At 29.5% G+C, this 41,207-nt stretch carries 40 protein-coding genes, 1 tRNA gene and 2 pseudogenes; 27 read left to right on the forward strand and 16 right to left on the reverse strand.

Features of this window, described 5'->3' with window-relative positions:
* From QZ306_RS09510 to purN, 4 genes and pseudogenes are all read left to right on the forward strand, one after another.
* A pseudogene (locus QZ306_RS09510) lies at positions 1-368 on the forward strand (hypothetical protein); the annotation flags it as partial.
* 116 nt (positions 369-484) lie between these two features.
* Positions 485-898: pseudogene (locus tag QZ306_RS09515) on the forward strand (leucine-rich repeat protein); the annotation flags it as partial.
* Positions 899-1,052: 154 nt separating this feature from the next.
* A complete protein-coding gene (purM, locus tag QZ306_RS09520; protein WP_295163368.1) occupies positions 1,053-2,066 on the forward strand; it encodes a phosphoribosylformylglycinamidine cyclo-ligase in 1,014 nt (337 codons plus the stop codon).
* Positions 2,054-2,623 (forward strand): phosphoribosylglycinamide formyltransferase, encoded by a 570-nt coding sequence (purN, locus tag QZ306_RS09525; protein WP_295163369.1) that lies wholly within the window; start codon positions 2,054-2,056, stop codon positions 2,621-2,623. The genes purM and purN overlap by 13 nt, the downstream gene beginning before the upstream one ends.
* 44 nt (positions 2,624-2,667) lie before the next feature.
* Here the strand turns inward: purN and QZ306_RS09530 are convergent, their stop codons facing one another.
* Positions 2,668-3,150 (reverse strand): ATP-binding protein, encoded by a 483-nt coding sequence (locus QZ306_RS09530; protein ID WP_295163371.1) that lies wholly within the window; start codon positions 3,148-3,150, stop codon positions 2,668-2,670.
* A 220-nt stretch (positions 3,151-3,370) separates the two neighbouring features.
* Between QZ306_RS09530 and rpmH the strand changes: the two genes are divergently transcribed.
* The 5 genes from rpmH to jag all read left to right on the forward strand — a co-directional run bounded on the left by rpmH (position 3,371) and on the right by jag (position 6,850).
* Entirely contained in the window at positions 3,371-3,514 is a 144-nt protein-coding gene (gene rpmH / locus QZ306_RS09535) for a 50S ribosomal protein L34 (RefSeq protein ID WP_014933193.1), read from the forward strand.
* Between the two features lie 56 nt (positions 3,515-3,570).
* Complete coding sequence (rnpA, locus tag QZ306_RS09540) at positions 3,571-3,915, forward strand: ribonuclease P protein component (RefSeq protein WP_295163376.1); 345 nt, start codon at positions 3,571-3,573, stop codon at positions 3,913-3,915.
* An 8-nt stretch (positions 3,916-3,923) separates the two neighbouring features.
* Positions 3,924-4,133, forward strand: coding sequence for a membrane protein insertion efficiency factor YidD (gene yidD, locus QZ306_RS09545; RefSeq protein ID WP_295163378.1), 210 nt, complete (start codon positions 3,924-3,926; stop codon positions 4,131-4,133).
* 87 nt (positions 4,134-4,220) lie between these two features.
* Positions 4,221-6,092, forward strand: coding sequence for a membrane protein insertase YidC (gene yidC, locus QZ306_RS09550; protein ID WP_295163380.1), 1,872 nt, complete (start codon positions 4,221-4,223; stop codon positions 6,090-6,092).
* A 53-nt stretch (positions 6,093-6,145) separates the two neighbouring features.
* Positions 6,146-6,850 carry an RNA-binding cell elongation regulator Jag/EloR gene (jag, locus tag QZ306_RS09555; protein ID WP_295163382.1) on the forward strand — a complete coding sequence of 235 codons (705 nt, stop codon included), beginning with the start codon at positions 6,146-6,148 and terminating at the stop codon, positions 6,848-6,850.
* A 90-nt stretch (positions 6,851-6,940) separates the two neighbouring features.
* On the opposite strand, the gene galE is transcribed toward jag, so the two are convergent.
* Positions 6,941-7,933: a UDP-glucose 4-epimerase GalE gene (gene galE / locus QZ306_RS09560; RefSeq protein WP_295163384.1), complete on the reverse strand. Its 993-nt coding sequence runs from the start codon at positions 7,931-7,933 to the stop codon at positions 6,941-6,943.
* Positions 7,934-8,136: 203 nt separating this feature from the next.
* Positions 8,137-8,649, reverse strand: coding sequence for a PaaI family thioesterase (locus QZ306_RS09565; protein ID WP_295163386.1), 513 nt, complete (start codon positions 8,647-8,649; stop codon positions 8,137-8,139).
* Between the two features lie 190 nt (positions 8,650-8,839).
* On the opposite strand from QZ306_RS09565, the gene QZ306_RS09570 reads away from it, so the two are divergent.
* The 4 genes from QZ306_RS09570 to QZ306_RS09585 are packed head-to-tail and all read left to right on the forward strand — an operon-like array spanning position 8,840 to position 11,535.
* A complete protein-coding gene (locus QZ306_RS09570) occupies positions 8,840-9,103 on the forward strand; it encodes a YtxH domain-containing protein (protein ID WP_295163388.1) in 264 nt (87 codons plus the stop codon).
* A gap of 5 nt (positions 9,104-9,108) precedes the next feature.
* Positions 9,109-9,525, forward strand: coding sequence for a DUF948 domain-containing protein (locus QZ306_RS09575; protein ID WP_295163390.1), 417 nt, complete (start codon positions 9,109-9,111; stop codon positions 9,523-9,525).
* A gap of 23 nt (positions 9,526-9,548) precedes the next feature.
* Entirely contained in the window at positions 9,549-10,622 is a 1,074-nt protein-coding gene (locus QZ306_RS09580; protein ID WP_295163392.1) for a peptidylprolyl isomerase, read from the forward strand.
* Between the two features lie 16 nt (positions 10,623-10,638).
* Positions 10,639-11,535, forward strand: a complete 897-nt coding sequence (locus QZ306_RS09585) for a hypothetical protein (RefSeq protein WP_295163394.1) — start codon at positions 10,639-10,641, stop codon at positions 11,533-11,535.
* An 18-nt stretch (positions 11,536-11,553) separates the two neighbouring features.
* Here QZ306_RS09585 and QZ306_RS09590 read toward each other — a convergent pair whose 3' ends face one another.
* The 4 genes from QZ306_RS09590 to QZ306_RS09605 all read right to left on the reverse strand — a co-directional run bounded on the left by QZ306_RS09590 (position 11,554) and on the right by QZ306_RS09605 (position 14,570).
* Entirely contained in the window at positions 11,554-12,291 is a 738-nt protein-coding gene (locus QZ306_RS09590; RefSeq protein ID WP_295163396.1) for a site-2 protease family protein, read from the reverse strand.
* A gap of 76 nt (positions 12,292-12,367) precedes the next feature.
* Positions 12,368-13,096, reverse strand: coding sequence for an amino acid ABC transporter ATP-binding protein (locus tag QZ306_RS09595; protein ID WP_295163398.1), 729 nt, complete (start codon positions 13,094-13,096; stop codon positions 12,368-12,370).
* Entirely contained in the window at positions 13,089-13,802 is a 714-nt protein-coding gene (locus QZ306_RS09600; protein WP_295163400.1) for an amino acid ABC transporter permease, read from the reverse strand. The genes QZ306_RS09595 and QZ306_RS09600 overlap by 8 nt, the downstream gene beginning before the upstream one ends.
* A gap of 27 nt (positions 13,803-13,829) precedes the next feature.
* Entirely contained in the window at positions 13,830-14,570 is a 741-nt protein-coding gene (locus QZ306_RS09605) for a basic amino acid ABC transporter substrate-binding protein (protein WP_295163402.1), read from the reverse strand.
* Between the two features lie 204 nt (positions 14,571-14,774).
* On the opposite strand from QZ306_RS09605, the gene QZ306_RS09610 reads away from it, so the two are divergent.
* The 4 genes from QZ306_RS09610 (at position 14,775) to QZ306_RS09625 (ending at position 18,858) form a co-directional block, all read left to right on the forward strand.
* Entirely contained in the window at positions 14,775-15,383 is a 609-nt protein-coding gene (locus QZ306_RS09610; RefSeq protein WP_295163404.1) for a LemA family protein, read from the forward strand.
* Between the two features lie 434 nt (positions 15,384-15,817).
* Positions 15,818-15,892: transfer RNA gene (locus QZ306_RS09615), tRNA-Gly, on the forward strand.
* Positions 15,893-15,956: 64 nt separating this feature from the next.
* Complete coding sequence (locus QZ306_RS09620) at positions 15,957-17,750, forward strand: methyl-accepting chemotaxis protein (protein WP_295163406.1); 1,794 nt, start codon at positions 15,957-15,959, stop codon at positions 17,748-17,750.
* Positions 17,751-18,042: 292 nt separating this feature from the next.
* Positions 18,043-18,858 carry a MetQ/NlpA family ABC transporter substrate-binding protein gene (locus QZ306_RS09625; protein ID WP_295163408.1) on the forward strand — a complete coding sequence of 272 codons (816 nt, stop codon included), beginning with the start codon at positions 18,043-18,045 and terminating at the stop codon, positions 18,856-18,858.
* Between the two features lie 101 nt (positions 18,859-18,959).
* Here QZ306_RS09625 and QZ306_RS09630 read toward each other — a convergent pair whose 3' ends face one another.
* The 3 genes from QZ306_RS09630 to QZ306_RS09640 form a co-directional block, all read right to left on the reverse strand.
* Positions 18,960-21,734, reverse strand: a complete 2,775-nt coding sequence (locus QZ306_RS09630) for a TreP protein (RefSeq protein ID WP_295163410.1) — start codon at positions 21,732-21,734, stop codon at positions 18,960-18,962.
* 138 nt (positions 21,735-21,872) lie between these two features.
* The gene (locus QZ306_RS09635; protein WP_295163412.1) at positions 21,873-22,571 is read right to left on the reverse strand and encodes a zinc metallopeptidase; all 699 of its coding nucleotides are present in this window, start codon (positions 22,569-22,571) and stop codon (positions 21,873-21,875) included.
* Between the two features lie 181 nt (positions 22,572-22,752).
* A complete protein-coding gene (locus tag QZ306_RS09640) occupies positions 22,753-23,739 on the reverse strand; it encodes a M28 family peptidase (protein ID WP_295163413.1) in 987 nt (328 codons plus the stop codon).
* 310 nt (positions 23,740-24,049) lie between these two features.
* On the opposite strand from QZ306_RS09640, the gene QZ306_RS09645 reads away from it, so the two are divergent.
* The 3 genes from QZ306_RS09645 (at position 24,050) to QZ306_RS09655 (ending at position 26,414) form a co-directional block, all read left to right on the forward strand.
* A complete protein-coding gene (locus tag QZ306_RS09645; RefSeq protein ID WP_295163415.1) occupies positions 24,050-24,886 on the forward strand; it encodes a flagellin in 837 nt (278 codons plus the stop codon).
* Positions 24,887-25,022: 136 nt separating this feature from the next.
* Complete coding sequence (locus QZ306_RS09650; RefSeq protein ID WP_295163417.1) at positions 25,023-25,865, forward strand: fumarate hydratase; 843 nt, start codon at positions 25,023-25,025, stop codon at positions 25,863-25,865.
* Positions 25,866-25,883: 18 nt separating this feature from the next.
* Complete coding sequence (locus QZ306_RS09655) at positions 25,884-26,414, forward strand: Fe-S-containing hydro-lyase (protein WP_295163419.1); 531 nt, start codon at positions 25,884-25,886, stop codon at positions 26,412-26,414.
* A gap of 25 nt (positions 26,415-26,439) precedes the next feature.
* Here the strand turns inward: QZ306_RS09655 and QZ306_RS09660 are convergent, their stop codons facing one another.
* Complete coding sequence (locus tag QZ306_RS09660) at positions 26,440-26,931, reverse strand: tRNA (cytidine(34)-2'-O)-methyltransferase (protein WP_295163421.1); 492 nt, start codon at positions 26,929-26,931, stop codon at positions 26,440-26,442.
* Positions 26,932-27,088: 157 nt separating this feature from the next.
* Here QZ306_RS09660 and QZ306_RS09665 point away from each other — a divergent pair, with 157 nt between their 5' ends.
* The 7 genes from QZ306_RS09665 to QZ306_RS09695 all read left to right on the forward strand — a co-directional run bounded on the left by QZ306_RS09665 (position 27,089) and on the right by QZ306_RS09695 (position 34,333).
* Positions 27,089-28,582, forward strand: coding sequence for a hypothetical protein (locus QZ306_RS09665; RefSeq protein ID WP_295163423.1), 1,494 nt, complete (start codon positions 27,089-27,091; stop codon positions 28,580-28,582).
* Between the two features lie 118 nt (positions 28,583-28,700).
* Complete coding sequence (locus QZ306_RS09670) at positions 28,701-29,429, forward strand: hypothetical protein (RefSeq protein WP_295163425.1); 729 nt, start codon at positions 28,701-28,703, stop codon at positions 29,427-29,429.
* 28 nt (positions 29,430-29,457) lie between these two features.
* Positions 29,458-31,737, forward strand: coding sequence for a translation initiation factor IF-2 (infB, locus tag QZ306_RS09675; protein ID WP_295163427.1), 2,280 nt, complete (start codon positions 29,458-29,460; stop codon positions 31,735-31,737).
* 272 nt (positions 31,738-32,009) lie between these two features.
* Positions 32,010-32,441, forward strand: a complete 432-nt coding sequence (gene rplS, locus QZ306_RS09680) for a 50S ribosomal protein L19 (protein WP_295163429.1) — start codon at positions 32,010-32,012, stop codon at positions 32,439-32,441.
* Positions 32,442-32,477: 36 nt separating this feature from the next.
* The gene (locus QZ306_RS09685) at positions 32,478-33,305 is read left to right on the forward strand and encodes a sulfide/dihydroorotate dehydrogenase-like FAD/NAD-binding protein (RefSeq protein WP_295163431.1); all 828 of its coding nucleotides are present in this window, start codon (positions 32,478-32,480) and stop codon (positions 33,303-33,305) included.
* Between the two features lie 71 nt (positions 33,306-33,376).
* Positions 33,377-33,790 carry a hypothetical protein gene (locus tag QZ306_RS09690; RefSeq protein ID WP_295163433.1) on the forward strand — a complete coding sequence of 138 codons (414 nt, stop codon included), beginning with the start codon at positions 33,377-33,379 and terminating at the stop codon, positions 33,788-33,790.
* Between the two features lie 48 nt (positions 33,791-33,838).
* A complete protein-coding gene (locus tag QZ306_RS09695; protein WP_295163435.1) occupies positions 33,839-34,333 on the forward strand; it encodes a hypothetical protein in 495 nt (164 codons plus the stop codon).
* Positions 34,334-34,350: 17 nt separating this feature from the next.
* Here QZ306_RS09695 and QZ306_RS09700 read toward each other — a convergent pair whose 3' ends face one another.
* From QZ306_RS09700 to QZ306_RS09720, 5 genes are all read right to left on the reverse strand, one after another.
* Positions 34,351-35,358 (reverse strand): guanido phosphotransferase, encoded by a 1,008-nt coding sequence (locus QZ306_RS09700; protein WP_295163437.1) that lies wholly within the window; start codon positions 35,356-35,358, stop codon positions 34,351-34,353.
* Positions 35,348-35,890, reverse strand: coding sequence for an excinuclease ABC subunit B (locus QZ306_RS09705; RefSeq protein ID WP_295163439.1), 543 nt, complete (start codon positions 35,888-35,890; stop codon positions 35,348-35,350). Before QZ306_RS09705 ends, QZ306_RS09700 begins: the two co-directional genes overlap by 11 nt.
* Before the next feature lie 77 nt (positions 35,891-35,967).
* Positions 35,968-36,666, reverse strand: a complete 699-nt coding sequence (gene ispD, locus QZ306_RS09710; RefSeq protein ID WP_295163441.1) for a 2-C-methyl-D-erythritol 4-phosphate cytidylyltransferase — start codon at positions 36,664-36,666, stop codon at positions 35,968-35,970.
* Between the two features lie 5 nt (positions 36,667-36,671).
* Entirely contained in the window at positions 36,672-38,498 is a 1,827-nt protein-coding gene (locus tag QZ306_RS09715) for an MATE family efflux transporter (protein WP_295163443.1), read from the reverse strand.
* A 96-nt stretch (positions 38,499-38,594) separates the two neighbouring features.
* Positions 38,595-40,937, reverse strand: a complete 2,343-nt coding sequence (locus QZ306_RS09720) for a transglycosylase domain-containing protein (protein ID WP_295163445.1) — start codon at positions 40,935-40,937, stop codon at positions 38,595-38,597.
* Between the last annotated feature and the right edge of the window lie 270 nt (positions 40,938-41,207).

Genomic DNA, 41,207 nt, shown 5'->3' on the forward strand with positions numbered 1-41,207 from the left:
CATTGCATAAAAATTTTATTAAAATAATCAGAGCAAAACAAACTATTTTTATTATTTTAATTTCTATTTCTTTTATTTCCTGCAATAAAAATATTTTAAGCCCGGATATGAATTATAAGGATTCTTATTATCTGTATGGAGATTATATAGATTTATCTATAATAAACCAAAATGATTTAACTAATAAAATGAATGAATATTTAGATAGAAATCCTTATAATATGCTTTGCTTTAAAGGAAATATAGATTTAAATAAATTAAATATTATAAAAAGCTATATAAGTAATTCAGACAGATTAATATATTTGGATTTAAAAAACTGCACAAATTGGACAAAGACAAATAATTTGGATATTCATAATCAATAGAATTTTACAGGATTAACTAATTTATCGGCAATAAGACTGCCTTATGATTTTAAGCTGTCTGCGAATTATATGTTTAAAAACTGCATAAATTTAACTAATTAGGTACATTTGAAAACAGTAAAATAAAATATTTAAAAATTCCAGATTCTGTTGAAACATGTTATCCAGGTTGTTTTTCTAATAGTTCTTTTGAAATATTAATTTTAGGAAATGCCTTAAAAATATTGGATAATAATTGTTTAATGCTATCTACAAATTTAAAAACTTTAGTTGTAAACAAAGCATTTGAAAGATTTAGTACTAATTCATTAGCTTATTGTTCAAATCTTACTAAAATTGTATATTACGGAGATACAAATAAAAATATTATATTTTTGGGAAATGCATTTTATCAAGCTCCTACAAATGAACTGATTTTATACCTGCCGAATATTGAAAGACATGAGCTTGATAATTTCAGCTGGCCTAAGGAATATTATAAAAAGGCATACTGCAAAGGCGAGTTTGATATTAATGAAATTCTCAGATAGAGTTTAGGTAATAAAATACATATATATTTTTTATTTTTATATAATTATTTAGTAATATTAAATAAAAATTTTTCTTGTAAATATAAAAAATATTGATATACTTAAGCATTATTTTCATAAATTAAAAATTCATAAAAATATAAGGTAAATCATCATGAGTGTTTCTTATAAAGACAGCGGAGTAAACAGAGAAGAAGGATATAAAGCCGTTTCTCTTATGAAGGAAGCTGCATATAAAACTATGAATAGTAATGTTCTTAATAATATAGGAAGCTTTGCTGCTATGTATGAGCTTGGAAAATATAATAATCCTGTATTGGTATCTGGAACGGACGGAGTAGGTACAAAATTAGAAATAGCTTTTTCTATGAAAAAATATGATACGGTTGGAATAGATGCTGTTGCTATGTGCGTTAATGATGTGCTTTGTCATGGTGCTAAGCCTATTTTCTTTTTAGATTATCTAGCATGCGGAAAATTAAATAGTGAAACGGCTGCCTTAATAGTAAAAGGTATTGCCGACGGATGTAAGGAGGCTGGAGCTGCTTTGATAGGAGGAGAAACTGCCGAGATGCCTGGTTTTTATAAAGAAGGAGATTATGATATTGCAGGTTTTTGCGTTGGCGTTGCAGAAAAAGATAAAATTATTGACGGATCTAATGTATCAGAGGGCGATGCTGTTATAGGCATTGCTTCTTCAGGATTTCACAGCAACGGATTTTCTCTTATAAGAAAGCTTGTATGCGATTATAATGCCTTATTTGAGGAAAAAAGAATAGGGGAAATTCTTTTAACTCCTACTAAAATATATGTTAAAAAAGTATTGCCTTTGCTTGAAAAATATAATATTAAGGGAATGGCTCATATTACGGGAGGCGGTTTAATAGAAAATCTTCCGCGCTCTATTGCAAAAGGATATAAAGCCGTAATAAATAAGAGCAGTTTTAATACTCCTAATATATTTGATTATATTAAATATATTGGAAATATTAAAGAAGAAGAGATGTATAATACTTTTAATATGGGCATAGGATTCGTTATAATAGCTTCCAAAGAGGATAAGAAGCATATCATAAATGATTTAAAATCTGAAAATGAAGATTCCTATGATATAGGATATATAACTAAAAATGATAATGAGGATAAAAGCGGTATATGCTTAGAGTAGCAGTTTTAATTTCAGGCGGGGGGAGTAATTTAAAATCATTAATAGAATCTCAGGATAATAATTATTACAAAATAGATATTGTTATTGCAGACAGAAACTGCGGAGGTTTAAGTATTGCTGAGAATGCTGGAATAAGAGCCATCATTATAGATAAAAAAATATATAAAAATGAATTATTTAAAAGAATAGATGAGGAGCTTTCAAATATAGATTTAATAGTATTGGCAGGTTTTTTATCCATAGCTGACAGTAATTTTATAAAAAAATGGGAGAGAAAAATTATTAATATACATCCTTCTCTTCTTCCTAAATACGGTGGAAAAGGAATGTACGGAATCCATGTTCATGAGGCTGTTATTGCAAATAAAGAAAATGAATCTGGATGCAGCGTGCATTATGTTACCGATACTATAGACGGAGGCGATATTATAATGCAGGCTAAGGTTTTAGTAAAAGAAAATGATACTCCTCAGGTTTTGCAGAAAAGAGTTTTAGAACAGGAACATAAAATACTGCCTCTTACAGTAAAAAAATTGTCTGAGGATTTTGAAGTCTAATTATATTTATCAGCTTATTTGCATATTATAATATATTTGAAAAACTATTCTTCTTTTTTTATAATCTTTACTAAGGTTATAATATTTCCTTTTCTATTGAATTTAACTTCATCAAAATAAGATTTAATCATCATAATTCCCCTGCCGCTTTCACGGGCAAATCCATCTTCATTAATTATTTTTGTCTGCTGTTTCGGTTTAAATCCTATGCCTTGATCTTTAACTATAATAGTAATATTTCCGTCTTCTATATTAAGATATAATTCAACATGCGTATTTTTTGCCTTTTCTGTTTTTAAAAGCTCATTTAATTTTAAATGGTAAATATTTTTTTTAAGCCATTCCTTTTTGGTTTCATATAAAATATTGAGATTTCCATGTTCTATGGCATTCATAATAACTTCGTATAATGCCGCTGAAAATAAATCTTTCTCATCATTCGGTATATAGTTTCTTATTTCCAATAATATGTTTTCTATTAATGATGTAATATCTTCTAAATTATTCTCAAGTATGTATTTTTTCATCTTAGCTTTATTATATCATTAAATAGTATAATATCAAATTTATAACTCATACATTTTATATATACAAACAGTGTAAATTTGACAAAATATATATTGTATTTCTATAGTATTTTGTATGCTTGACAAAATAAACTTTATGTAGTAAAATAATCCAGTATATTTATATAATTTTTTTAATTAGAGATTAATTAAAGAAATATAATCTTTAAGGAGACCATATATGAAACGAACTTATCAGCCAAGTAAGTTACGCCGTGCCAGAAAATTCGGATTTTTTAAGCGTATGGCAACTAAGCATGGACGTGATGTTTTGAAACGCAGAAGAAGAAAGGGAAGATACCGCTTAACTTCAGCAGACGAGTAAAAATATTAAGTGATTTTTAATCAGTACATATAGAAAAATTTTGCGGGGAATATTATTTGAAATTATATAGTAAAGAGCGGTTAAAGCATAGAAATGATATATCAGTATTTTTTGATAAGAATAACAGCATAAGGCGGATATATAATTCAAGATATACTATACTGCTTTTGAAAAATAACCGTTTATATTCCAGATTTGCTGTAACTATAAAAAAAAATAGAACTAATTCGGTATGCAGAAATAAGGTTAAAAGAATAGTCAGGGAGATATACAGAACTCAAAAAGATAAAATTCCTATCGGATATGATTATTTTATTATAGTTAATAGATTTGATAATTATAAATTTCCTTTATTTAATGATTGCAAAAGAGATTTGTTAAAATTATTCCAGAAGGTTTAATTATATCTATGAAAAATATTCTTCTACTTTTGATTTTTTTTTATCAAAGAGCAGTGTCGCCTTATTTAAAACCTTCATGCAGATATATACCGTCATGTTCGGAATATGCTAAAGAAGCTGTTATTAAATATGGTGCTGTAAAGGGCAGTTTTCTTGCATTTACCAGAGTACTTAGATGCAATCCTCTAGCAAAAAAAATATATGATCCTGTACCATAATATTTTTATATGTTGTACTGTCCTTCGGTTTTAATTGTTTGAATAATCTTTTTGTTGTAATATTTATTTAAGGAGCTTTAATAGTGTATGAGCAGTAATAAAAGAATGTTTATAGCGATAGGACTTTCAGGTATAATTATGTTTCTATATATGTTCTATCAAGCTAAAATAGTTAAGCCTGTTTATAATAATAATATAAATACAAATTCTAATGCTGCAGTTGATAATGTAAAATCGGCGGAAACTAATATGTTAAATACTGATCAGATGCAGAAAATAACGAAAGCAGAAAATAATGACACGCAGTTTAATAATGAAAAAACTATAGAAAATGAATATGTTGTAGCTGTTTTTAAAAACGGTTCGCTTTACTCATATAAATTAAAAAATTATCATCCTCAGGATTTAGGTAAAAATAATACTAACGAAATTATAGATATGGTAGAGCAGGTTTATGAAAATATATATCCTTTTACTGTAACTTTTCAGAATCTTTCAAATTCTATAGCCATACCCGAAAACTTGTATTATAGGCTGATAGAGGAAGAAAATAATGATAATGTTATTTATAGTGCAAATGCATTTATTGACGGCTCGGAAATAAGAATAACTAAAACTTTTGCTTTCGGAGAAGATCCTTATCAATTAACAAATTCGGTTTCTATAGAGAATCTAAGCGAAAAAGATCTGCCTATGTTTTATTCATACTTTCTAGGTACTGGAATAGGACCCTATAGAACCGATAAAAATGCAGTAAGAGAGGACGCTACAAAGGCTCAGTATTTAATAAAAGGAAGCGGAAAATCTAAGATATTGTTAACAGGCGATATAGTAAAGGATAATATATTTTCAAGATTATTCGGATTGGGTTCTTCTTCAGGAGAGATTAAAACTAATCAGTTAAAATATAATATATATGAAGGAGAGGATAAATGGGCTGCCTTAAACAACAGATATTTTGCAATAATATCTTCGCCCGCACAGTCTAACAGCGCGGTTTTTGAAACTATGACATTTTCAAAACCTTCAACCAATGAATACAGAAACGATTTTCATCTTGCTAATTTAGTATCAAAACATACTATTGCGGGCAGATCTTCGGTTACAGACAGTTATTCGGTATTTATAGGACCTAAAGCCAGAAATATTTTTTCAAAATATTATTTAGAAGAATCTTATGAATCCATATTTCAGGAGTCTTTCCTAGGAATTAATCTAAGACCTTTAACATATATATTAGATGTTATACTTAATGCTTTATATAATATTACAAAAAATTATGCATGGGCTATACTTCTTTTTACTTTCCTATTTAAATTAGTAACTTTTCCGCTCAACAATGCATCGTATAAGTCTATGAAAAAGATGCAGTTAGTCAATCCTAAAATAGAAAGAATAAGAGAGCAGTATAAAGATAATCCTGATAGGCTTAATGCTGAAATAATGGCTGTATACAAAAAGGAGAAGATAAATCCTTTAGGAGGCTGTCTGCCTATGCTTCTGCCTTTTCCTTTATTAATAGCCTTTTTCTATCTCATGCAGTCTATGGTGGAGCTTAGAAATACGCCGTTTTTATGGATTGCAGACCTTTCTTCTCCTGATAAATTATTTGTATTTCCTCAGGGTATTCCGATAATAGGAGGATTTAATTTCAACTTGTTTCCTATAGTGATGGCTGTTACCAGTTATTTAAGTATGAAACTGCAGCCTTCATCTTCAGCGGGAGGAGGATCCGCAGCTGCTCAGATGAAAATGATGACTGCTATTTTTCCGCTTATGATGCTGATTATGTTTTATAATTTTGCAAGCGGACTTGCTTTATATTGGACAGCACAGAATGTATTCAGTGTTATTCAGCAGTTTATAACCGCAAAAATGGATAAGCTTAATAACAGCAAAATTGTTAATAAAAATGCTGTAAGACAGACATTGAAAAAGAAAAGAAGAAAAAAGAAGTAAAATTATTATTAGCAAATTAAAAAATTGCTTATCATATAGAAAGGAGGATATTTATGTTAGTAAAAGAGTTTAGCGCTAAATCAGAAAAAGAAGCCGTTAATAAGGCACTTGAAGAGCTTAATCTTACAGAGGATCAGGTTAGAATTGAGGTAATAGATAAAGGCAAGCGAACGCTGTTAGGTTTCGGGGAAGAGTCTCCTACTATTATAAGAGTTTATTATGAAGAAATTTCCACAAATTTAGGCGAGTTTCAGTCTATAGTATCTAATATATTAAAATATATGGGTGTTGAAGCCGAAGTTAATGCCAAAGAAGAAAGCGAAAAAAGAATTTACATCAATATCTCTACGCAGGATTCCGGCGTTTTAATAGGCAAGAAAGGCGCAACATTAGAAGCTTTGCAGTTTATCATTTCATTAATAGCTTCTAAAAAATTTAATGATGACGCTGAAAGACATATTATATTAGATGTTGACGGCTATAGAGAAAGAAGGGAAGAAACTTTGAAGCATATTGCCCGTCAGGCTGCTCAGCAGGCTAAAAAAACCAGAAGGGTTGTGTCTTTGGATCCTATGTCGCCTTATGAAAGAAGAATTATACATTTAGAATTGCAAAATGATCAGGATGTTGAAACTAAAAGCGACGGTGAGCCTCCATACAGAAGCGTTAAAGTATATTCAAAGAGAAAAGGCGGATACAGCAGCAAAAGATATAATGACAGAAGCGGCTATAATAAATCATATTACAGAAACAGATAATATTGATATTATTTAAATCTGTAATTATATTAATTATAAAAAAGATGTTCATAATATATTATGAACATCTTTCATCGTTTTAATAAAAAATTATCTGTCATTATATCCGTTCGGGTAATTTTTATGCCAATTCCAAGCGGTTTGAACTATTGTTTCCAATGAATCTATAGCAGGAGTCCATCCTAAAATTTCTTTTGCTTTTTTGCTGCTTGCTATAAGCTCTGATGAATCTCCCGCTCTTCTGGGACAAATTTCTGCAGGTATAGGGTGCCCCGTTACTTTTCTAGCCACTTCAATAACTTCTTTTACGCTGAATCCGTTTCCGTTTCCTAAATTGCACGAAACACTTTTACCGCCTTTTTTCAGATAGTTCATAGCGGCAATATGAGCCAAAGCCAAATCGCATACATGTATATAATCTCTTAGGCAGGTGCCGTCCGGAGTAGGGTAATCATCACCGAATATTTTTATAGATTCCCTTTTTCCCAAAGGAACCTGAAGTATAAGAGGTATTAAATGCGATTCAGGGCTATGGTCTTCGCCTATATGTCCGTTGGGATGTGCTCCTGATGCATTAAAATATCTTAAAGCCGTATAATTAAAATCATAAGCTTTAGAATACCAAGAAAGTATTTTTTCTAATGCCAGTTTACTGTCTCCGTAAGGATTTGACGGCTCTTTACGGCATTCTTCTTCCAAAGGTATTTTTTCAGGTTCTCCGTAAACCGCTGCTGTAGATGAAAATATAAAATTCTTTATTTTTGCCTTAAGCATGCAGTTAAGCAGATTTATTGAATTAGATACATTATTATAATAATATTTAGCCGGATTTTTAACGCTTTCTCCAACTTCTATATAGGCGCATAAATGCATTACTGAATCAATATCATGACTTTTAAAAATTTTATCAAGTAAAACGCTGTCTCCTATATTGCCATGATAAAAACTGCTGCAGTCTTTTACGGCATCTTTATGTCCGTATTCCAGCGAATCCACAACAACAGTTTCTATATTTTGTTTTAAAAGTTCGTTAACTACATGAGAGCCTATATATCCTGCTCCTCCGCATACTAAAACAGCCATATTCTAACACTCCGAATTAGAAAAATTATTATATTTACAGTATAATTAAATTATAAAAAAAGTCAAAGAATTATTTTTAATAAATTATAATTTTTAAATATTGTTAAGATTAAATTATAAAAATTGCGAGCTTCTGGCATTCGCAAGAATGACAGAAACTTTAAGCGAACAATTTTTATTAGCAATAATAAGAAATTATAATTTTAAGGGAGATTTATTATTTTAGGGTCAGTATCTTTTTTATCTGCAAACCAATCCTCTTCATTATTTGGATCCATCTCTGCTATTTTTTCTAATCCCATGCATATATATGTGCCCTTAGCCGTTACAGCCACTTTATCATCATTTAAAAGTATGTATCCCTTTCCTTCAAATATTCTTCCGTCTCCGGAAGTTATTTTTCCTATTATTCTTATTTGTTCATTAATAGGTACAGGTCTTTTGTATTTTGAATTAAGCGTCATAGTAACGCCCCATTTATCTTCTCCCGTATAAGGCATCATAGCTCTTCCTATTGTTTCATCTAAAATAGCCGCAAGTATTCCGCCATGAACTCTTGAAGGGTATCCCTGATGAACATCTTTAAAAGTTACTAATGCGCATAATGATTTATCTTCAAGCTCATAAAACTCGGCTTTCAGGCTCAAATCATTTTTTAATCCGCATACCATACACATTCTTGAATTACTCTGCTTATTCAATACTTTTAATTCCATAAAAAAAATCCTTATTTAAAAATCTGCTTTAATTTTAATAATATATATTAATATTTTAATATAAAAAAACAATATTACCATTTCTTTATTTATCAGTTTTATATATAAATAAAAATATTTTGTTTAGTTGACAAAAATGTAAATTAAACTTAATATTGAAAATAAGTTATGTAACTAGGAGGATATTGTTATGTCTAAAGAAGTATCAGGTATGTTTTCGTTTTTATTAGGTTTAACAGCTGGAGTTGCATTAGGTGTTTTATTTGCACCAAAAGCAGGAGAAGAGACTAGAGAAGATCTTAAAGAAACTGTGGATAATATCAAATATAAAGTTGATGATATGTATCATAGAGGTATGTTAAAGACTTCAGAAATGGTTGAAAAGGGAAAAGAAAAAACCAGCGATTTTATTGAGAAAAGAAAGAAAAAATCTTCTGAAGAAGCGGCAGAATAAATACAATGCAAGATATTACATTTCAGATTAATGTTATGGCTATATCCTTAGCATTTATAGCTATTTCAGTATTAATATTGGCATTAGCTATATTTTTTATTATGCTTGCTGGATATTTCAGATTTACTAATAGATTTGACAGAATACTTGAAAATGTTGAATCTATTAGTGAAAAAATAAACGGCATTACAAGTATGGTGAATGATGGAACCGTTAAAGTTAAAGGCACATTGGATAATATACATGAATCTTTTAACAGTTTATCCAACAGCATTAATAATTTCAGTATAATGACTAATGATATATCTAGCGGTTTCAGCATTATTAATATATTTAAATCCATAGTTTCTTTATTTAAAAGTAAAAACAAAAAAAGAGATAGATTTACAAACAATGATGACGATGATTATGAGGATTATTGATTTATGATTGGGATTTGTTTAGTATGATAAAAAAAATATTTGTTTCGCTTTTTTCCGTAATTTTATTTTCTTCTTTTTTATATTCTCAGGATACTAATTGGGTAATCAGAATAAGAGATGCTCAGGGAAATATCAAAAAACTTATGACGGTTGAAGATTGCATGTCCGAAATATCAAACCTTACTATTCTAAGAGGTGCGCCTAAAGAGGCTATTAATTTGCTTCTTACTAATGATTTTCAGTTATGGCAATTTGCTTCTCAGATTATAGAACAGGAGCTTGTATATATGAAGGCTGTTGATGAAGGTTATGATAAAGATGAAGAGATTGTAAGTTTAATATCTAAAGAAAGGGATAATCAATTGTCTCAGCTTTATATGCAGGAAAAAGTCTCAGATGATTTTGCAGTTGTTTCCGATGAGGAAAAAAGAAGATTTTTTAATAATAACAGAGCAAGAATTCAGGCATCTTTGGGTCCTAATGTAACTTATGAACAGGTTGCTATGGAAATAGAAACTACTATTTTGCAGGAGCGTATGCGTAATGAATACGATAAAATTATAGCTTCTGCTAAAACTAATTATAATATAAAATATTCATCAGCCTCAGATCCATGCATAACTATAGATGATACTGAAGTGCCTCTATCCGATTTTAACAATATGTTTAATGAATCTATAAAGCAGGCGGGAGCGAATATACCTGCGGCATTAAGAATACAGGCTAGAGACGGTATGTTTAAGGCATTTGTAGCCCGTGAAATTATGATGTATGAAGCTAAAAAAACTGGTTTTTATGATACATTGCAGGCTAAGGCTATAGAAAATTTTTTAACAAGAAGTGCTGTTACGGCAAATTATATAGATAAAACCATAAGATCGTCAATACCTAAGCCTACTGAAGAAGAGATAAATTCAGCTTATGAACAATACGGAAAAATGTATAATATAGATTCTCTGCCTTATGCGGACGCTCAGAAGGCACTTGAAACTATTGTAATTGAGGCTAAAACTCAGCAGGAATATCAAATATTAGTTACCGATTTAAGATACAGATATAATATAGAAAAGAATCTTGATTTATTAAAGAACAAGTAATTGTTTTGCCGATATTATGAAAAATAGATTATCAATTATATATTTTATCTTTTTTATATTATTTTGTTTTTATCAGATATCTTTTGCAAGAAAGAATGATTATAGTTTTGACTTATCACCTTTAATAGAAAAAAATAAAATGTTTTCGGCGGGAATAGGCGGAATATTTTCAGAATATAACTCTTGGTTTGAAGGCGGAAAGCTCTATACATTAGATCCTTATAATCAGAATATAAGCAGAAGAGATTTATATTTTACATTTATGCCTTATTTCAGTATAAGACCTATTAAATATTTAGAAATAGATATGTCTGCGAGTTTTACATATCAAAGACAGGACTTCAGAAATGATATTACAAGCGCAACAAATATGACGGATATTTTTAATTTTGATTCTATTAATGCTTCTGTTAAAGCCACTCTTTTAGATTGGTATTTATCAGTAGGTGTTGAGGTTGGGGTAAGCTATAGTTTTTTAAAAAGTAATCATTTCTATTCTCATAAAAATAAAGATCCTTTTAATATATATGCCACTATAATGCTTGCTGGAATTCCTAAAGTAATACCTCTTAACTTTTTATTTGCTTATACATTAGATACAAGAGATAATCTAAAAGAAGATATTTTAAGAACAGGTGAATTAATCGGAGCTTTAGAAATTGTGACCTCGCCTTTTATAACATTATATACGGGCATAACTTATGTATTTCCTTACAGAAAAGATTCAAGCTTTACATATTTAGAACCTTTTGTTAAGTTCAAAGCTACAATATCCGATTTTCTATATATGACGGTATCTTATCAGAAAATTGTTTGGGGTTCTGGTAATGTTCCTAACAGCTCTACTTTTAATTTTTCTATAGAGTATATGTTTTATTCTCCTAAATGGGATTGGTGGTATGGTAAATTTTAATTTTTTATAGAAAATTAATTAAATAGAGAATATAATATTAATTGATTTTCCAAGTAAATACTGCGATATAGTCTGTATGAATGCAAGTATAGTTCCTAATATTCCGAAAAATAATAGGGCGTAAAGTATCAGAAAACCGTAAGGATATATTTTATCATAAGCGTTTTTACCTTTGGAAGATAAAAAGAATCTTAATATCCAGCCTCCGTCTAAAGGCGGAAAAGGAAGAAGATTAAAAAACATAAGCATTATATTTATTGTATAAAACATAAAAAGCATTGTTAAAATTATAGGCAAAGCTTTATTAAGTAAATTAAAAAAGGCATTATTATTTTGTTCTAAAATCATTATAATTTTATATATTAAAAAAGTGCCGTCTGTTGTTATTGTAAGTATTTTCATTACAGTAAAAGATATAAATGCAATTATAAGATTTGCAAAAGGTCCTGCAAATGATACTAAAGCCTGATCTCTTTCAAAATTATTAAAATTGTATGGATTAACGGGAACAGCCTTCATCCAGCCTATAACGGGTATTCCTGTAACTGCGGCTATTATAGGAAGTATAACGCTTCCCAATATATCAATATGCGCAAGAGGATTTAGAGTAAGTCTTCCTATATCTTTAGCCGTATCATCTCCGAACATATATGCGGTTTTGGCATGTGAATATTCATGTACGCTTGCCGATATAATAAATACTGCATAAGATATAATTCCTATTGAAAGTTTATTGGAAAATATATCATAAACCATTCTTTATTTCTCCTTTTAATTATTAGAATTTTTATATTGTAAATTCTGATTTTATTAAAGATGGTAATTTTATAAATCAGTGATTTAATACTTTATATAAAAATTCTCTAACTCTTTCATGCTTAGGATTAGAGAAAAATTCATTAGGTTTTTCATCTTCAAGTATTTGTCCTTCATTCATAAATAGTATTCTGGTTGCAACATTTTTAGCAAATCCCATTTCATGAGTAACAATAAGCATGGTCATACCTTTTTTAGCAAGCTCTATCATAACATCAAGAACTTCTTTAATCATTTCAGGGTCCAAAGCTGATGTAGGTTCGTCAAAAAGCATAATGTCTGGCTCCATGGCCAAAGCCCTAGCTATTGCAATTCTCTGTTTCTGTCCTCCCGAAAGCTTGCTTGGATATACATCTTTTTTGTCCAAAAGCCCTACAAGTTTAAGCAGTTCTACCGCCTTTTTAAAAGCCTTATTTTTAGGAAGTTTTTTTACTTTTATAGGAGCTAAAATAATATTCTCCATAACGGTTTTATGAGGAAATAAATTAAAATGCTGAAATACCATTCCTAATTCCTGCCTCATAAAATTGATATTGGTGTCTTTATCCATAATATCTTTTCCGTTTATAACGATATCCCCGTAAGAAGGTTCTTCAAGTCTGTTTATGCATCTTAAAAAGGTAGATTTTCCGCTTCCTGAAGGACCTATTACGGCAATAATTTCTCCCTTTTCAATATTTACATTTATGCCTTTTAAAACTTCTAATTTACCGAATTTTTTATGCAGATTTTTTATTTTAATCACTTTCTCTAAGCCCCTCCTCCACTTTTTTCATAAACATAGCAAATATTGAAGTCATTATAAAATATATAATGCCTACAGCTATAAGAGGCTCAACTCCTCTGTATGTTTGGCTTGTAATTATATTTGCAGATCTTAAAAGGTCAACGCCTCCTATAAAACCTACAACCGAAGTTTCTTTAAGAAGTGCTACAAACTCGCTTACTAAGGGAGGCAGTATTTTTTTTATAGCCTGAGGTATTATAATTAATTTCATAGAAAGAGGGTAGTTCATACCTAAAGCCCTTGCCGCCTCCATTTGACCTTTATCCAAACTCTGTATTCCTGCTCTTATAATCTCTGCAACATAAGCCCCAGAATTGATGCCGAAAGCAATAACTGCTATAATAAGTATAGGAGTGTTTCTTAAAGAATCAACAAAAACCACATTTGCCCATATCATAAGCTGAACAACTACAGGCGTTCCTCTTAAAATATTAACATACCAAAATGCTATTTTTGATAAAGGATTAAAATTTGATAATTTTTTTGAATTTTTAAATGGATAAAATTCAGACAGCTGAAGCAAGGCTATAAAAATACCTAATAATATACCGAAAATTGTGGCAAGAATTGTTGTTGATATGGAAAATATTAATCCCTGTATAATATATATATATCTTCCGTTAGATAAAAATATTACTTTAAGAAGCTCTAGATATTCCAGCATAAAATAAAACCTGTTACAGAAATAATATTATTTTACAAAATATTTTTTTATCAAAGCGTCATAAGTACCGTTTTCTTTTATGGTTTTTAAAGCTTCATTTATTTTAGAAAGCAGTTCTGTATCTTCTTTTCTCATAGCTATTGAATATTGTTCTATAACAGAATCTGTTTCAACTAATTTTAACTCGGGATTCTGAGCGGCATAATTTTTAGCAGGTTCATAATCAAGCACCACTGCATCCACTTTATCGGATTTTAATGCTAATATAGTTTCTGATGATGCATTGAATTTCTGAACTTCCACATTGGCTAATTCGCTTACCAATATATCACCAGTATATCCAAGCACAACACCGACTTTCTTTCCAGTAAAGCTGTCAAAAGATATTATATTGTTATTATCAGCCTTTACTAAAATTGACTGCTTAGAATCGTAGTAGGAATCTGAGAAATTAACAAATTTTTTTCTCTCTTCAGTTTCAGTCATACCCGCTATTATTATATCGATTTTTTTAGCTTCTAAAGCGGGAAGAAGTCCGTCAAAGCTCATATCTACAATTTCAATATTTATTCCTATAAGCTTAGCAATTTCATTAATTAAGTCTATATCAAATCCTACTATTTTATTTGCTTCCCTATATTCAAAAGGTTCAAATTGGGGATTAGTACCCACATATAATTTATTTTCTTCAGACTCTTTGCATCCTATAAAAACGGTTAAAATTAAAGATAAAGCTATAACAATTAAAAAAACATTATTTTTAAACATAAAATACTCCTATTTTTTATTATTTTTATAATTTAATCTTAGTAATATTAAAAATTATAATTCTATATAATAATTTTAAAAAGTCAAGGCAGTTTTAATGATATATTTATCACATAAAAGCATATATGCTGTTTTATAAATATATTTGAATAAAAAAATTAATAGTATATAATTCTGCATATATAAAAATATTTTGGAGGCATAATGAGAGGTTCTGCTGTGGCGGTAATATTTATTATAGTTAATATAATAGCTATCAGCATATTTATGATAGTCTCTACCACATCAATAAAAGAATCTATTCTAAAAGAAGAGAGATTATCAAGAGAATCTTTAAATGCAATAATAGATATATATTATAAAAAAAATACAGCTTCCGAAAATTATTATAATGCTGTATCGGTTATACCTAAAATAGATATATATACATTGCATGCTTTAAGCAATTATATAAGAAGAATAAAAACGGTAGAAGCCGACAGCACATTGATAGAAAAACCTTTAACATTTCAGGAATATCAATATATTCAGGCTAGAATAACAGAGAATATAAATAAGATTAATTATACGGCAAGAAATTATCCTGTTCTTAGAACAAATCAGAATTATATAGCGGCTTTAAATGAAATGCGTCCCATTGTAGAAGATGAAAAGAAATCTATATCTCAATATAATGATCATGTATATGAGTATAATAAACTTACCACAACTCCGCCTTCAAGCATAATAGCAGGAATAATGGGAAAATTTCCATTTTTAAGATTTGAAACTGGAACCAACATTATAGAACAGACTATGTATATATTTCAATAGTATTATTTAATTTTTAACTATATTTGCAAAAATTGTAAGTTTTACTTTTAAATAATAAATTAAATATTCTGATAATATAAATACTATGACAGCAATATAAAAATATAGATAATATTAAGAGATGGTTAAAAATTGCTTGTTAATAGATTGAATAATATCTTTTACTGTAATGGAAGATGTATTTACGGAATGCTATAATGCAGGAAAGATGATGTTTGATATGATATATAAAAAATATTCATATTAATTGTGTAGTTTCCGATTCTGAAATAATATTTTTAGAAAAAATGTTATATTTAATTTATATGCTACATTTAAGCATTTCTTTTTTTAATATGAAGCTGCGTCTATTAAGCATAAAAAATTAAATATATCTATTGATTTATTTTTCAGTTATGTTATAATGCCTAAACAATAAAAGCGTTATATTTTCTGCGGGCGTCGTATAATGGTTATTACCTTAGACTTCCAATCTAAAGATGACGGTTCGATTCCGTTCGCCCGCTCCATTTTTACAATAATTATAAATTATTTTCGTTTAGTTAATTAATGCATATTACAGGACTTTTATTTATGAAGAAAGGATTGATGTTTAAATTCTTAAGTATTTTTTCTGTATTTTTATTTATTGCATTTTTAATTTTTTATATTTTTTATAAGCCTATATATAAATCTCAGTTTCTGAATGAGAAGTATTTTCAGGCTCTGAACTCAAAAATTGAAACTGAAAGCTATGTACAGGAAATAAAGAGTACAATTAATTTGATAGCCCATAACTTGGAAGCAAATCCGAATTTAGAAACTTTCGGACAATTCATTACAAATGTAAAAAAATCTAATGACGAATATTTAAATATGTATTTCGGGGATACTGTTCCATATTCAGAAGGCGGAATATATATAAACACATTGGAAGAATATCCGCACACATATAATCAGACTGAAAGACAATGGTATATAGATGCATTATCTTCCGATGATATAGTTATAAGTGAGCCGTATATAGATTTTGCCGTAAATAAGCTTACAGTTACATTCAGCAAAGCTGTATATACTAATGGAAAATTGAAGGGAGTATTTGCCATAGATTTTATAAATATGAATAATATTATGGAGAATATTAAAAAAACTTTTGAAGGAAGCTTTTATATCGTATCTTCCAACGGCATATACATTACGCATGAAAACTCCGATTATATTCTAAATGAAGATAATAATTTATTTAAAGATCCTATTTTTTCTAAATTTAAAGGCAGACTTAATTCTCATATAGGCGAAATAAAAATAGTCGGAAATAAATGGTATTCTATACAAAAAACGGATAATGCCTCTTGGCTCCTTATATTTAAAGGAGACGCTTCAATAGTACATAAACAATTCAGATTTTTAATGCTGGCAGTATTTATTGTTATGATTATAATACTTTTAATTGAATGGATATTAGTTCGAAAGATAGTAAAGCCTCTTAAAAATACAATTAATATTATAGATTTAATGAAAGACGGTAATTTTAACAGCTTGTTTGACAAAAATGATTTAGCCTTGAAAGATGAATCTGGCCATTTGCTTAATTCTGTTAATGATATGCAGAAAAAAATATCGTCTATAGTTTCTGGAATAAAGATGAATATGTCTTCAATAAATAATTCTACAAATAAAATGTCAAATGGTATGGATAATTTATCGGATAGAACATCTTCTCAGGCTGCCGCTATAAAGGAAATAAGTGCGGCTATAGAGAATTTATTTTCCTCGATATCAGCAACTTCAAATCATACCAATGATGTAAAAGATATGAGCAATAAAGTTGCAGATTCAACTAGAATAGGCGTTGAAGCTGTAACTCAGATTTCTAATAATATGATTGATATATCTCAGTCAAGCAAAGAGATATCGGATATAATAAAGCTTATACAAAGCATAGCGTTTCAAACTAATATACTTTCTCTTAATGCCGCAGTAGAAGCTGCAAGAGCAGGGGAGCAGGGAAAAGGATTTGCCGTTGTAGCTTCCGAGATAAGATCTTTAGCGCAGAATGTAAATGATGCTGCAGAAAAAATTACCGATATAATTAAAAACACAGTTGATAAGATAGAGACAGGAGATGAATCCGTAAAACATTCTCTTAATATACTTATTAATATAGAAAACTCGGCTAAAGAAGTTTCCGATGTTCTTGTGAATTTACGCAATGATGTGCTTAAAGAAGAGGGAAGCGTCAAAGAGATTGCAGCCGCTATTAATGAATTAAATAATATTAATCGTAAGAACTCCGATTTGGTAAGCAGCAGCGTTTTGCTTGGAAGAGAAGTTGTTGATGGTACCCGTAATGTATATGCAGAGCTTGAATATTTTAAGCTTAATTAAAATATGATAAATCATTCACAAGACCAAAGTTTTTTATTTATCATTTTATAATAGCATTCTTTAAGTTTAATATTTAGTTTTTTTATTTTTATAATATATAATTAATTATTTAATGCATCTTATAATAGTTAATTTTCTCAGCAAAATGTTGTAACTATAAGATTTATTAAAAACGGCTTTATGCAAAAAAATACAGAAAAACAAGCATTATCCGTATAATTTTTATTGAAATTATTGTTTATTAATAATATAATTTATTAACTATCATAAAGTTTATTTAAGGAGAAAAAATATGAAAAAATTTTTATTATTAATTTCAGCTGTGATATTATCATTATCAATAGCTTCATGCAGAGGTAAAACTTCATCAGATAATCAGATTGTAAAAGTAGGTTTTGCAGGAGAGTCTGATTATCAAATTTGGAATCCTATAGCCGCTAAATTAGCTCAGGAAGGAATCACTGTTGAATTGGTTTCTTTCTCTGATTATACTATACCTAATCAGGCATTGAATGACGGTGAAATTGATTTGAATGCCTTTCAGCACTATGCATATTTTGATGATGAAGTATCAAATAAAGGATATGATCTTACAGCTATTGCAGATACTTATATATCCGCTATGAATATTTATTCTACCAATATTACAGATGTTAAAGAATTAAAAAACGGTGATAAGGTTGCCATACCTAATGATCCTTCCAACGGAGGAAGAGCTTTAAAAGTTCTTCAGGCTGCAGGACTTATTAAAGTAAGACCTGAGGCGGGAGACACTCCTAGTATAATGGATATAATTGAAAATCCTCTTAATCTTGAAATCGTGGAAATGGACGCAGGAGCTATTTACGGGGTGCTTCCAGATGTTGCTTGCGCCGTTATCAATGGAAACTATGCAATAGATTTTAATTTAAATCCCGGTTCGGATTATATATTCAAAGATGATCCTTCTATTTACAGCGGAAAATCTTTTGTAAATTTAATAGCTGCTAGAACTAAAGATAAAGACAATGAACTATATAAAAAAGTAGTTGCCGCTTATCAGTCCGATATAGTTGAAAAAGTTTATAATGAAAATTTTAAAGGTTCTTATCTTCCTGCTTGGAAATAATTATAATGATAAAAGCATGAGAACTTAAAAAATCTCATGCTTTTTATATGATATATAAATTTGTTCTATTTTCCAATGCTTTATTTTAATTCTGCATTCATTTACCAAGACATTTGAAGTCCGAAACCTATATAAATATCGTTTAAAGTTGGATAATTGCGTAGAATATTTTTATCAATATTAATAGGAAGCCTCAAAGCTACTAATATATAAGGCTCTCCTGTAGCAATATTCTGATATCCAGTTATCGGTATGCTTGCATTAATTCCAGTCTTCAAAGCAATGGAATGCATATATTCTTTTGAATAATAGGCATATCTGTATGATATGGATGCAAATAAATTATCAAAATATATATGGCTTAAATTAAAATTAGAATCTAAATACCCTAAAAGCTCAAAATCTCCGCCTAAAAGAAAATTGCTTTCATATCTTTTATTTTGAATATATGCATGAAACTCTTCAGGAGCTTTCACTTCTCTTCCTCCGAATATAATGGAAGAACCGTCAAATGGAGCAATACTGTCAAATGCATAAGAACCGTAAAAACCAGCTCTTATAGGAATATATCTTGTCTGAAACTTAGTGCTGAAATCTATTGCAAATTTATTATATTTTACAGAATATACATGGTAAAGACTGATATCGACTAAATCATCTCTGTAGGGCTTATCTGTTTTTACTCTGAATATCATTGACATTTTAAGAGAAAGATTAAAAATATATGAAGAATATTTCCAAGTGAATGCGCTTGATGTATTTGTATTAGGAATAACAAATTCGGAAAATAAATATCCTGATATTGAAGGCTCTAATAAAAAATATAGTTTATCGCTTTCGGTATTAAGCATAAACTGCATAGCAAGATAAGAGCTTAATCTCCAGTAATTATAAAAAGAATATACTACATCGCTTTTAAATCCGAAGTATAAAGGATATAGCATACTAAAAGAAGAAATATCTAATTGAGTCTGCAGAAAATTTGAAGGTATGTCATAACCAATCCAAATCAAAGCTAAATTGTCTATAGAAGGAGAAGCTATAACCGATAATATGCCAAGCCCGTTTATAATAAAAGGATATGTGTCATTTATCTGAGGAAGAGGAACCCACATAGCCCAAGGTTTAATATACTTAAAAGCATTATAATTTTTAATATCTGCCTGAGGTTTAAACTCATATTTATTAATTGTTTTATCGGTATATGTAAAATTTTTTGAAGCATATACATTGTCGCTATATTTCATAAGTCTGTCATATTCAGAAAATCTTCCTTTGTAATAGATATTTTCACCAGCATATACCGCAGAAAATACGCCTCCCGAATAATCTTTTGTATAAAGCTTCATACTGTTATTATTTAAATCTATTTCTCCTAATTTATAGAATCTGTCATCGCTGTTGTATGAAAAGAGGAGCTTATTGCCTGAGTATCTTAAATATCTTACATAATTCAGAGTTTTATCCTTTGCATCAATATACTTTAATGTTTTATTTATATAATTAAATACGGCTATATGCTTAATGCCGTTTTCCGTAACTATTAATGCTATATTATCATCATCTATTACGGTAGGAGAACTATATCCGAAATTATCATTAGCGGGAAGCAGTATTTCTTTTTCATTATTTTCGTTTATATATACTAAAATAGAATTATGCAGATCTTTTGATATTCCTATAATGCCTTCTCTGAAATATCTTGCATACTGCATATCAAACCATTTTCTTTTTGTTCTTCTTTTTTTATTAAGATCATATTCTTTGACAATATATCTGTAAAGACCCGCATTATAAGTATAAGAAACTATTAATGCATTGCCCGTATTTTTAGATATGTCCAAGCTCTCAGAGCTTCTGTCTATTAAAAATTCAAGATTTAAATCTTTTTTACCGTTTTCATTATTTCTTTTTTCACTATAAGAATATAATGCTCCGATATCTCCGTCTATATAGTATAATGTATCATTATATGAATAAATATCATTAATAAAAGTTTCCTTATCATTTACTTTCAAATCTTCGCTTGGATTAATATTTGCTAATACTAAATAATTTTGAAAATCAGCCCATACTTCAATAAACTTCATTCCATATACTTTTCTGAAAGCTCCGTAAACACCCGAATTATAAACTAAAAATGAAAAATGAAGTTTTGTCTGCATTCTCTTCCAAAACTCATTATACTTTTGCATGCCAAATCTTTCCTGCAGATATTTTGAGAATAAACCGCCGTATTCATAATAAACATTTCCATAAGGTATTTTAGTCCATAAATAAGATGCCTGAATTGGCGTTCTGAAGTTTCCCTCGTATATATCCTGTCTTAATCTCTGTTTAACTAAAGGATCATTTGCCCTTCCAAATCCTGTAAAGCTTTCAGCACTTACAGGGGCTCCTTCCATCATAAAAGGTACGGCATTTATATGAACAAATGAAGCCCAATTGCCCATTACTTTTGAAGATATTCCCGTATTCTCTGAAGCAAGCGAAAGAAGATGCGTAAGTTCATGTATAAATACGCTTTCAAAGTTATTACTGTAGCTGGTGAAATTTTCATCTAAATTTGTATCATACAGTATTAAACTGGAATACGGTATAATCATTGCAGCCGAATTAAACATATTAATATCAGGAGTTATAGTTATAGGTATTTTTCCTCCTACGGTGCTATTTAAAAGCTTGGAGTATTTATTATATATATTGTCTGCGGATTTTGCCAGATTTTCAGCCGTTCTTCTGGATTCTAAAGGAAAAATGATTTCAAACTTTTCCGTTTGTATAGTATATAGTTTTCTAAACGGTTTAAATATCTGAGCATAAATATTAAATCGGAAAATAAATATTATGAATAATAATATAAAAAACTTTTTCATAAACGATTTGCATCTAGTATACTTTTCTGTTTTTGCAAATTATCATATTTGCTTTAATTATTATTGAATAAAGTTCAAGAAATTTTTACAAAACAAAATAAAGAGGCATTACTTAAAATAACGCCTCTTAAATAAATTTTAATCTCTTCTTCTTTGAGCAAGCATTAAAAGTCTTAATAATGTAAGTACAGCGGTAACTGCGGCTGCAACATAAGTTAAAGCTGCGGCAGATAATACTTTTTTAGCTCCGTAAAGCTCTTCGCTGTCTAAAAAACCGCCATTATCCAGTATCTTTATAGCTCTGTTTGAAGCGTCAAATTCCACAGGCAATGTTATAAGAGAGAAAAATACGGCAAAAGCAAAAAGTATAATGCCTGCAATCATTATATAATATGAAAAACTTCCAGCTCCTCCTATTATGATGCCTATTAATACTAAATAAGGTCCGAATTGATTTCCTATAGCGCATAAAGGATAAAATCCGTTTCTTAGGGAAAGAGGTGCATATCCTCTGTCATGCTGTATTGCATGTCCTACTTCATGAGCTGCAACTCCTAAAGCCGCAACATCGGTGCCGTTATAAACATCATCGGAAAGTCTTAAAACTCTGGACGAAGGATCATAATGATCCGTTAATGTACCGCTTATTCTTTCTACAGGAATATTAATTCCGTATCCTTCTAATATATATTTGGCAGTCTGAGCTCCTGTAATTCCTCTTTTATTTTCCATTCTGCTGTATTTTGCATAGGTTCCTTTTACTTTCATCTGAGCCCAAAACCCTAATAATATTCCGGGAATTAGTATCCATATATATCCAAAATAATATTCAAACATTAAAAACCTCCTTAAAAAATTAATAATTAGTATTTTTCAATATTTTGACCATTATAACATTTTTAAAAGCTTTATTGTAAAATAAATAATCATTGAATTATTAAGTTTTATTTTACATATACATCTGCTTTTATTATATAAAAATCTATTAAATTATATTTTGTATAATTTGTATTAATTGCTAATAAACTTTATCAGCATTTATTACTGTGTATTCAATAGTTTCTCCTACTGCCTGAAGAGTTTTTTTATCTATCTTATCTATAGTGTCTTGGCTTGTATGATGAAAAGGGTATCCCATATCTATAATATCAATAAAAGGGATTCTTTCATTTAAAAACGGCGTATGATCATCTATTATAGCTCCGTAATGATCATCTGCAAAGTATTCGGCATATCCTAAATTATCCGCATACTTCCAAACATTATTATATATCTGCGAATAATATGTATGAGCGAAGCTTTCATATTTGAATTTAGCTGTTTTGCTTCCCACCATATCAAGCAGTATTCCGAATTTAATTTTTTTTTCATCAATGATTTTTTGTTTTAATATTATATCCTCTACAAAAGCGATGCTGCCCTGTATCCAATCTGTTTCTATTAAAGAAGTTCCTTTCACATCAAATAAATTTCCGTCATCTTCCAAATCAAATAATATAAAGCATACGCTGTAAGGCAGCATATCATAGTTTTTTAAAGCTTTCATAAGTTCCAATAAAACCCCGCTGCTGCTTGCTCCGTCATTTGCTCCGCTTATAGGACTATTTCTGTTAAATTGTATGGGATCTTTTTCTGCAACAGAACGGCTGTCAAAATGGCTTGTTATTATTATATATTCGTCTGTTTTTCCTTTTAGAAATGCATATATATTTTCTCCTGTTCTTTCTTTTATATAGGGAGCTTCAAAATTATGAGAATATACCTGATATCCCATATTTGAAATTTCTTCTTTAAAAAAATTTCTTACTTTTTTATGAGCTTTCGAACCGTAGTTTCTAGGTCCTAAATCAGTTTGAGCTTTTATATAATTATATGCATCATCAGCATTAAAATAAAAGTTTATTTCTATTGCCCGCTGCCTTTTTTTATAATCATTAGCCTTTGCATTATCGCATGAGGATAACAGCATTGCGGCTATTATAAAAATCATAGTTATATATTTCATATTTTTTTATAATTACCCTGTTTTTATTGCGTATTTCCATCAATTTTAATTTAATATTATCAAAAAGTCAATAAAATATACAGATTTATGTATTTTTGTATAGTAAAACTTTTGTATCGGAATTTTTTTATAAAAATTTAGTCTTTACTTTTTTTTAAAATATATTATAATAAATACTGTATGCTAAGTTAATATTATGCTGCTGTTTTTTAGGGGATGGATAAACAGCATTTTTATACATAATATAAAAAGCTTTAGAAAAATAAAAATTACAAACAAATATTTTAAGCACTATTCATGGAGGGTAGTTATGATTATCAACAATAATATTTCTGCATTAAATGCAAACAGGCAATTGAGTTTAACAGGAAATTCAATGACTAAAACAATAAGTCAGCTTTCCAGCGGTATGAGAATTAATACTGCAGGAGATGATGCTTCAGGATTAGCAGTATCTGAAAAAATGCGTTCTCAATACCGCGGTTTACAGCAGGCTACTAGAAATGCTCAGAGCGGTATTTCTTTCATTCAGACAACAGAAGGTTATTTGAATGAAACTACTAACATTATGCAAAGAATGAGAGAATTAGCCATTCAGTCAGCTAACGGAATATATTCCGACAGCGACAGAGCTTTAATTCAAGTTGAAGTTAATCAATTAGTAGCCGAAGTTGACAGAATTGCTTCCCAGGCTGAATTCAATAAAATGAATATGTTAACAGGACGTTTTGCTGCTGATGGTCAGACTCCTATAACTTTTCATATCGGAGCCAATATGGATCAAAGAGTATCCGTTAATATAGGTTCTATGACTGCGGCTAATTTACAAGTAGGAGGAGATACTCCTCTTTCTATTTCTTCCGTAGAAACAGCCAATCAGGCTTTGGGAAGAATAGATGAAGGCATACAAATGGTAGTAGCTCAAAGAGCTGAATTAGGCGCCGTTCAAAACAGAATGGAATCTATGGTAAAAAGCTTAATGATAGCTACTGAAAATACTATAGCTTCTGAGAGCGTTATACGCGATGCTGATATGGCTCAGGCTATGGTTGCTTATACACGCGAACAGATATTACAGCAAACAGGAGCAGCTATGCTTGCTAATGCTAATATGAAAAATCAATCTATAATGAGAATTATAGGATAATTTTTTAAGCGACTTATTACAAATGTAGATATTAAAGCCCAAAGTCTTAATGCCTTTGGGCTTTTTTATAATTAACTTTATAAAAAAATATTATTTATAGAAGAATTAATTGATTTTTTATTTCGGATTATTTTATATGAGGAACATAGATGTAAATATCATAACTAATGCTGTCGCTGATTTATGCATAAAGGCTAATATTTATATTAATAAAGATATAAAAAATGCCCTTATAAAAAGCAGGGATTTGGAGGAAAATAAACTTGCGGAAAATATTTTAAATGTACTTATAAAAAACTCTGAAATATCTTCTGAAAAATTAAAGCCTATATGTCAGGATACAGGAATGGCTGTAATATATATTGATATAGGAATTGATGTGCATTTTACAGGCGGTAATTTAACCGATGCAATTAACAGAGGAGTAGCATTGGGATATACAAAAGGTTATTTAAGAAAGTCTGTGGTAAATGATCCTATAGAAAGAAAGAATACAAATGACAATACACCTGCAATAATACATTATAATATAGTTGACGGCGATAAAATAAAAATTACTGCAGCTCCGAAAGGATTCGGCAGTGAAAATATGAGCAAAATAAAAATGCTTCCTCCTTCTGCAGGTATAGAGGGGGTAAAAGAGTTTGTTTATGAAACTGTTAAATCGGCGTCTTCCAATGCCTGCCCTCCTATGATAATAGGCATAGGTTTGGGAGGAAGTATGGAGAAATGCGCAGATATTGCAAAGAGGGCTTTGCTTAGAGAAATAGGTACAAAAAATAATGATATCCGTCTGCAAATGCTGGAAGAAGAGATGCTTGAAGAGATTAATAAAATGAATATAGGTCCTTCAGGATTTGGAGGTAAAACAACAGCTTTAGCCGTTCATATAAATATGTATGCCGCACATATAGCTTCTCTTCCCGTATGCGTCTGCACAGGCTGTAATGCAACAAGACATAGTGAAATTGTATTATAATATGTTAGGATATAATTTATGGAAATAAAAAAATTAAATACTCCATTAACAAAAGAGGTTTTATCATTATTAAAGGCGGGCGATATGGTGAGTCTTACAGGCGCTATTTATACGGCAAGAGATGCGGCTCATAAAAGATTAATTGATATGATAAATAATAATATCAAACTTCCTTTTGACATAGAAAATCAGACAGTTTTTTATGCAGGACCTTCTCCTAATAAGCCGAATGAAGTTATGGGAAGCATAGGACCTACAACCAGCTATAGAATGGATATTTATTCTCCAATACTTATAAAGCTCGGGCTTTTATCTATGATAGGAAAAGGAGGCAGAAGTAAAGAGGTAATAGATGCTATGGTAAAGTATGGGGGCGTTTATTTTTCTGCTATAGGAGGAGCTGCCGCTTATATGTCTGATTGCGTTAAATCTTCAAAGTTAATAGCATTTGAAGACTTGGGGACAGAAGCTATCAGAGAGCTTTATGTTGAGGATATGTTTTTAATTACAGCTATAGACTCTAATGGCAATAATGCTTTAATTTCATAATTATAAAATATCATATACTATTTTTTTAATTATTAAGACAAATATGTCTGTATGCCTCATAAGAAATTACAGCAGCAGTATTTGACAGATTTATAGATCTTACATTATCGCTTATAGGTATATATACGGAGTTTTCAAAATCATTTTCCCATAATGATTCTCTTAATCCTGTTGATTCTCTTCCAAATAAAAGCATATCATTATTGGAATAATCGAATTCATCATATCTATGCTTTCCGAATTTTGTAATAGGCACTATTCTTTTATTATTGCTTATGCAGTATTCTAAAAATGTGTTTTCATTTTCATGTTTTATTAATTTCAGATACTGCCAATAATCAAGTCCTGCTCTTTTTACTTCTTTGGAGCTGATTATAAAAGAAGGTTTTGACACTATATGTAATGTTATATTAAGCCCCACGCATAATCTTCCTATATTTCCTGTATTTGCTGGTATTTCAGGTCTGTATAAGGCTATTTCCGTATTAAAATTATCATTTACTTTTTTCTTGTTCATAATTCAATTATTTTAAAATTATATATTATATTTTAATAATAGTTTTTGTTTTTTTCAATATATCAATAAATTATAATAGAGTATTGATTTTTTTTATTTATAAGTTAAAGTAATAACCGCTGTTTTATTTTTAGGCAAAGAATTTAAGAGGAAAAAAGTGAATAAAATAGAAGAATATAATCAATCTACTTCTAAATATGAATTATATACTCATCTTACTGAAAAAATAGTTTCAGGTCATATAAAAACATTTTCTGCAATATTTACTTATGCTAAAAATGTAAACTTTGAAAAAGTTCATGATCATAAATCAATATTAAAAGGTCTTTTTGAACTTATAAGAAAAATTAACTGGGGATTTTTTAATAATTTAGATAAGGAATTGTATCCTAAGCTTTGGAGTCAGTTTGTTGCAGAGAATCCTAAATATAATTTTGCAGGAGATTTAAAATTAAGCCTATCAATAGCAGATGTTTATATTGCTATGCTTGATATACATGGATATACAAAATTCTGCGAGGAAAATAAAAATAATCTGTCTAAACTTCATGCCTTAGATGATTTGATGCAAAATAAATTGAGCGAAGTTACTAAATTTTATAATGTTATATCTCATAGAAAGCAGGGCGATGAAATTATTATGGTATGCCCCACCGCAACGGACGCTTTAAGCGCAACTATTGCAGTTATAGGCGTGCTTAGCAAAAAAAGATTATTAGATGAGTATCCCAGAGTTGACACTGCGGGTTTGCCCGAGTTTAAAATAAGTGCAGGAATATCAGGAGGAAATACAAACAGTTCTCTTATTATAACCGAAGACGGAGACTTATCAGGATTTCTTATTAATAATGCCGCAAGAATGCAGGCAAGGGCAAATACTTTAGCTCCTAAAGAAAATAAAGTAATAGTAACTAAGAATCTTCAGTTTAACTTTCTTAAAGAAAACAGTAAAATAAAAAGCGAAATATTTGAAAAGAATATTATATATTTTTATGATAATGGTATGATATCATTTAAAGGAACTGAAATACCTATAGTGGAAGCTGTATTCAATCCCGATGAGAAGTATAAAGAAAAATTTTCAAGTGAAATGGAAGAGCTTATAAAGAGTATTAAAGGTAATTTATGGAAGCAGAGAATGTTTACTTCTATTTTAGATTTGATATCAAAGGTTTCAAAATCAATGCCGCCGTTTCAGATAGACGAACATGTAAATGAATATATATCAAGTTATACCAACAGCACTATATGCGATTTATGCGATTTAGCAAACGGTGCTTATGTAGTTAAAGAGAACTATAAAGAGGCTATAGATACATTCGCTTTGATAATAAAGCTTTTAAATACCATACCAGATTTTGATAAAACCGTTTTGGAGTATGCCGAAATTATTTGTGCGGGATATGAAAAAATTCTGCCTATATATGATGTGGTTATAAAGAAAGATATAGAGGCAAATATATTGGAAATATTTCCTGCTAATCATATACCTATATTTCAGAATGTGCAGAAAGCTAATGAAACATATAATAAATTAATGAACTTTGCTATGAGCAGCAAAACGCTTAAAAGAAAAAAGTCTATATGGTACGGCATATTAGAAAAAGAATTGCCTAATTTAGTAATAAATATGTATTCTGGAAAGAAATAATCTTATTTTTTATTAAAATTTGTATATAAATTTTATATTTTTTTTACTTGCGGAAAAAATTATATATGATACACTATACTATTATTAATTGTTTTTTTATTTTAAGGAGTATCAATTTATGAGTTTAAAAAACTTTATAAAATTATTTTTAATAATATCATCATTAGCCCTAGTATCTTGTTCTGAGAGTTCGAAAAGCGGATCTAAAACATCTTCCGATTCTTTATCTTATTTAAAAGGAGGAGAAGGAGAATGGGTTTTAAAGATTGATAATTTTACTATTAATCAGACTAATTTCAATAAAGATTTGCAGGCGTCTTTAGTTTTGCAGGGAGCCGATGCCGATCAAATAGCTTTATATGCTAATGATAATCAGTATAAGCAGGTATATGCAGATCAATTAATAAATTCTATTCTTCTTATAAATAAAGGCGAAGAAGAAAAATTTTTTGATACTCAAGATGCTCAGGATTTTATTAATCTTTCAATCAGAAATATTAAATTCCAATATTATGTAGCAAAGCTTATGTCTGATGCTTCTAAAAATATACCTGATCCTACCGAAGATCAAATTAAGGCTTTTTTTGAACAGGCAAAGCCTCAATTGCAGCAGTACGGTATAACGCAGTATAACACTGAAACAGCACCTTATATTGTTCAGTTTTATAAAAATACTTATGCTCAGCAATTAGTTGAAAGAGATATACAGGATTTAAAAGATAAAGCGGTAATAGAAAGAAATACTGCAGTATTGGGAGAAGCAAGCATACTTCCTCCTCAGATAGGGGATAATAATACCGCATTACCTCAGCAAAATAATAATTTATTGCCGAGAACAAATAATTAAAATTTAATATAAACGGGAAAGGGAGATAATGTCTCAAAAAAATGATAATAATGAAAAAACTATAAATCAGGAAAATGCAGTCTCTGATAATAAGCCTAAAGTTATAATAAAAAAAAATAATGCATCTAACAACAATGATGATAGTCAGGCTGCCGCTGCGGTTAAGAAAGTTAAAAAAGTTATAGTAAAAAAGAAGATAATAATACATAATAAAACGGAAAAGACAAAAACACAAAAACAAATCAGTAATCCTGAGAAGAAATTTGTAAAAGAAAATAAAGATAACAGAGAAAATAATAGAGATTATAAGAATAAAAGTTTTTCTCATAATAGAGAAAATAAGCAATATAAAGATACTCAAGTTCCTCCCGCTTCTGCAGAAGATGTTTCTTCTTTTAAGAAAAAAGATAATAAAAAAAGAGAATATGATAAAAAAGAATATGATAAAAAATCATTCCAGAAAGATTCTAAAGCCGAAGCAGCTCAAAGACAGGAAAATAAAATATTTAATAAACTGCAGGCTAAAAAGCGTCAGCAGGAGCAAAGACTTGCAAGTGTTGAAAAAGAAATCAGCATAATGGAAACTATCACTGTAGGTGATTTAGCTAAAAAGATGAATTTAAGAGCTTCTGATATTATATCTAAACTTATGGGAATGGGTACTATGGCAAGAGTTAATGATATAATAGATTCCGATACCGCTACGATTATAGCCGATGATTTCGGATGCAAGGTAAATGTTGTATCTTTGCAGGAAGAAGCTACTATTGAAATAAAAGAAGACAGAGAAGAGGATTTAAAAGAGCGTCCTCCTGTGGTTACTATAATGGGGCATGTTGATCATGGCAAAACTTCTCTTTTGGATGCAATAAGAAAGAGTAATATTACTTCTAAAGAAAGCGGAGGAATCACTCAAAATATAGGTGCTTATAAAGTAAAAATACCAAGCGGTGAAATAGCTTTTATTGATACTCCAGGTCATGCCGCCTTTACTATGATGAGAGCAAGGGGAGCTAAAAGTACGGATATAGTAATACTTGTTGTTGCTTCCGATGACGGAGTAATGCCCCAGACTATTGAAGCTTTGAATCATGCCAAAGAGGCTAATGTGCCTATAATAGTTGCTGTAAATAAAATGGATTTGCCTAATGCATCTATGGATAAGGTTAAAGCTGCTTTATCAGAATACGGACTTACTCCCGAAGAATGGGGAGGCGATACTCAGTATATAGGAGTTAGTGCTTTAACTAAACATGGCATTAATGAATTACTGGAAGCTATTATACTGCAAGCCGAAATATTGGAATTAAAGGCTAATCCAAGCAGAGAAGCTATAGGCATAGTGCTTGAAGCGTCTCTTGATCAGGGAAGAGGACCTGTGGGTACTGTTCTTGTTCAAAACGGAACTTTAAAAATAGGAGATTATTTTGTATGCGGTCTTTCCGTAGGAAAAGTTAGGGCAATGGTTAATGATTTAGGTCAAAGAGTTAATAAGGCTTTGCCTTCTACTCCTGTTGAAGTTTTAGGGTTTGAAAAGACGCCCGAAGCTGGAGAATCTTTTAATGTTATGCTTGATGAAAAAGAGGCTAAGATTATAGCTGATAAAAGAGTGCAGTTAAAACAGCAGGAGGCTTTAAAAGCTAATGTTAAAGTTACTTTGGAAAATCTTTATGAAAAAATAGCTTCCGAATCTATGAAAGAGTTTAAGGTTATAATAAAGGCTGATGTGCAGGGAAGTGCGGAGGCTTTGAGAGACGCTTTAAATAAAATACAAAGCGATAAAATACGTTTTGCTTCAATATACAGTGCTTCAGGAGCCGTTACTGAAAGTGATGTTAATTTAGCCCATGCATCTAATGCTATTATTATTGCTTACAGAGTGCGTCCTTCAGGAAAAGCTAAGGAACTGGCGGAAAAACTAGGTATACCTATAGAAAGATACGATATTATTTATGAGGCAATAGAATCTATTCAGAATGCTATGAAAGGCTCTCTTGAAAGACTTAAAAAAGAAGTTGATATCGGAACCGTTGAAGTTAGAGATGTATTCCATGTTCCTAAAGTGGGAACTATTGCAGGATGTTATGTTACTGGCGGAAAAATAGAAAGAAATGCAGGCGTTAGGGTGATGAGGGACAATGTACTTATATACACAAGTAAAATTTCAAGTTTAAGACGAATTAAAGACGATGTTAAAGAAGTTGCATCAGGTTATGAATGCGGAGCTTCTATAGAAAACTTTAACGATATAAAAAAAGGGGATATACTTGAAATATTTAAAATTGAAGAGATAGCACAGGATCTATAATCAATTATAAAAAGCAATGTGTTTTTATTGATGCATTGCTTTTTTATTTGCAGATATTTTATTAATCATTCATTATATTTTCTTAATTTTTGACTAAAAAAGTATGCAGGTATCTGCAGTGTTTAAATGATTTATTTTTTGAATTTTTACTTGATAAAATTAGAATATTATGATAAAATGCAAAAATTATATTCTATAATGTTATATTTGTTTATTTTGAATTTTATAGAAATTAAAACATTAATATAAATAAATTATTTAGGAGATATTAAATGGAGCAACAGATAAGATTAGTAGAAGCAAAATATAAAAAAGAATCTATTTTGCCTTTTGAAATAGGCGATACTGTTAAAGTATGGGTAAAAATTATAGAAGGCGACAGAGAAAGACTTCAGGCTTATGAAGGCACAGTTATTTCTATTCGCGGCAAAGGAATTAATAAAAGCTTTATAGTAAGAAAAATTTCTTACGGTGTAGGCGTTGAGAGAATATTTCTGCTAAACTCTCCTAGAATAGATCATGTTGATATTATAAGAAAAGCAAAAGTAAGAAGAGCTAAACTTTACTATCTTAGAAAGAAAGTAGGTAAAAAAGCCCGCTTGGTGGAAAGATTGGGAGTAAAAATACCTAAACATTCCGATTTGATTAAAAATAGCGCTGAAGATAATAAAGCGGAAGAAAATATTTCATCTTCTGCAGAATAATATTTTTAAATATAGTTATATTTAAGGAGAATTTTTATGGGCTATAAGATAGCTCTCAAAGAGCAATGGTCTGAAAAAGTATTTATGATGAAGGTGGCGGCTCCTGATATAGCTAAATACCGTAAGGCTGGGAATTTTATTATTTTCAGGTTAGATGAAAAAGGAGAGAGAATACCTTTGACAATAGCCGATGCAGATACTAAAAACGGTACTATTATGATAGTAATTCAGAGTGCGGGTTATTCTACCGCCAAACTTATGCGGCTTCAGGCGGGTGACGAAATAATGGATATTATAGGACCTTTGGGTCAGCCTACTCATATTGAGAAAAGAGACGGAATAGTTTTAGGAGTGGGAGGCGGAGTAGGTATTGCTCCCTTGCATCCTATTATAGAGGCGCATAATAAAGCAGGAAATAAAGTTATATCAATATTAGGTGCAAGAGATAAATCGCTTATTATTATGGAAGATATGATGAAAAAAATATCAGATGAAGTTCTTATCTGTACCGATAACGGAAGCTTAGGAGAAAAAGGACTTGTTACTGATATGATAACAAGAATATATGAGAGAGGAGAGAAAATTTCTGAGGTTATAGCCATAGGTCCTGCTATTATGATGAAATTTGTATCAATACTTACTAAAAAGTATAATATTCCAACTACCGTAAGTTTGAATCCTATTATGATTGACGGTACTGGTATGTGCGGATGCTGCAGAGTAAAAGTAGGAGATGAAACTAAATTTGCTTGTGTTGAAGGTCCTGAATTTGACGGACATTTAGTTGATTTTGATATTCTTATGAAAAGACAGGCTATATATAAAAAAGAAGAACATGAATGTAATTTAAGATTGGTAAATTAATGCTTGAATTTTTTATAAAGTTAAATTCTTAATATAGATTGCAGTTTTTTATATTTCAGGATAAATTAATAATGAAATTATATTTAGATATTAGTTTACAGAATATTATTCTGCAGAAATTTGAATGGGACTGCACATATTTGAAAATTACATTAAATATAAAAAATAATTATCCTATAAAAATTAAACTTAAAAATTTAAAGATTAATCTTCTAAACTCTGTAGAAAAGAAATTTATTTATATATCCTCAGATAATATTTTGGTAAAGTCGCATCATAATGCCGATATTGATTTTAATATAATTATATATAATAAGGAAGTATCAAATCTTATAAGTGATTTTGTTAATCTGAAGAAATCGGATTTCAGAATTCATATTATAAGCGGAAAATTAAAAGTATTTTCAGTAATACCTGTAAATTTAAAAGATAAAAGAAAGGATATGGATATATTGGATATTATAAAATATTTATGCCGTTCTTAAATTTATATCTGTATATGTTATAAAAAATATAATATAAAAGGGCATTATATGTTAAAAAAGAAACTATTAATTTTATTATTGATATTATTTTCAATATTTGTTTTATCATCTTGCGAAACATTGAAATCATCGGCAAAAGAAATCACAAGAAATTATATAGAAAAGCATAAACCTGATATTAAAATAAAAAAAGCTTCTATTTCAAGTATTACATTAAAAGATATGACTTTAACAACTCTTTTAGAGATAAAAAATAATTTTGATTTTGAAGTTCCTATAGATAAGATTAAAATAGAACTTATTAATACTTCTGGTAAAACATTCTCAGCGGCATACTCTTCGGAAACATTGAAGATACCTCCGAATCAATCAAGAGAAATTAATTTAAATTTTAATGCTAAATATTTAGATGTATTTGAAACTGCTTTTAATGCTTTAAAGAGCAAGAGTTTTAAATGCGATGCTAAAATTACTTTAACATTTACAGTACACTCAATGAAATTTGACTTTTCATATACTAAAAAACTGACATTTACAGAATAAATTTAACTCTATGATGTTTATTTTTTTAATATATCTCTTATAACATTAGCTCTTATTTCATCTGTATTTATATAATATATGTTATTTTTGTACATTTGCTTTAAATGATGCTTTTTACCTAAGAATGTCATATAATATATAGTATCTAAACTGATGCCGTCAATCATATCATAATAGATTCCAAGTCTCAGCCATAAACTATAATTTATAAGTTCTCTGTATTTTAAAGACCTTGCAGAAAGAAGAATGGCATGACTTCTGTATATTCTATCTTCGGCTTTTAATCTGTCTAATTTTTTAATTCTGCTTCTTATTTTTTTTTCTTTTTCAGATATTTCTTTAACTTTTTCTATGATACTGTCAAATATAAATTTTTCTGTAACTCCTATCATAATATTATTACTTATCTTAATAATGCCGTTTTTAATATTAGCTTCAAAACCTTTTTTCATACATTCGTTTATAATATAATCAATATTATCTGGAGTTTTCCAAATAAGGCAAGGTACAGCAATACAAACCTCCGCTTTCATAGAAGTACCAACTATGCTGGGAGAAGCAGTAAGAAATCCGAATTTTTTATCATAAGCAAAATCTATGTTTTTATCTAATATGTTTTCTATACTGTATGCTCTATTAAAGCATTTTTCTAGCTCCAATCCTCTATTTATTGTCTGAATTTCTAAATGTTCATTTGAATTGATTAATAAAGAAAGAGATTCATCTGCATCTGTAAATAATGATGCATTCACCATATTTTTATTTATTGGTATTGTGAGATTTTCTATAAGCATTCTGATATTAATTGCAGGCAGATTAATGAGTTTTGTATATGATAAATCAAGATTTAATTTTTCTATGCCTGATTTTAAAATAGCTTCTGTTTTATCAAAATCATCTTTATCCATGTGATGAAAGAATTTTATATTATCCAAATTTCTATAAATAGATATTTTAGAATACAGCACTATATTATCGTCTTCGCCTTTCTGATATATCCAATTTGCAGTATTGTTAACGGACATCTTTTTTTTCGCTCTTAGTTTTTTTAGATATTAAATCTTTTTTTAAATATTCTAATTTATCTCTTATCAAAGCGGCTTCTTCATATTTCTCTATTTTTATAAGAAGTTCTATTTTTTCTTTGAATTGATTTATTTTAGTTTCTACATCTCTATCGGTAATATTTTTATTAGATATTTTTCCTATATGTTTATTTTCTCTATGTATTTTTTTTATAGATCTGCTTATCTCGGTTTTAAAGTATTCATAACATTTAGGACATGACGCCGTTTCTGTTTTTAAAAAATCATCTAAAGAATATCCGCAGACTTTGCATATTTTTACCGAAGGATTAGATTTTTTCTTTTTGGAAGTCAGCGATTTATAATTTGGAAATACGGCATCTATATTATTAAACTCCAATTCTAAGCATTTTTCTATTATATTTCCATTAGCTTCGCAATCTCTGCATATATTTATCTGCCTGCGCTCATTACCTATAATTTCCTGAATATGTAATACGGCTTTTTCTTTGCCACATATACTGCATTTCAAAACGGATACCCCATAATAACTTATGGGGTAAATTTTATCATTTAATAAAAAAAAAAGCAAATAATTAATATATAATTTTATTTTAATTTTATAAAAATATCTAAATCTTCTCTTTTAGTAATTTTTATATTATTTGAAGAGCATTCTATTATTTTTACTTTTCCGAAATATTTACTGTATATTTCTGCATCATCTGTAGGTAAATGAGAATCCTCATCTGCAATATATTTATTAATGGCTTTCATATAGTTGTCAAATTTAAATACCTGAGGCGTTGCTGCCCTGTATATATATGTTCTGTCTATAGTTTCTATTATATTATTATTTTTATCAGTTTTTTTTATAGTATCTACCACTTTAGAAGCCAGTATTGCAGCATCATTATTTAATGCGGCATCATATAAAGCATTAAGCTCCTTTTTAATTACAAGAGGTCTTACTCCGTCATGAATAAACACATAATCAGTTTTTATATTTTCATTTATAAATTTCATAGCATTATATACGGAATAAACTCTTTCGCTTCCTCCCTCTATATAATACATATTTTTTTTAAAATTTTCTTTTATAGAACTTTCTTTTATTATATATTTTTTTATTATTTTTACTTCATCTTTTGAACTTACCAATATTATATTATTAAAATGAAATTTAAGAATATTAATCAAAGTATGCATAAATATTGGTTTGCCGTCAACTTTTATAAACTGTTTTTTTATTTTTCCTTCAAATCTCTTAGAACTTCCCGCTATTAATATTATAAGAGTTATGTTCATAAATATTATCTCTCTTTTTTCTTTTTTAAGTTTTCTATCTCTTCTTTTTTTCTTAATTTTTCTGTATTTCTTTCTTCTTTAAGCTTAAGTCTGGCTTCTTTTCTTGCCTGAACTGACAGTTTCATCTGAATCTTTTTTTCCTCTTTTTCTTTTTTTCTTTTTTCAATATATTCTTTTCTTTCTTTATTTATTTTTTCTCTTTTTTCTTTTATTTCCTGCAACTGCTTTTTCCATTCCTCTCTCTCAGATTTTCTTATCTCTTCCCTTTTATTAGCTTTTTCTTCTCTCTCCTTCATTTTTTCTATTTCTCTCTCATGAAAAAGAATAAGCTTTACAGGATCTTTAATTTTACTTAATTTATTTCTCATATTATTAACATAATCTTTTCTCTTGCCGATATTTTTAGGAAATAGTTTAGCCCCAAGAGAATCTGCAAATAATCTTGCTCTTAAAATAATACTGTTTTGAGTTTTTAAGTTAATAACAGATGTCCAAGGAACTTTTAATATAATAATGAGTGCTATAATACCAGATATAGTATTTGAAAATAAATTTCCCCAAAATACTGACCAATATGATAAATACTTTGTAGTTACAATAATAAATATAAATCTTAATAGCCATATTCTAAGTATGCTTATTATAAGAGGTATCCTTGTTCTTCCAAGACCGATTAAAGCTCCCTGCACCACCATAGTAATTCCGAAACCTAATACTCCTAATGCAAATATAGGCAGAGATCCGTTTGCAACATATAAATCTTCAGCTTCTCTTGTAAATAGTATGGTTATATGAGGCGTAAGCGGTATAACTATGCATATAAGTATAACAGCCGTAACAGCGCTTAACAGCATTCCTGTATAACATGACTTTTTAGCTTTATCTGCATATTTAGCCCCTATATTCATACTAACCATAGTTGTAACAGCCGAACCAAATGCTGCAGGCAGATTAAAACATACTGTAGTTATATTGTTGGCGATACCCTGACCATTTAATATAGAGGCTCCATATTTTTCAACTTCGGTATTAATTAGGAAAAATCCTAAATTACTTAAAAATGTAGTAAGCATTGAAGGAACTCCTATTACCATAAGTTCTTTTAAAATAGAGCCGTCAAATTTAAAATCTTTTAAATATAATTTGTCATCGCCTTTTTTTATAAATAAGTCATAATACATCCAAGCGGTAACTATAAGATATGTGGAAAATGATGCAAGTACGCTTCCTACTATCTGCAAATGCATAAAATAAATATATATAAAGTTAAATATTATTTTTAAAAGAAGAAGTATAACGCTTCTTATAAAAGTAGCTTCAGGCTTTCCATTGGCATTTTTTATACCGTTATATAAAGCAGCTAAAAATGTCATAGGCATAACAAAACTGTATAATGATAGATACTGATATACATTTTCTTTAATTCCTGGCTGTAAGTTCATAGAAACCAATATGCTTACAATATAAAGCGTAGGTCCCATAGCAATACCGAATAGTATTCCTGCAACAACTATCTGAGTTGATATTTTTTTAGCATTTAAAAAATCCCCAAGTCCGTTATACTGACCTACTATAGCCATAGCGGCAACTCCCAAACCCTGAGATAATGCCGTCATCATATTTATTATAGGCTCTGAAAAGTTCACGCTGCTGGCTATAATAGTGCCCGTAACATTATTAAGAAAAAGCCCGTCCATCAATGGAATTAGTGACTGAACTAAACTCATCATTAGAGTTGGAATAGAAAGCATTATTAATGTGTTGATTATAGGAGCATGAAGTATTAAATCCCGTCTGACTTCAGTAGATTGACTTTTAAAAAAACTAATCATTTATATAATTCCTTATATACATAAAAAAGATGCAGTAATGCAAATGAATATATTATAACAATATTAAAAAACTTTTAAAGATAATTTTTGAAAAAATTAACTTCTTATATTTCCAAGACTAGGGTCTTCTATATTATCATCTGGAAGTAAATATATATTATTATTTTGAAGATTATTTTGATTAGATGTACTTTTATCTAAAGGAGTATAATAAAACTCGTCATTGTCAGTATTATATTCATTCGTGTTTGAATTATTTACTCCGCTTCCGCTTCTTATATGGTCTATATTGCATTGGGTGGATAAATCGACATTGCCTCCTATAGTTAAAGGCACGGTATTTATGCATGTATGATTTCTCGGAAGCCCAGAGTCCTGACAGATTTCTACCACCATTACATTTTCAGGTATATTCCAATTAAATTCCCTTTTAGATATAGGAGTTACCGCATTCAGATACTGAAATGTAGCTAAAGCTGTGGTGGCTCCTCCTGTAACATTATTCGGAAGGATATCATTTCTGTCGCTTCCTATCCATGTGATTGTAACTATTTCATCATTGTATGCCGCAAACCAATTGTCGCGGTGTTCGCTTGTAGTTCCTGTTTTTGCAGAGTAAGAAGGATATTTAAATCCATAAGTATTGGCGCTTCTGTAGGCTGTTCCTCCGGGTGCTATGACTTTCTGCAAAGTAGTATTTAAAAAATAGTATGATGCTGGAGAAGTTGAGCTTATTTTATGAGGAGTTCTATCAACTAAAGCTGTAACGCTGAGTTCATTTCCATCAATATCAAATATTTTATCTACAATATAAGCTTCATATTTAATGCCCCCGTTAGCTAAAGCGCTGTAGGCTGAGGCTAAATCAAGAGGACTCATTTCCATAGTGCCTAATCCTATAGATAAAGCATTGGGTATATAAGCATTTTCTCCGAAAAACTCTCTTGAATGTTCTATAAAATAAGAAAGCCCTATATCATTTAATAATTTTACCGCTATTGTGTTAATTGATTTTGATAAAGCCGTTTCTAAAGTTATTTTTCCTCTGTACTTTCTGTCAAAGTTTCTTGGCGAGTATACAGGTTTTCCCGCTCCCTGAGGATAACTGTAATTGGTATCCAGCATTGTTGAAAAAGGCTGTGCACCTCCCTCAAATGCATATAAATATATAAAAGGCTTTATTACGCTTCCTATCTGTCTTTTTGATTGTACAGCTCTGTTAAACTGATTTTGCAATGTGTATCCGTCTCCTCCTATCATAACCAATATTCCGCCTGTTTTAGGATCTATAGATACCATTGCCCCCTGATAGCTTCTGTTTGAGGAACTCAGCTGCAAATTCCTTATATTTTCTTTCATTACAGAATCTGCAATTCTGTAATATCTTTCATTTACCGTAGTATATATTTTAAGTCCTGACAGGGCAAGCTCATCTTTATTGAAATAATTTAATAATTCCTGTCTTACATATTCATTAACATAAGGAGTTCTGTTTACAGTCATTTTCCATTGAGCGCCTTTTACCTGTCTGCTTATATTAGTATACTGCTTATCAAAAAGATTCAATTCTTCCGACATAGTCTGTTTATCTATTATGCTGTTTCTTACCAATCTTGATAATATCTGCTCAACTTTTCTTCTGCTGTTGTCCGGATTATTGACTATTGAATAGTATGTGGGATTAGGAAGCATTCCGATTAATATGGCATATTCCAATAATCTGCATTGTCTTAAAGGCTTATTAAAATAATGATTTGCAGCGGCTTCAAATCCGTAATTTCCATCTCCAAGATAAACAGTATTAAAATACATAGCAAGAATTTCTTTTTTTGTGTATTTCTGTTCTATTTCTCTTGCTGCAAACATTTCAAATAATTTTCTTTCTATAGTTTTTTCGCTTTTAGTAAATAATAATTTAGCTAATTGCTGAGTAATGGTGGATCCTCCGCCGACTATTTTTCTTGTTAAGATAGTCTGAACACCTAAATAGATTGTTCTGAAATAGTTAATGCCTTTATGCGAATAGAATTTTTGATCTTCCATTAAAAGAAGAGTCTGTTCCAAAAGAGGGTTTATATCGTCCACATTAACAACTTCATAAGCTGGAGGCATATATTCGCCTATTAATATATTATTTCTATCATATATTTTTGTAGGCGGTGAATCTCCGAATGGATTTAAAGGATTAAAATATCTTATTCTCTTTTCATTGCCTCTTATAACTATTATATCATAATATTCGGCAAGCATAGCCATACTTTGTTCTCTTCTTGAGACCCAATCTTTATATACGCCTCCTACAAAGTATATCCCGATTATACCTGCCGCCATTATTAGAAATAAGAATACTATAAAAATAGGCAGTATAATTTTTTTGAATTTTGATTTTTTCTTTTTTGAACTGCTGCTGTTTTCCTGATTTTTTTTCTTTTTAAACATTTATTAATAATCACCGCATTTACATAATATTTTTATAAATGATACTATAATATATATATCTTTGCAAGTAATTTATGATTGACTTATTGATTTTTATATATTATTTTAACCTATTAAAATATGCTTTTATAATATCTGTTTTTTATCACCATATATAATACTTTTCTCTTATTTTATAAAAATATTAATATATTCGTTTATTGGTTTTATTATCCTAATAATATTTATAAAAAATTTTCTGATTTATTCATCTTTATTCATCAAAATTAA

Origin of the sequence: uncultured Brachyspira sp., assembly GCF_910588665.1 — a bacterium.
Taxonomy (GTDB): Bacteria; Spirochaetota; Brachyspiria; order Brachyspirales; family Brachyspiraceae; genus Brachyspira.

Bases quoted from the DNA above. Each gene is read 5' to 3' on its own strand.
- purM (WP_295163368.1), top strand. From the start codon at position 1,053: ATGAGTGTTTCTTATAAAGACAGCGGAGTAAACAGAGAAGAAGGATAT.
- purN (WP_295163369.1), top strand. From the start codon at position 2,054: ATGCTTAGAGTAGCAGTTTTAATTTCAGGCGGGGGGAGTAATTTAAAA.
- QZ306_RS09530 (WP_295163371.1), bottom strand. From the start codon at position 3,150: ATGAAAAAATACATACTTGAGAATAATTTAGAAGATATTACATCATTA.
- rpmH (WP_014933193.1), top strand. From the start codon at position 3,371: ATGAAACGAACTTATCAGCCAAGTAAGTTACGCCGTGCCAGAAAATTC.
- yidD (WP_295163378.1), top strand. From the start codon at position 3,924: ATGAAAAATATTCTTCTACTTTTGATTTTTTTTTATCAAAGAGCAGTG.
- yidC (WP_295163380.1), top strand. From the start codon at position 4,221: ATGAGCAGTAATAAAAGAATGTTTATAGCGATAGGACTTTCAGGTATA.
- jag (WP_295163382.1), top strand. From the start codon at position 6,146: ATGTTAGTAAAAGAGTTTAGCGCTAAATCAGAAAAAGAAGCCGTTAAT.
- galE (WP_295163384.1), bottom strand. From the start codon at position 7,933: ATGGCTGTTTTAGTATGCGGAGGAGCAGGATATATAGGCTCTCATGTA.
- QZ306_RS09565 (WP_295163386.1), bottom strand. From the start codon at position 8,649: ATGGAATTAAAAGTATTGAATAAGCAGAGTAATTCAAGAATGTGTATG.
- QZ306_RS09570 (WP_295163388.1), top strand. From the start codon at position 8,840: ATGTCTAAAGAAGTATCAGGTATGTTTTCGTTTTTATTAGGTTTAACA.
- QZ306_RS09575 (WP_295163390.1), top strand. From the start codon at position 9,109: ATGCAAGATATTACATTTCAGATTAATGTTATGGCTATATCCTTAGCA.
- QZ306_RS09580 (WP_295163392.1), top strand. From the start codon at position 9,549: ATGATAAAAAAAATATTTGTTTCGCTTTTTTCCGTAATTTTATTTTCT.
- QZ306_RS09585 (WP_295163394.1), top strand. From the start codon at position 10,639: ATGAAAAATAGATTATCAATTATATATTTTATCTTTTTTATATTATTT.
- QZ306_RS09590 (WP_295163396.1), bottom strand. From the start codon at position 12,291: ATGGTTTATGATATATTTTCCAATAAACTTTCAATAGGAATTATATCT.
- QZ306_RS09600 (WP_295163400.1), bottom strand. From the start codon at position 13,802: ATGCTGGAATATCTAGAGCTTCTTAAAGTAATATTTTTATCTAACGGA.
- QZ306_RS09605 (WP_295163402.1), bottom strand. From the start codon at position 14,570: ATGTTTAAAAATAATGTTTTTTTAATTGTTATAGCTTTATCTTTAATT.
- QZ306_RS09610 (WP_295163404.1), top strand. From the start codon at position 14,775: ATGAGAGGTTCTGCTGTGGCGGTAATATTTATTATAGTTAATATAATA.
- QZ306_RS09620 (WP_295163406.1), top strand. From the start codon at position 15,957: ATGAAGAAAGGATTGATGTTTAAATTCTTAAGTATTTTTTCTGTATTT.
- QZ306_RS09625 (WP_295163408.1), top strand. From the start codon at position 18,043: ATGAAAAAATTTTTATTATTAATTTCAGCTGTGATATTATCATTATCA.
- QZ306_RS09630 (WP_295163410.1), bottom strand. From the start codon at position 21,734: ATGAAAAAGTTTTTTATATTATTATTCATAATATTTATTTTCCGATTT.
- QZ306_RS09635 (WP_295163412.1), bottom strand. From the start codon at position 22,571: ATGTTTGAATATTATTTTGGATATATATGGATACTAATTCCCGGAATA.
- QZ306_RS09640 (WP_295163413.1), bottom strand. From the start codon at position 23,739: ATGAAATATATAACTATGATTTTTATAATAGCCGCAATGCTGTTATCC.
- QZ306_RS09645 (WP_295163415.1), top strand. From the start codon at position 24,050: ATGATTATCAACAATAATATTTCTGCATTAAATGCAAACAGGCAATTG.
- QZ306_RS09650 (WP_295163417.1), top strand. From the start codon at position 25,023: ATGAGGAACATAGATGTAAATATCATAACTAATGCTGTCGCTGATTTA.
- QZ306_RS09655 (WP_295163419.1), top strand. From the start codon at position 25,884: ATGGAAATAAAAAAATTAAATACTCCATTAACAAAAGAGGTTTTATCA.
- QZ306_RS09660 (WP_295163421.1), bottom strand. From the start codon at position 26,931: ATGAACAAGAAAAAAGTAAATGATAATTTTAATACGGAAATAGCCTTA.
- QZ306_RS09670 (WP_295163425.1), top strand. From the start codon at position 28,701: ATGAGTTTAAAAAACTTTATAAAATTATTTTTAATAATATCATCATTA.
- infB (WP_295163427.1), top strand. From the start codon at position 29,458: ATGTCTCAAAAAAATGATAATAATGAAAAAACTATAAATCAGGAAAAT.
- rplS (WP_295163429.1), top strand. From the start codon at position 32,010: ATGGAGCAACAGATAAGATTAGTAGAAGCAAAATATAAAAAAGAATCT.
- QZ306_RS09685 (WP_295163431.1), top strand. From the start codon at position 32,478: ATGGGCTATAAGATAGCTCTCAAAGAGCAATGGTCTGAAAAAGTATTT.
- QZ306_RS09690 (WP_295163433.1), top strand. From the start codon at position 33,377: ATGAAATTATATTTAGATATTAGTTTACAGAATATTATTCTGCAGAAA.
- QZ306_RS09695 (WP_295163435.1), top strand. From the start codon at position 33,839: ATGTTAAAAAAGAAACTATTAATTTTATTATTGATATTATTTTCAATA.
- QZ306_RS09700 (WP_295163437.1), bottom strand. From the start codon at position 35,358: ATGTCCGTTAACAATACTGCAAATTGGATATATCAGAAAGGCGAAGAC.
- ispD (WP_295163441.1), bottom strand. From the start codon at position 36,666: ATGAACATAACTCTTATAATATTAATAGCGGGAAGTTCTAAGAGATTT.
- QZ306_RS09715 (WP_295163443.1), bottom strand. From the start codon at position 38,498: ATGATTAGTTTTTTTAAAAGTCAATCTACTGAAGTCAGACGGGATTTA.
- QZ306_RS09720 (WP_295163445.1), bottom strand. From the start codon at position 40,937: ATGTTTAAAAAGAAAAAAAATCAGGAAAACAGCAGCAGTTCAAAAAAG.